General features: G+C 71.1%; 53 protein-coding genes, 1 tRNA gene and 3 pseudogenes (1 of these 57 running past the window's edge). 32 read left to right on the top strand and 25 right to left on the bottom strand.

Annotation, left to right across the window (positions count from 1 at the left end; all coding sequences use genetic code 11):
- Nucleotides 1-54: 54 nt before the first annotated feature.
- The 4 genes and pseudogenes from BJF79_RS61485 to BJF79_RS25100 all read right to left on the bottom strand — a co-directional run bounded on the left by BJF79_RS61485 (nucleotide 55) and on the right by BJF79_RS25100 (nucleotide 3,474).
- Nucleotides 55-1,047 (bottom strand): IclR family transcriptional regulator, encoded by a 993-nt coding sequence (locus BJF79_RS61485; RefSeq protein ID WP_075900955.1) that lies wholly within the window; start codon nucleotides 1,045-1,047, stop codon nucleotides 55-57.
- Nucleotides 1,048-1,068: 21 nt separating this feature from the next.
- A complete protein-coding gene (locus BJF79_RS61480; RefSeq protein WP_262402537.1) occupies nucleotides 1,069-1,830 on the bottom strand; it encodes a hypothetical protein in 762 nt (253 codons plus the stop codon).
- Entirely contained in the window at nucleotides 1,827-2,246 is a 420-nt protein-coding gene (locus BJF79_RS61475) for an alpha/beta hydrolase family protein (protein WP_262402536.1), read from the bottom strand. The genes BJF79_RS61480 and BJF79_RS61475 overlap by 4 nt, the downstream gene beginning before the upstream one ends.
- A pseudogene (locus BJF79_RS25100) lies at nucleotides 2,243-3,474 on the bottom strand (homogentisate 1,2-dioxygenase). Before BJF79_RS25100 ends, BJF79_RS61475 begins: the two are co-directional and overlap by 4 nt.
- Nucleotides 3,475-3,604: 130 nt before the next feature.
- Here BJF79_RS25100 and BJF79_RS25095 point away from each other — a divergent pair.
- Both BJF79_RS25095 and BJF79_RS25090 read left to right on the top strand, forming a co-directional pair.
- Entirely contained in the window at nucleotides 3,605-4,039 is a 435-nt protein-coding gene (locus tag BJF79_RS25095; protein ID WP_075900953.1) for a hypothetical protein, read from the top strand.
- Nucleotides 3,955-4,431 carry a WD40 repeat domain-containing protein gene (locus tag BJF79_RS25090; RefSeq protein ID WP_075900951.1) on the top strand — a complete coding sequence of 159 codons (477 nt, stop codon included), beginning with the start codon at nucleotides 3,955-3,957 and terminating at the stop codon, nucleotides 4,429-4,431. Before BJF79_RS25095 ends, BJF79_RS25090 begins: the two co-directional genes overlap by 85 nt.
- Nucleotides 4,432-4,434: 3 nt before the next feature.
- Here the strand turns inward: BJF79_RS25090 and BJF79_RS25085 are convergent, their stop codons facing one another.
- Entirely contained in the window at nucleotides 4,435-5,232 is a 798-nt protein-coding gene (locus BJF79_RS25085) for an SAM-dependent methyltransferase (RefSeq protein ID WP_262402535.1), read from the bottom strand.
- Nucleotides 5,233-5,352: 120 nt separating this feature from the next.
- Complete coding sequence (locus tag BJF79_RS25080) at nucleotides 5,353-5,889, bottom strand: TetR/AcrR family transcriptional regulator (protein ID WP_075900949.1); 537 nt, start codon at nucleotides 5,887-5,889, stop codon at nucleotides 5,353-5,355.
- 91 nt (nucleotides 5,890-5,980) lie between these two features.
- Between BJF79_RS25080 and BJF79_RS25075 the strand changes: the two genes are divergently transcribed.
- Together BJF79_RS25075 and BJF79_RS61470 are read left to right on the top strand one after the other, a co-directional pair.
- On the top strand, nucleotides 5,981-6,742 hold the full coding sequence (locus BJF79_RS25075) for a TIGR03564 family F420-dependent LLM class oxidoreductase (protein WP_262402534.1): 762 nt from the start codon (nucleotides 5,981-5,983) through the stop codon (nucleotides 6,740-6,742).
- Nucleotides 6,727-6,879, top strand: a complete 153-nt coding sequence (locus tag BJF79_RS61470; protein ID WP_262402533.1) for a hypothetical protein — start codon at nucleotides 6,727-6,729, stop codon at nucleotides 6,877-6,879. The genes BJF79_RS25075 and BJF79_RS61470 overlap by 16 nt, the downstream gene beginning before the upstream one ends.
- 3 nt (nucleotides 6,880-6,882) lie before the next feature.
- On the opposite strand, the gene BJF79_RS25070 is transcribed toward BJF79_RS61470, so the two are convergent.
- A complete protein-coding gene (locus tag BJF79_RS25070) occupies nucleotides 6,883-7,638 on the bottom strand; it encodes an esterase/lipase family protein (protein ID WP_143220146.1) in 756 nt (251 codons plus the stop codon).
- Nucleotides 7,639-7,991: 353 nt separating this feature from the next.
- On the opposite strand from BJF79_RS25070, the gene BJF79_RS25065 reads away from it, so the two are divergent.
- A complete protein-coding gene (locus tag BJF79_RS25065) occupies nucleotides 7,992-8,720 on the top strand; it encodes a GntR family transcriptional regulator (protein ID WP_075900947.1) in 729 nt (242 codons plus the stop codon).
- A gap of 217 nt (nucleotides 8,721-8,937) precedes the next feature.
- Here the strand turns inward: BJF79_RS25065 and BJF79_RS25060 are convergent, their stop codons facing one another.
- Entirely contained in the window at nucleotides 8,938-9,705 is a 768-nt protein-coding gene (locus BJF79_RS25060) for an alpha/beta hydrolase (RefSeq protein WP_262402532.1), read from the bottom strand.
- Nucleotides 9,706-9,832: 127 nt separating this feature from the next.
- Between BJF79_RS25060 and BJF79_RS25055 the strand changes: the two genes are divergently transcribed.
- The 5 genes from BJF79_RS25055 to BJF79_RS25035 all read left to right on the top strand — a co-directional run bounded on the left by BJF79_RS25055 (nucleotide 9,833) and on the right by BJF79_RS25035 (nucleotide 15,455).
- On the top strand, nucleotides 9,833-11,662 hold the full coding sequence (locus BJF79_RS25055) for a class I SAM-dependent methyltransferase (protein WP_075900945.1): 1,830 nt from the start codon (nucleotides 9,833-9,835) through the stop codon (nucleotides 11,660-11,662).
- Nucleotides 11,659-12,651: an alpha/beta hydrolase gene (locus tag BJF79_RS25050; RefSeq protein ID WP_075900942.1), complete on the top strand. Its 993-nt coding sequence runs from the start codon at nucleotides 11,659-11,661 to the stop codon at nucleotides 12,649-12,651. The genes BJF79_RS25055 and BJF79_RS25050 overlap by 4 nt, the downstream gene beginning before the upstream one ends.
- Nucleotides 12,652-12,781: 130 nt before the next feature.
- On the top strand, nucleotides 12,782-13,615 hold the full coding sequence (locus BJF79_RS25045) for a CPBP family intramembrane glutamic endopeptidase (protein ID WP_075900940.1): 834 nt from the start codon (nucleotides 12,782-12,784) through the stop codon (nucleotides 13,613-13,615).
- On the top strand, nucleotides 13,612-14,754 hold the full coding sequence (locus BJF79_RS25040; protein ID WP_075900938.1) for a sensor histidine kinase: 1,143 nt from the start codon (nucleotides 13,612-13,614) through the stop codon (nucleotides 14,752-14,754). Before BJF79_RS25045 ends, BJF79_RS25040 begins: the two co-directional genes overlap by 4 nt.
- On the top strand, nucleotides 14,751-15,455 hold the full coding sequence (locus BJF79_RS25035) for a response regulator (RefSeq protein ID WP_075900936.1): 705 nt from the start codon (nucleotides 14,751-14,753) through the stop codon (nucleotides 15,453-15,455). The genes BJF79_RS25040 and BJF79_RS25035 overlap by 4 nt, the downstream gene beginning before the upstream one ends.
- Before the next feature lie 25 nt (nucleotides 15,456-15,480).
- Here BJF79_RS25035 and BJF79_RS25030 read toward each other — a convergent pair whose 3' ends face one another.
- The 5 genes from BJF79_RS25030 to BJF79_RS25010 are packed head-to-tail and all read right to left on the bottom strand — an operon-like array spanning nucleotide 15,481 to nucleotide 20,730.
- On the bottom strand, nucleotides 15,481-16,272 hold the full coding sequence (locus BJF79_RS25030) for an ABC transporter ATP-binding protein (protein ID WP_075900934.1): 792 nt from the start codon (nucleotides 16,270-16,272) through the stop codon (nucleotides 15,481-15,483).
- Between the two features lie 12 nt (nucleotides 16,273-16,284).
- Entirely contained in the window at nucleotides 16,285-17,343 is a 1,059-nt protein-coding gene (locus BJF79_RS25025) for an ABC transporter ATP-binding protein (protein WP_075900932.1), read from the bottom strand.
- On the bottom strand, nucleotides 17,336-18,229 hold the full coding sequence (locus BJF79_RS25020) for an ABC transporter permease (RefSeq protein WP_075900929.1): 894 nt from the start codon (nucleotides 18,227-18,229) through the stop codon (nucleotides 17,336-17,338). The genes BJF79_RS25025 and BJF79_RS25020 overlap by 8 nt, the downstream gene beginning before the upstream one ends.
- Complete coding sequence (locus BJF79_RS25015; protein WP_075900927.1) at nucleotides 18,226-19,185, bottom strand: ABC transporter permease; 960 nt, start codon at nucleotides 19,183-19,185, stop codon at nucleotides 18,226-18,228. The genes BJF79_RS25020 and BJF79_RS25015 overlap by 4 nt, the downstream gene beginning before the upstream one ends.
- A 33-nt stretch (nucleotides 19,186-19,218) precedes the next feature.
- A complete protein-coding gene (locus BJF79_RS25010) occupies nucleotides 19,219-20,730 on the bottom strand; it encodes an ABC transporter substrate-binding protein (RefSeq protein ID WP_083733839.1) in 1,512 nt (503 codons plus the stop codon).
- Between the two features lie 237 nt (nucleotides 20,731-20,967).
- Here BJF79_RS25010 and BJF79_RS25005 point away from each other — a divergent pair, with 237 nt between their 5' ends.
- From BJF79_RS25005 to BJF79_RS24995, 3 genes are all read left to right on the top strand, one after another.
- The gene (locus BJF79_RS25005) at nucleotides 20,968-21,942 is read left to right on the top strand and encodes an amidohydrolase family protein (protein ID WP_075900923.1); all 975 of its coding nucleotides are present in this window, start codon (nucleotides 20,968-20,970) and stop codon (nucleotides 21,940-21,942) included.
- A gap of 53 nt (nucleotides 21,943-21,995) precedes the next feature.
- Nucleotides 21,996-23,153, top strand: a complete 1,158-nt coding sequence (locus BJF79_RS25000) for an amidohydrolase family protein (protein WP_075900921.1) — start codon at nucleotides 21,996-21,998, stop codon at nucleotides 23,151-23,153.
- Between the two features lie 141 nt (nucleotides 23,154-23,294).
- Nucleotides 23,295-23,945: a TetR/AcrR family transcriptional regulator gene (locus tag BJF79_RS24995; RefSeq protein WP_075900919.1), complete on the top strand. Its 651-nt coding sequence runs from the start codon at nucleotides 23,295-23,297 to the stop codon at nucleotides 23,943-23,945.
- A gap of 13 nt (nucleotides 23,946-23,958) precedes the next feature.
- Here the strand turns inward: BJF79_RS24995 and BJF79_RS24990 are convergent, their stop codons facing one another.
- Both BJF79_RS24990 and BJF79_RS24985 read right to left on the bottom strand, forming a co-directional pair.
- Nucleotides 23,959-25,476: an AMP-binding protein gene (locus BJF79_RS24990; RefSeq protein WP_075900917.1), complete on the bottom strand. Its 1,518-nt coding sequence runs from the start codon at nucleotides 25,474-25,476 to the stop codon at nucleotides 23,959-23,961.
- Nucleotides 25,477-25,493: 17 nt separating this feature from the next.
- Nucleotides 25,494-26,507 (bottom strand): LLM class flavin-dependent oxidoreductase, encoded by a 1,014-nt coding sequence (locus BJF79_RS24985; RefSeq protein ID WP_075900915.1) that lies wholly within the window; start codon nucleotides 26,505-26,507, stop codon nucleotides 25,494-25,496.
- 88 nt (nucleotides 26,508-26,595) lie between these two features.
- On the opposite strand from BJF79_RS24985, the gene BJF79_RS24980 reads away from it, so the two are divergent.
- Together BJF79_RS24980 and BJF79_RS24975 are read left to right on the top strand one after the other, a co-directional pair.
- Nucleotides 26,596-27,150: a flavin reductase family protein gene (locus BJF79_RS24980; protein ID WP_075900913.1), complete on the top strand. Its 555-nt coding sequence runs from the start codon at nucleotides 26,596-26,598 to the stop codon at nucleotides 27,148-27,150.
- A 196-nt stretch (nucleotides 27,151-27,346) separates the two neighbouring features.
- Entirely contained in the window at nucleotides 27,347-28,933 is a 1,587-nt protein-coding gene (locus BJF79_RS24975) for a class I adenylate-forming enzyme family protein (RefSeq protein ID WP_075900911.1), read from the top strand.
- 42 nt (nucleotides 28,934-28,975) lie between these two features.
- On the opposite strand, the gene BJF79_RS24970 is transcribed toward BJF79_RS24975, so the two are convergent.
- Nucleotides 28,976-29,593 (bottom strand): TetR/AcrR family transcriptional regulator, encoded by a 618-nt coding sequence (locus BJF79_RS24970; protein WP_075900909.1) that lies wholly within the window; start codon nucleotides 29,591-29,593, stop codon nucleotides 28,976-28,978.
- A gap of 185 nt (nucleotides 29,594-29,778) precedes the next feature.
- On the opposite strand from BJF79_RS24970, the gene BJF79_RS24965 reads away from it, so the two are divergent.
- From BJF79_RS24965 to BJF79_RS24930, 9 genes are read left to right on the top strand one after another with little or no spacing between them, the layout of a single operon-like run.
- Nucleotides 29,779-31,161, top strand: a complete 1,383-nt coding sequence (locus BJF79_RS24965) for a 4-hydroxyphenylacetate 3-hydroxylase N-terminal domain-containing protein (RefSeq protein WP_075900907.1) — start codon at nucleotides 29,779-29,781, stop codon at nucleotides 31,159-31,161.
- 4 nt (nucleotides 31,162-31,165) lie between these two features.
- A complete protein-coding gene (locus BJF79_RS24960) occupies nucleotides 31,166-32,440 on the top strand; it encodes an acyl-CoA dehydrogenase family protein (protein ID WP_075900905.1) in 1,275 nt (424 codons plus the stop codon).
- Between the two features lie 44 nt (nucleotides 32,441-32,484).
- A complete protein-coding gene (locus tag BJF79_RS24955) occupies nucleotides 32,485-33,582 on the top strand; it encodes a homogentisate 1,2-dioxygenase (RefSeq protein WP_075900903.1) in 1,098 nt (365 codons plus the stop codon).
- The gene (locus BJF79_RS24950) at nucleotides 33,579-34,760 is read left to right on the top strand and encodes an alpha/beta hydrolase family protein (protein ID WP_075900901.1); all 1,182 of its coding nucleotides are present in this window, start codon (nucleotides 33,579-33,581) and stop codon (nucleotides 34,758-34,760) included. Before BJF79_RS24955 ends, BJF79_RS24950 begins: the two co-directional genes overlap by 4 nt.
- Nucleotides 34,757-35,881, top strand: a complete 1,125-nt coding sequence (locus tag BJF79_RS24945) for an acyl-CoA dehydrogenase family protein (RefSeq protein ID WP_158079285.1) — start codon at nucleotides 34,757-34,759, stop codon at nucleotides 35,879-35,881. Before BJF79_RS24950 ends, BJF79_RS24945 begins: the two co-directional genes overlap by 4 nt.
- 11 nt (nucleotides 35,882-35,892) lie before the next feature.
- Complete coding sequence (locus tag BJF79_RS24940; RefSeq protein WP_075900899.1) at nucleotides 35,893-37,101, top strand: thiolase family protein; 1,209 nt, start codon at nucleotides 35,893-35,895, stop codon at nucleotides 37,099-37,101.
- Nucleotides 37,098-37,847 (top strand): SDR family NAD(P)-dependent oxidoreductase, encoded by a 750-nt coding sequence (locus BJF79_RS24935; protein WP_075900897.1) that lies wholly within the window; start codon nucleotides 37,098-37,100, stop codon nucleotides 37,845-37,847. Before BJF79_RS24940 ends, BJF79_RS24935 begins: the two co-directional genes overlap by 4 nt.
- Nucleotides 37,844-38,068 carry an enoyl-CoA hydratase/isomerase family protein gene (locus BJF79_RS61465; RefSeq protein WP_262402544.1) on the top strand — a complete coding sequence of 75 codons (225 nt, stop codon included), beginning with the start codon at nucleotides 37,844-37,846 and terminating at the stop codon, nucleotides 38,066-38,068. Before BJF79_RS24935 ends, BJF79_RS61465 begins: the two co-directional genes overlap by 4 nt.
- The gene (locus BJF79_RS24930) at nucleotides 38,032-38,586 is read left to right on the top strand and encodes an enoyl-CoA hydratase/isomerase family protein (RefSeq protein ID WP_262402543.1); all 555 of its coding nucleotides are present in this window, start codon (nucleotides 38,032-38,034) and stop codon (nucleotides 38,584-38,586) included. Before BJF79_RS61465 ends, BJF79_RS24930 begins: the two co-directional genes overlap by 37 nt.
- Nucleotides 38,587-38,650: 64 nt before the next feature.
- On the opposite strand, the gene BJF79_RS24925 is transcribed toward BJF79_RS24930, so the two are convergent.
- On the bottom strand, nucleotides 38,651-39,295 hold the full coding sequence (locus BJF79_RS24925) for a hypothetical protein (protein WP_262402531.1): 645 nt from the start codon (nucleotides 39,293-39,295) through the stop codon (nucleotides 38,651-38,653).
- 109 nt (nucleotides 39,296-39,404) lie between these two features.
- Entirely contained in the window at nucleotides 39,405-40,622 is a 1,218-nt protein-coding gene (locus tag BJF79_RS24920; protein WP_075900893.1) for a hypothetical protein, read from the bottom strand.
- Nucleotides 40,623-40,823: 201 nt separating this feature from the next.
- On the opposite strand from BJF79_RS24920, the gene BJF79_RS24915 reads away from it, so the two are divergent.
- Nucleotides 40,824-41,519, top strand: coding sequence for a response regulator transcription factor (locus BJF79_RS24915; protein ID WP_075900891.1), 696 nt, complete (start codon nucleotides 40,824-40,826; stop codon nucleotides 41,517-41,519).
- A complete protein-coding gene (locus tag BJF79_RS24910) occupies nucleotides 41,512-42,597 on the top strand; it encodes a sensor histidine kinase (protein ID WP_075900889.1) in 1,086 nt (361 codons plus the stop codon). The genes BJF79_RS24915 and BJF79_RS24910 overlap by 8 nt, the downstream gene beginning before the upstream one ends.
- 9 nt (nucleotides 42,598-42,606) lie before the next feature.
- Here the strand turns inward: BJF79_RS24910 and BJF79_RS24905 are convergent, their stop codons facing one another.
- From BJF79_RS24905 to BJF79_RS24885, 5 genes and pseudogenes are all read right to left on the bottom strand, one after another.
- A complete protein-coding gene (locus BJF79_RS24905) occupies nucleotides 42,607-43,191 on the bottom strand; it encodes a hypothetical protein (protein WP_075900887.1) in 585 nt (194 codons plus the stop codon).
- A gap of 58 nt (nucleotides 43,192-43,249) precedes the next feature.
- A pseudogene (gene vanX / locus BJF79_RS24900) lies at nucleotides 43,250-43,857 on the bottom strand (D-Ala-D-Ala dipeptidase VanX).
- Nucleotides 43,854-44,891, bottom strand: a complete 1,038-nt coding sequence (gene vanA / locus BJF79_RS24895; RefSeq protein WP_075900885.1) for a D-alanine--(R)-lactate ligase — start codon at nucleotides 44,889-44,891, stop codon at nucleotides 43,854-43,856. Before vanA ends, vanX begins: the two are co-directional and overlap by 4 nt.
- Nucleotides 44,888-45,835, bottom strand: a complete 948-nt coding sequence (locus BJF79_RS24890) for a D-isomer specific 2-hydroxyacid dehydrogenase family protein (protein WP_075900989.1) — start codon at nucleotides 45,833-45,835, stop codon at nucleotides 44,888-44,890. Before BJF79_RS24890 ends, vanA begins: the two co-directional genes overlap by 4 nt.
- Before the next feature lie 261 nt (nucleotides 45,836-46,096).
- Nucleotides 46,097-46,993, bottom strand: a complete 897-nt coding sequence (locus BJF79_RS24885) for a LysR family transcriptional regulator (RefSeq protein ID WP_075900883.1) — start codon at nucleotides 46,991-46,993, stop codon at nucleotides 46,097-46,099.
- Between the two features lie 144 nt (nucleotides 46,994-47,137).
- On the opposite strand from BJF79_RS24885, the gene BJF79_RS24880 reads away from it, so the two are divergent.
- Genes BJF79_RS24880 through BJF79_RS24870 form a run of 4 tightly spaced genes read left to right on the top strand, consistent with a single transcriptional unit; the run spans nucleotide 47,138 to nucleotide 50,507 of the window.
- Nucleotides 47,138-47,620, top strand: coding sequence for a nuclear transport factor 2 family protein (locus BJF79_RS24880; RefSeq protein WP_262402530.1), 483 nt, complete (start codon nucleotides 47,138-47,140; stop codon nucleotides 47,618-47,620).
- 50 nt (nucleotides 47,621-47,670) lie between these two features.
- On the top strand, nucleotides 47,671-48,048 hold the full coding sequence (locus BJF79_RS61460; RefSeq protein ID WP_262402529.1) for a hypothetical protein: 378 nt from the start codon (nucleotides 47,671-47,673) through the stop codon (nucleotides 48,046-48,048).
- Entirely contained in the window at nucleotides 47,931-49,115 is a 1,185-nt protein-coding gene (locus tag BJF79_RS24875; RefSeq protein ID WP_262402542.1) for an MFS transporter, read from the top strand. Before BJF79_RS61460 ends, BJF79_RS24875 begins: the two co-directional genes overlap by 118 nt.
- A gap of 27 nt (nucleotides 49,116-49,142) precedes the next feature.
- Nucleotides 49,143-50,507, top strand: a complete 1,365-nt coding sequence (locus tag BJF79_RS24870; RefSeq protein WP_083733832.1) for an FAD-binding oxidoreductase — start codon at nucleotides 49,143-49,145, stop codon at nucleotides 50,505-50,507.
- A 195-nt stretch (nucleotides 50,508-50,702) separates the two neighbouring features.
- On the opposite strand, the gene BJF79_RS24865 is transcribed toward BJF79_RS24870, so the two are convergent.
- Nucleotides 50,703-50,788: transfer RNA gene (locus tag BJF79_RS24865), tRNA-Leu, on the bottom strand.
- Between the two features lie 148 nt (nucleotides 50,789-50,936).
- On the opposite strand from BJF79_RS24865, the gene BJF79_RS24860 reads away from it, so the two are divergent.
- Nucleotides 50,937-52,235 carry a M20/M25/M40 family metallo-hydrolase gene (locus BJF79_RS24860; RefSeq protein ID WP_143220143.1) on the top strand — a complete coding sequence of 433 codons (1,299 nt, stop codon included), beginning with the start codon at nucleotides 50,937-50,939 and terminating at the stop codon, nucleotides 52,233-52,235.
- A gap of 129 nt (nucleotides 52,236-52,364) precedes the next feature.
- On the opposite strand, the gene BJF79_RS24855 is transcribed toward BJF79_RS24860, so the two are convergent.
- Entirely contained in the window at nucleotides 52,365-52,550 is a 186-nt protein-coding gene (locus BJF79_RS24855; RefSeq protein ID WP_075900879.1) for a DUF5703 family protein, read from the bottom strand.
- A 250-nt stretch (nucleotides 52,551-52,800) separates the two neighbouring features.
- On the opposite strand from BJF79_RS24855, the pseudogene topA reads away from it, so the two are divergent.
- Nucleotides 52,801-53,927: pseudogene (gene topA / locus BJF79_RS24850) on the top strand (type I DNA topoisomerase) (it continues 1,614 nt past the right edge of the window).

The raw sequence follows: 53,927 nt of genomic DNA, 5'->3' as shown, positions 1-53,927 counted from the left end.
CGGCAATCGCGGGGACAGGGCCCGCGGGGTCGGGAATCGCGGGGACGGGAATCGTCAACGACACGAAGGAGACCGGCCGGTGAACGTCGCGGAGAAGAAGGAGACGTGGCGGCTGCTCGGCCGCGCGATCGACGCCGCCGAAGAGACCGGCGTCGCGAGCCCGGTCTTCCTGACCCGGTTGTCCCTGCTGCTCGCCATGGAACTCCCGGCCAAGGAACGCTTCGAGGAACTCGTCGACCTCGCCCTCGAAGCCGGACGAGCCGACGCCGCCGAGGCCCCAGCCGGTCGCGGCCGCCCCTCCGTTGATCTGCGGCGTGTTGCCCTTATGGGCGCCCGCCCGGATAAGGGCAACACGCCGCAGGTCAACGAACCTGGGGCCTGGGCGGGTGTCGCGCCGGACTTGTCGTCCGGGTCCAGGGCGTCGTCGAGGGCGGCCGCGGCCCGCTCGACCAGCGTGCGCATCTCCGGGGTCGCGGTGCCGACCAGGGTGACGACGCCGACCGCCGCGGCGATGCCGCGCACCCGCCGCAGCGGGGCGCTGACGCCGTGCGCCCCGGGGGCCAGTTCGTTCTCGCTGAAGAACAGCCCGTCGCGTCCCTCGGCGGCCGCCACCAGGGCCTTCCCGGCGGCGCCGACGCCCAGCGGGGTGCGGCTCCCGACCCGGTGCGCCACGTGGAACGTGGTCGCGCGCGGCTCGACCACCGCCACCGCGAGCGCCTCGCCGCCGTCCGCGACGACCAGGTGGGCGGTCGCGCCCGCCGCGTTCGCCAGCCGGTCTAGGTGCTCGCCCGCCGTCTCCCGCAGCCCGGCGTGCAGGTTGCGGGTGAGGCGCAGCGCGCCGAGGCCGATGGTTAGCGAACCGTCCGGGTCGCGCCGGACGAGGCCGTACTCGGCGAGCGTGGAGACGAGCCGGTACACGATCGTGCGGCTGAGGCCGAGCGCCGTCGCGATCTGGGCCGGTGACAGCGCCGTCTCGGACGCGGCGAGGAGCTGCAGCACGTCCAGGCCCCGGCTCAGGGTCTGGGACGTTTCGGGCCGCTTGGGCATGCCGGAAATCCTAGCGACGGTTCAACCGGGGAGCAGACCGCGCTCCGCGCACCAGCTCTCGACGACGTCGAGGCACTCCCGCATGTGCTCGGGCTGCCCCTTGTAGTAGTGGGTGGCGCCCTTGATGAGGTGGTAGGACGCGTCGGCGGTGCCCAGCGCGTCGCGCACGATCCGGTTGTGGGTCGCGGGGACGGCGTCGTCGGCGGAGTTCTCGACCTGCAGGACGGGCGTCCGGGTGATGCGGGCGGCGTTGACGGCGCCGCGCGCCCGGGTGTGCGACAGGCTCCACTGGCTCAGCCAGGACCGCAGCGTCGTGAACCGGGCCAGGCCGACCGGCCCCACGTTGGCCGTGCGCGGATCGCCCAGGTACGTCCAGTTCGGGCGCCGGTCGTTGGGATCGACGGACGGGTCGAGCCAGCGGACGTCGCACATCGTGCGGTGCACGATGAACGGGCGTTCGAGTTCGACGCCCCCGGCGGCGCGCAGCCGTTCGAGTTCGGCCAGCACCCAGCCGGTGATCCGCTCGTTGCGGGCCCGCTGCGCCGCCCGGAACCGCGCGACGAACTCGGCGCCGAACGGCGGGACGTGCCGGGCGTCCGGCGCGTAGATGTCGAGTTCGGGGTCGCGCCGGCCGGGGTCGTTCTCGTCGAGGACGGACGGGTCCGTCCACTCGGTGAGGGTCTCGGCCCGCGACAGGTGCGCCGCGATGAAGACGACCGCGTCGGCGGGGAGCAGCCCGGCGCCGGCCACGTCGACCGGGTCCCCGGCGGGCGTGTGCGTCACGGACGGGTCCTCGGCCTCGGCCTGGTAGAGTAGAGCGACAGCGAGCCGCCGCCGGACCAGCCGACCAGCACGACCTTGTCGTAGCCGGCCGTCTCGCGGGCCCAGCGGATCCAGGAGGCCAGGTCGAGCAGCACCTTCTCCATGATCAGCGCCGCGTCGTTCTTGGGGTAGCGGCTCGCGGCGCACAGGACGTGGTGGCCCCGGCCCGCGATCGCCTCCGGCATCGGCAGCAGCTGCAGGGTGGAGGTCGGGTGCATGAAGACGAACAGCGTCGACGCGTCCCCGCCGGTGTCCGGCCGCAGGAGCTGGCCTTCGAGCGTCACCCCCTGGCTGCCCGCGAAGCCGTAGGTCTCGACGACCGCGGACCGCTCCTCGGTGTGCAGGATGACGGGAACGCGCTGGAAGCCGGTGTTCATTCGTTCGTCTCCTTCCGCGGGCCGCGGCCTGCCCACGTCCACGGGTAGTCGGGCAGGTCGCACGCCCGCGCGCCCTCGCCGATGCCCAGCGGACGGAACGTGTCGACCATGAACGCCATCTCGGTGGCCTTCGTATGGTTGACCGAGTCGAGGTAGGCGGCCCGGACGGGCCCGTGCGTGTACGCCGCCGGGTGCAGGGACACCGAACCGGTGACGATCCCCGCGCCCTTCCGCGCGGCCGTCTCGCCCGCGAAGTAGAACATGACCTCGTCGGAGTCGACGTTCGAGTGGTAGTACGGGACCTTGATCGCCCGCGGATGGAACTCCAGCGGCCTCGGCACGAAGTTGCACACCACGAACCCGTCGCCCTCGAAGACCTGGTACTCGGCGGCCGCTGGATCAGCTCGCCGACGACGGGCGAGAAGTCGCGGTAGTTCAGCGCGTACGGGTAGAGGTGCCCGTCCCACCCCACCACGTCGAAGGGGTGGTGGTCGTAGACCACGACCGACCCGGAGACGCCGGACGGGTCGCGGTGCTTCACGTAGACCTCGGTGTCGGCGTCCAGCACGTCGGCGTCGGCGACCAGGGGGCCTTCGGGGACGCGCAGGTCCCGCTCGGTGATCGGGGAGCCTTCGAGGAACTGCCCGTACTCGGAGCGGTGCCGCCGCGGCGGCCGGATGTGCCCCGAACCTTCGACGCAGTACGCGCGCAGCGGCCCGTTCTTCTCGACGTCCACCGGTATCCAGCGGTGGATCGCGACCCGGGGGACCACGACGTTGTCGCCCTGCCGCACCTCAAGCCGTCCGAACACGCTCTCCAGCACGGCGGCGCCGCTCTCGATGAACACCACCTCGTCCCCGACGCCGTTGCTGAACAGGGGCGACGGCGAGTCCGCGACGACGTAGGAGATGCGGACGTCGTCGTTGGCGAGGACGAGACGGCGATGCCGGACGAGGTCGTTGCCGCGTTCCGCGCCGTCCGGGAACAGGTCGGGCAACCGGAAGTGGTGCGGCCGGAGCGGCCTGTTCGGCTCCGTCGCCGTGTCGCCCGGGTCCCACGGCCGGGAGTCGACCAGGTTGGACGGCACCCGCACGTGGTACAGCAGCGAACTCGGTCCGGAGAATCCTTCCTCTCCGATGAACTCCTCGAAGCACTCGGTCCCGTCGTCGAGCGAGAACAGGACGTGGCGCTTGCTGGGCACGGCTCCGACGGCCCGGTAGTACGGCATCGCTCTCCTAGGGTCGAGTGTTGTCGCGAATATAGGACAACTTTGTCCGATTGTCGATGCTCGTCTGGGAAGCCGGGAGCGGCGCGCGGGGGCCTAGCGTGATCACCTCGGCGTGCCTTCGGGGGAGACGATGGACCCACTGCGACCACACGATCCGGAGCGGATCGGCTCGTACCGGCTGCGCGGACGGCTCGGCGCGGGCGGCATGGGCGAGGTCTACCTGGCGGTCTCGCCCGGCGGCCGCGAGGTCGTGGTGAAGGTCATCCGGTCCGACCTCGCGGACGCCCCGAACGCGCGCCGCCGGTTCCTCCTCGCGGGGCTCGCGGGCACGACCGCGGTGGCCGTCCCGGCGGTCGTCCCGGCGGTCGTCCTGTCGACGCGCTCCTCCGACGCCGGCGCGGCCCCGGGGGCCCGCCCCTCGACCCCCTCGGCGTCGGCCCGCGAGCTCTACAAGGGCGTACTCGAAAGGGGCACGGCGCCGTGGTCACGGCCGTGTCGTTCGGCCCGGACGGCACGACGCTCGCCAGCGGCGGCGCCGACGGGTCCATCCTGCTCTGGGACGTGACGACCGGCGAGCGGATCCGCGCCCTGCGGGGCCACACCTACCCGCCCGTCGCGATGATCTTCGGTGCGGACGGCGGGACCATGGTCTCCGGCGCGGAGAGTGTGCGGACGTGGGACACGGCGACCGGCCGGGTGACGGGCGCCATTCCCACCCAGGAACGCGGCGAGTACCCCACCCCGCTGGTCTCGATGGCCCTGTCCCCGTACGGGAAGTACCTGGCCACCGACGCCGCCGACGGGAACGCGATGCTGTGGGACGTCGCGTCCGGCGAGGTCGTCCGGACGCTGGAGGGGCACACCGGTGCCGTCAACGCGCTCGCCTTCCACCGCGACGGCACGGCGCTGGCGAGCGGCGGCGAGGACCGGGCCGTCCTGATGTGGGACCTGACCTGACGGTCAGGGCTTGCGGCCGACCGCGCTGTAGTGGGCGACCGGCTCCGCCTCGCCCCACGGGCTGTCCAGGCCGACGCGCCAGTGCGAGGTCGACACGATGCCGGGGGAGACGAGTTCCAGCCCGTCCATGAGCCGCTCGATCCGCCCGCGGTCGCGGGCGCAGATCGGCGCGCCGCCCTCCGCCATGAACGCGTCCATCGCGTCGAGCACGGACTGCCCGTGGAAGTCGGCGGTGTCGTGCACGAGCACGAAGAAGCTTCCGGACGGCAGCGGCTCCATGAGCCGCCGGACGATCGACTCCGCCTCCGCGTCGTCCACGATGTGCTGCAGGATCCCGATCAGCATGACCGCGACGGGCTCGGCGAAGTCGAGCGTCTCGCCCGCCTTGGCGATGATGGCGCCGGGTTCGCGCAGGTCGGCGTCGATGTAGGCGGTCTCGCCCGCGGGCGTCGAGGTCAGCAGCGCCCGCGCGTGCGCGAGCACCATCGGGTCGTTGTCGACGTACACGATGCGCGACTCGGGCGCCACGCGCTGCGCGACCTCGTGCGTGTTGTCCTGCGTAGGCAGGCCCGTCCCGATGTCGAGGAACTGCCGCACGCCCGCCTCGCCCGCCAGGTGGCGGACGGCACGGCCGAGGAAGGCCCGGTCGTGCCGGGCGAGGGCCGCGATGTCGGGGTGGATCCGGGCGATGGTGTCGCCGACCTCGCGGTCGACCGGATAGTAGTCCTTGCCGCCGAGCCAGTAGTTGGTGACCCGCGCCGAACTGGGGACGGTCGGGTCGATGCCGGGAATGTCGTTCACGGGTCGCTCCATGCCGGGATACCGGTTGACGATCTTCATTCTGCCGCGCCCGCGACCGCACGGAACGATCTTTGAAATCCCCGGCGACCCATCCGGCGAAGCGTCCGGCGACGCTTGCGGTCAGGCGGTCGGCGGGGCGGGTTTCAGGCCGTCCAGGACGACCCGGTAGACGGCGTCGTCGACGCGCGCGCCCGGGCGGCACACGGCGGTGCCGAGGATCTCGGCGACCTCGGCGGCGCTGATGTCGCGGCGTACCGTGCCTTCGGCCTGCGCCCGTTCGACGACGTCGCGGAGCAGCCCGTCGACTTCGGTTTGCAGCGCGACGCGCTCGTCCGGGACGGGCCCGGTCTGCGCGATCGACTTGACGAGGGCGAGCGGCTGCCCGATCGAGAAGTCGATGACCTGCGTGAACACGTCCCAGGCCGGGACGTCCTGTGCGGACAGCAGCCGGATCCGCTCGCCCAGCCGGTGGAGCGCGGCGACGGCGATCTCCTCGACGAGCGCGCGCCGGTCCGGGAAGTGCCGGTAGAGGGTGCCCACGCCGAGCCCGGCGCCGCGCGCGATGTCCTCCATGCCCACGCCGGGGCCGCGCTCGGCGAACAGTTCGAGGGCGCGGGCGACGATCCGCTCGCGGTTGCGCTGCGCGTCGGCTCGCATCGTCCTCCGTCCGGCAGCCGGAATGTCAGATTCAGGTTACCCTGAACTCCGTAACGGAACCGGAAGATCCGATTCAGGTTGGAGTACGCACATGCGCATCGGACTGTTCACCGTCGCCGGAGGGGCCCCGCTGGACGATCTGGTCGGCCAGGCCCGCGCGGCCCGCGACGCCGGGCTCGCCAGCACCTTCTACGGGCACGCCTCGTCCTTCGACGCGCTCATGACCGCGGCGCTCGCCGGACGCGAGGTGCCCGGCATCGAGGTCGGCACGGCGATCGTCCCGACCTATCCGCGCCACCCCCTCACCGTCGCGGGCCAGGCGCTCGCCGCGCAGGCGATGACGGGCGGGCGGTTCACCCTCGGCGTCGGGCCGAGCCACCCGCCGATCATCGAGGGCTGGTACGGCCTGCCGTACGAGCGCCCCGCGCGGCACGTCCGCGAGTACCTGACCGCGCTGCGCCCGCTGCTGCGCGGCGAGGACGTCGCGTACCGCGGCGAGACGCTGACCGCGGCGGGCACCGTGGACGCGCCCGGCGCGACCCCGCCATCGGTGATCGTGTCGGCGCTCGGCCCCGCGATGCTGCGCGTCGCGGGCGAGCTCGCCGACGGCACCGTCACGACCTGGACGGACGTCGCCGCGATCGGCGACCACGTGGTGCCCGCGATCACCCGGGCCGCCGAGGCCGCCGGGCGTCCGGCGCGCGCGTGCTCGCGGGCGTCATGGTCGCGCTCACCACCGACCCGGACGGCGTCCGCCGCGAGGTCGCCGAGCGGTTCGGCGCCGCGACCGACTTCCCCGCCTACCGCGCGGTGCTCGAACGGCAGGGGCTGGCGGGCGTGCACGAGACGGTGATCGCCGGGGACGAGACGCAGGTGGAAGCGCACCTGCGCCGGTTCGCCGCCGCCGGCGCCACGGACCTGCTGATCAGCCCGTACGGTCCGGCGGGCGACGCGGCGCGCGTCCTGGAGTTCGCCGCGTCGCTCCGCTGACCGTCAGATCGACGGGCCGTAGCCGGTGCACTCGGGCCGGAAGCCCGGCTCGTCCGGGCCGAGGGCGTTGAGGACGAGCTGCATGATCGGCCCGTCGAACCAGGTGCCGGAGTGGCTCACCGGGTCGTCCGGGCAGAGGTCCTGCAACAGGATGTTGGTGGAGTCGCCGCCGTGCAGGAACGAGTTCGTGAGCGGCGTGACGGTGGTGTCGTGCGCGGTCGCGATCGTCACGTAGCGGACGCCGGGGACGGTGTCGCCGTCGGCGAACAGGGCCTCCTGGAAGTCGGAGCCCGCCTCCTGCTGCACGTGCGCGGGCGACCCGATGAGGCGGAGGAAGTCGTTGACCAGGCCGAGCACGCCGAGGGTACGGCCGAGGTCGACGAGGCCGCCCATGGTGGTGCCGTGGTTGGTCGGGGCGAGGCCGACGAGCGTCCGCACCTTGGCCGCGCCGCCGAGCCGCTTGATGTAGTAGTTGGGCATCATGCCGCCCTGGGAGCCGCCGACGACGTCGACCTCGGCGGCCCCGGTGGCGGCCAGCACCCGGTCGACGAACGCGCTCATCGTCCGCGCCGACTCCGCGATGTCGCCGAGCCCGTAGACGCGGCCGAAGCTCGCCGACGTCTCGCCGTAGTTGAACCCGTAGACGCAGTACCCGGCGTCGCCAGGGTCGGCGCGAGCGTCGCCCCCGCGAAGCCGAAGTTGGACGTCGTCCCGTGCACGATCACCACCGGATTCGGGTGTTCGGCGGACGGCTCGCACGTCCAGTCGTTCGCGCCCGCGACGGCGTCCGGGCTGAAGGCGAAGTTACCGATCGCCGTGTGCAGGTCGCCCACCGGATAGGTGGTGTCCGCCGCCGCGGCGGGTGCGGTGACGCCCGCGGACAGGGCGGTGCACGCCGCGATGGCGGCAGCGGCGAGGCCGCGCCGGAACCGTCGTCCCATGACTCCCTCTTCCCGGTGGACAGCTCATATGGACGAACGTATCTATTTGAGGGGTGCGCGTCGCCGTCCAACGGTGACAATCGGCGCGGCCCGGGTTCGTCGCCGAAGACGGGTCGCCGGTTCCGGCGGCGCACCCGCCCGTACACCGCGCCCGTCCGTACACTGTCCCGGATGGCGCGTACGAACGATCTGGACGCCGTCGCCGACGACCTCGCGTTGCAGATCGCCACCGGCCGGCTCCGCGCGGGCGACACGCTGCCCTCGATCCGGCGGCTCGCCGGACGGTACGAACTCACCCCGTCGAGCATCCAGCAGGTGATCGGACGGCTCCGCATGGCGGGGTTCGTCGAACCGCGGCACGGCGTCGGCGTCGTGGTCCGCGACATCCGGCTGTACGGCGGCATCCAGACCTGGCAGTACCTGTTCCGGTTCTCCAGCAAGCTCCCGGAGCTGACCGTGCGCAACGTCCAGGAGATCCTGGAGACGCTGCAGCTCTTCTACCAGGCGGCCCTGGTCAAGCTCGTGTCCGAGACGGCGTCCGCCGATCCCGCCCCGGCGCGGCGGGCCTTCGCGCAGCTCGAACTGCTCGCCGAGGGCGACGCCGTCCGGGCGTCCGACGTGCACCGGGGGGTGCTGGGCGTGCTGCGCGCCGTCCTCGCCGGGCTCGGCGGCGGCGTCACGCTCGGCCTGCTCAACTCGATGGGCGACGTCCTGGCCGAAGTCCCGGAGGTCCTGGAGGCCCTCTACGGGGACGCGGCCGAGCACGTCTGGTTCTGGGGCAACGTGGTCACGGCCTGGGAGAACACGGACGCGGAACTCGCCCGCGAAACGCTCGCGCTGCTCGACGACTGGCACGCCGTCGCCCTGGGGCGCCTCCGCGACCGCCTCGCGTCTTCTTAACTCCGGTGAGTAGTACGGACACGAAAGTCCACTGCTCTGCCGCTATGTGTACGAACACTGTTTGATACAGACTCTCGCACACTTCGAACCGTGCGGGAGGAGGCCGTCCAGTGCCGTCACGGTGTGCGCAGGGACGCCATGAGCCGGGGCCAGACCCGGTGGAGTTCGCGTTCCCAGTACGGCCAGCTGTGCGTGCCGTCGCGGTACAGGTGGGTGGTCACGGGGATGCCGAGGCGCGCGAGGCGGCGCAGGAACGGGCGGACCGTCGACCGGACGAGCGGTTCCGCCACGTTCGCGGCGCTCCACGGGCCGCCGCGCGGGTCGAGGGGCCGGGGCGTCCGGTCAGCCCGCACGACACGAACAGGCCCGTGCCCCGCAGCCCGGCGGCGAGGTGCAGCGGGTCGGCGGCGCGCCAGTGCCGATCGTGGACGAACGGCACGCCCCACATCGCGAACGGGTTCGTCCGGCCCGCGACGCCGGTCGCGGCGAGGAGCGTCGTCGCGGACACGGCCGTCCGGACGGTGCAGGGGCCGCTGAGCGCGGCCGCGAAGCGGAACGTGCCCGGGTTGGCGGCGGCGCCCTGCAGCGCCCCGTACCCGCCGCCCGACACCCCCGCGACGGCGCGCACCTCCCCGGCGCGGTAGCGCGCGCGCAGGAGTTCGTGCACGTGACGGACGTGGAAGGTCTGCCACTGCGGGCCGCGCCGCCAGTCGGCGTATCCCCCGGCGCGGCCGCCGTCCGGCATGGCGATCAGGACGTCGTCGTCCCGGCTGAGCCGTTCGACGTCGGTGCGGGCGATCCACGAGGACGAGTCGTCCAGCCCGCCGTGGTGGAGCGTGAGCAGCGGCCAGGTGCGGTCCGCCGACCAGCGGCGGGGGAGCAGGACGCGGATCGCCAGCGCGTCCGGGGACACCGTGCGGGCGCGGACGGTCAGCACCCGGAGCCGTTCGCCGGCCTTCTCCTCGTCGAGGACCTCGATTTCCATGACCGGAAATTATGTCGCCGTCCGGATTGAAACGATCCTCTCCCGAGAGATGAACATCTGACCGAAGTTGTCATTTCGGCGCGCCTTCGCCGGCGCGCCGTCCGGGCTGCGTGGAAAGGGCTCCGGCATGGCCGTTGGGTTGATCGCGATCATCGCCGTCTGCATGGCCGCCAACGCGTGGCGGCTGCGGTCCAGGCTTCGCGGCCTGCGCACACTCCCGTCGGGAAACGGTGACGAACCGTCCGATCCGGAATTCGTGTTGCTCACCGCGAGAAACGTGGAAGTGCCCGCGGAAATAGCTCGCGCCGCCGCGCGTTACGCCCGGCAGAACGAACTTGGGCTCGTGGATCTGATGCCCCGCGACATTCCGGTCGACGGCGCCCTCGACCTCGCCCGCCACACCGACTTCGACGCGTACCGCGACGACGCGTTCGGGATGGGGCGGGGCGCCTGCCACGCGGTGCTCGCGTCCCGCGACGCCGTGTCCGCCGCCGGGGTCGAGAGCGTCCACGACCTCGACCCGGACGAACTCGGCGCGGCCACCGCCCGCCTCAAGCTCTACGTCGAACGGGCCGACATCGTCGTCGTCGCGGGCATCGCCGGGCACGACCAGACCGCCTTCCGGCGCGCGCGGATGCGCTCCCTCGCCCTGGTGATCCCGCAGACGCTCGCGCTGCCGCAGACCCTCGGGGCCATGGCCGCCGGATACCTGCTGGTGGCCGCCGCCCTGGCCGTCGCGCCCGCCGCCGGTGCCGGACTGGCGCTCTGGTACTCCTGCGCGCCCCTGCTGATCTTCGCGGGCACCCCGGTGCGGCCCCGCGACCTGCGCCGCGTCTGCCTGCTGCGCGCGGTCCACGTGCCGCTGTCGATCGTCCGCACGCTCATCGCCCCGCGGACCCGCTGGGAACGGGCCCTGCTGGACCGCCGGGAGGACGCGCGGGCCTGGTACCGGGCGGAGATCGACCGCGGCGTCGGACGGTTCGTCGGGCCGCGCGCCACCGAATGCCCCTGGTGCGGGTCGGACGAACTACGCGGACACGTCGTCGCCCGCGACATCCTGCAAGGCAAACCCGGACGCTTCACCCTGGAGCGTTGCGGGAACTGCGGGCACGTCTTCCAGAACCCGCGCGTCACCCCCGAAGGGCTCGCGTTCTACTACAAGGACGTCTACGACGGGCTCGGCGACGTGCTCGCCGAACGGATCCTCAGCTCGAACACGTCCTGGTACCTCGCGCGCGCCGCCATGGTGCGGCGCGCCACCGAACCCCGCTCGTGGCTGGACGTCGGCACGGGCAAGGGCCACTTCTGCCGCGCGGCCCGGACCGTCCTGCCGGACACGCGCCTGGACGGCCTGGACTTCGGCTCCGCCGTCGCGGAAGGGGGCCGCCGCGGCTGGATCGACCGCGCCTACCGGGGCGAGTTCCGCGCGCTGGCCCCCGACCTGGCCGGACGCTACGACGTCATCAGCATGCACCACTACCTGGAGCACACCCCCGACCCCCTCGCCGAACTCGACACCGCCGCCAAGGTGCTGCCCCCCGGCGGGCACCTGCTGATCGAGCTGCCCGACCCCGAGTCGTGGTTCGGCCGGGTGCTGCGCGGCTTCTGGGTGCCGTGGCTGGCGCCGCAGCACCTGCACATGATCCCGCTCGCCAACCTGCGGGCCGCGCTGGAGCAGCGCGGCCTGGAGGTCGTGTCCGAGGAGCGCCGCGAAGCCGACCAGGGTCCCGACTTCGCCGCGTCCGCCGCCGCCGTCGTCAACACGCTCGGCCTCGACGTCGACCGCCCGTGGTGGCCGCGCGTCCCGGGGCCCCGCGAGTACGCGGGCGTCATCGGCACGCTCGTCCTCGCCGCCCCGCTGATGGGCGCGGCCGTCCTGCTCGACCTGCTGACCGTCCCGATCGCCCGGAGGAACACCAACGCCTACCGGGTCCTGGCCAGAAAGAACCCCGGATGAGCCACTCCCGACGCCTCGGCCGCCTCCTCGCCGCGTTCCTCCTCCTGTTCGCCGTCCTCGCCCCCCACGTCCCCCACGCCCCGGCGCGGGCCGCGGCGGCCGCCCCCGTCACCGAGACGTGGATCGGGCCGCGCACCCTCGACCTGAGCTGGCATTCGGCGAACGTCGCCGAGACCGTCCACGTCCGGCTCCTCCTGCCGGACGGCTGGACGCGCTCCACCCGCGAGACGTGGCCGGTGGTCTTCGCGCTCCAGGGCGGCCGCGACGACTACACGTCCTGGACGCGCGAAACCGACATCGAAGGGCTCGCCGCACGCTGGGACGTCATGGTCGTCATGCCGTCCGGCGGGAACAACGGCAGCTACACCGACTGGTGGAACGGCGGCGAGGGCGGCGTCCCGCGCTGGGAGACCTTCCACACCGTCGAGCTCCTCGACGTGCTGGAGCGCTACCGCGCCGGGACGCACCGCGCCGTGATGGGCGCGTCGTCCGGCGGCCAGGGCGCGATCGCGTACGCCGGACGCCACCCCGGCATGTTCGAGTACGCGGCGTCGTTCAGCGGTTCGACCCACCTGACCATGGCCGGGATGCAGGCGTTCCTGCTGTTCATCAACCTGATCGGCTCCGGCCTCGACGCGTTCCGCATCTTCGGCGTCCCCGGCCCGGACGACGCGAACTGGCGCGCCCACGACCCGTACCACCTCGCGCCGAACCTGCGCGGCGTCGGGCTGTACGTCTCCAGCGGCACCACCGGCCTGAACGGCCCGTACACCCCGCCGGGCGGGCAGTGGCGGCTGACGCAGCTGAGCGAGATCCTCATCGGCCAGATGAACCACTCGTTCGTCGCCCGCCTGCGCGAACTCGGCATCCCCGTGACCACCCACATCTACGGCAACGGCTGGCACGCGTGGCCGGAGTGGATCCCCGAGATGCGGAAGGCCTGGCCGCTGATGATGGACGCGCTCGACGCGGAGCCGACCGCGGCCTGATCGGGCCGCCCGTCCCCCGTGCGAGCTACCCGAGAGTGTCCTCCGAGCGGTGAAGATTCCCGGACGCCGAATCCATAGCGTTCGTGGTGGCCGCGGCGCCCTGACCGCGGATCTCCCCGGAGGAATTCTCATGCGTTTGTTGAAGCAGTTCGCCGCCGTCGCGGTGGTCGCCTTCGCCGGCAGCGCGGCCGTCGGCGCCGTACACGGGAACACGTTCCTCACCCTGGTCTTCGGCCTCGCGACGGCCGTGCTCGCCGTGTGGACGTACGCCTGGGTCGTGCGGCGGACCGAGCGCCGCGCCCCCGCCGAGGTGGGCGCGGACGGCGCCCCCGCCGCCGTCGGACGGGGCATGGCGATCGGCTTCGCCATGTTCACCGCCGTCATCGCGGCCATCGCCGTCTGCGGCGGCTACGGGATCGACGGCTTCGGCTCGGCCTCCGGGGCGATCGCGCTGATCGGCTTCATGGCCGCCGCGGCCGTGACCGAGGAGCTGCTGTTCCGCGGCGTCCTGTTCCGGATCGTCGAGGGACGCATCGGCACCTGGTGGGCGCTGGGGCTCACCGGCCTGGTGTTCGGCCTGTCGCACCTGGCCAACCCGAACGCGAGCCTGTGGGGCGCGCTCGCCATCGCGGTCGAGGCGGGCGGCATGCTCGCCGCCGCCTACGCCGCCACCCGCACCCTGTGGGTGCCGATCGGCCTGCACTTCGCCTGGAACTTCGCCGGAGCGGGCCTCTTCGGCACCGACGTCTCCGGCAAGAGCGAGCACGCGGGGCTGCTCGACGGCGCCACCTCGGGCCCGATGCTGCTCGCCGGCGGCGACTTCGGGCCGGAAGGCAGCCTGTTCGCGGTCCTGGCGGGCGTGGTCCTGACGGTCGTGTTCATGCGGCTGGCCCGCCGCCGCGGCAACGTGGTCCCCCGGCGGCGTACCGGGACGCCCGCTCCGGCCGCTACGCTCGCCCAGTGATCAAGCTCCGACGGGTCGTCGACCTGTGGCGGCGCTGCGACGTCACGGTCCGGGATCTCCCGTTCCCCCTGCTGCTGATCGCCCTGTCCCTGCTGCCCGGGTTCCGGGGCAGCGGGACGCGGTTCGACGGCGTGCCCACCGTCCCCTTCGACGCGCTCGCGATCCTCGTGATCGCCCTCGAATGCCTCCCGCTGGCCGTCCGCCGCCGCTGGCCCGCCGTCTGCCTCGCCCTGGTGGCGCTCGGCTTCGCCATCGACCAGCTCCGCGGCTACCACGCCTTCTCGACCATCGCCCTGCCGGTCGCGCTGATCAGCGCGGGCGCCCACCTGGAGCGCCACCGCCGCCCCGTCATGGCCGCGGCCTCCGCGGCGTACGTGCTGCTGGCGGTCGGCATCCACCAGAGCGGCGCGGACGAGCCGCCGACCGAATACCTGGTCTTCTTCCTGGCGCTCGGCGTCATGTGGGTCATCGGGACCTGGCTGCGCACCACCCGGGCCGCCGAGGCCGACCGCCGCCGCCGCGTCGCCGAGGCCACCCGCGCCGCCGAACGCACCCGCATCGCCCGGGAACTCCACGACGTCGTGACGCACCACGTGACGGCGATGGTCGTGCAGGCCGAGGCCGCGCGCTACCTGACCGCCGCGCCCGACCGTCTCGACGAGACGCTGAGCGCCGTCACCGACACCGGCCGCCGGGCCATCTCCGACCTGCGGCACCTGCTCGACCTGCTCAACCCCGACCACGACGCCGAACCCAAGGCGCCGACCGCCGGCGAACTGCACACGCTCGTGGAGCAGACCCGCCGGGCCGGGCAGCCGGTGGAGTTCACCGAGCACGGCACGTCCGGTGGCGTCACCGGGTTCACGCTCTACCGGGTCGTCCAGGAAGCCCTGACGAACGCCCTCAAGTACGCCCACGGCGGCCGCACCGTGGTCGAGGTCCACTACGGCGAAGAGGAGACGACCGTGCAGGTCAGTACGGCCCCCGGCTCGCGCACCGGATCGCCCGGCGGCAGCGGACGCGGCCTCACCGGGCTCCGCGAACGCGTCGACGCGCTCGGCGGCGAGTTCAGCGCGGACCGCGCACCGGACGGCGACTTCGTCGTGCGGGCCCGCATCCCCGCGGGGAGCACCTCGTGACCGCGCCCGTCCCCGGCGGCCCCGTCCCCGGCGAGCCCGCCGGTGCCGCGCCCGTCCGCGTCCTGGTCTGCGACGACCAGGCGCTGATCCGGATGGGCTTCTCGACGATCATCGACGCGCAGCCCGACCTGGAGGTCGTCGGCGAGTGCGGCGACGGGCGCGCCGCCGTCGACCTCGCCCGCGAACTGAAGCCGGACATGGTCGTGATGGACGTCCGGATGCCGGTCCTCGACGGCATCGAGGCGACCCGCCTGCTCGCCGGCGCCGGGGTGGCCGACCCCGTGAAGGTGCTCGTCGTGACGACGTTCAACCTGGACGAGTACGTCTACGAGGCCCTGCGCGCCGGTGCGAGCGGCTTCCTGCTCAAGGACGCCCCGCCCGCGCAGCTCCTGCACGGCATCCGCACCGTCGCGACGGGCGCCGCGCTGCTCGCGCCCGAGGTGACCCGCAAGCTCGTCGGACGGTACGCCGCGCGCATCCGTCCCGCCGAGGAGAAACCGGCCGACGTCCCGCTGACCCCCCGCGAGCTGGAGGTGCTGCGCCTCATCGCCGACGGGCGGTCCAACGGCGAGATCGCCGCGACCCTCGTGATCAGCCACGAGACCGTCAAGACGTACGTGTCGCGCATCCTCACCAAACTGGACCTGCGCGACCGGGTGCAGGCGGTCGTCTACGCCTACCGCAACGGCCTCGCGACCTGAGTGCGCGAGGGGCGGGCGGGGACGCTCAGCCCACCTTCAGCTCGGGCACCGCGGACAGCAACCGGCGCGTGTAGGGGTGCTGGACGGCGTCCTCGGTGAGCCCCTCGGCGGTGCACTCCTCGACGACCTCGCCCTTGTTCATCACCAGCACCCGGTCGCACACCAGCCGGATGACGCTGATGTCGTGGCTGATCAGCAGGTAGGCCATCCCCTCCTCCCGCTTCAGGTCGAGCAGGAGCCGCAGGATCTGCGCCTGCACCGACACGTCCAGCGCCGACACCGACTCGTCCAGCACCATGAGCTCGGGCGAGACGGCGAGCGCCCGCGCGATCGACGCCCGCTGCCGCTGCCCGCCCGACAGGCTGGACGGGCGCCGCGACGCCACCTGCGCACCGAGCCCCACCCGGTCGAGGATCTCCGCCGCGTCCCGGCGGGCCCGCCCGGCGGGCACGTCCCGCCACAGCCGCAGCGGCTCCGCCACGATCTCCTCGACCGACATGTAGGGGTTCAGCGAGGTGTACGGGTCCTGGAACACCATCTGGACCGTGCGCCAGATCCGCGGGTCGACGCGGCGGCCCGCGTGGACGTCCCGTCCGGCGATCCGCACGCGGCCGGAGTCGGGCCGCGTCAGGCCGCAGATGATCCCGGCCAGGGTGGATTTGCCCGACCCGGACTCCCCGACGATCCCCAGCGACTCCCCGGCGGCCATGGTGAAACCGACCCCGCCGACCGCGACGGTCGGGGTGCCGCGGCGCGGCCAACTCCCGGCACGGAACGTCTTGGTGACCGATTCGACGTCGAGCAGTGCCTCAGACATCGGCGTCCTCCTTCATCGGAGCCTTCGGGGCAGGCCGCCGGGTTCGCCGGGGCCGCCGGGTTCGCCGGGGTCGGTGGGTTCGGCGGCGAGCGCGGGGTCTCCGGCGCGCAGGCACCGGACGGCCCGGCCGGGCGCGTGCTCGGCGAGCGGCGGATGGTCGCCGCCGCACGCGTCGACCGCGAACGAGCAGCGCGGCCGGAACCGGCACCCGGACGCGATCTGCCCCGCCTGCGGAACCGTCCCGGGCAGGGAGTGGACGGTGCCGAGCTCGATGGCGCGTTCGGGGATGCAGCGGGCGAGCGCGTCGACGTAGGGGTGCAGGGCGTCGCCGAGCACGGCGCCGGTGTCGCCGGTCTCCACGAGCTCCCCCGCGTACATGATCAGCAGCCGGTCGCAGCGTTCGCTGACCAGCGCCAGGTCGTGGGAGACGAGCAGGGTCGCGAGCCCGAGGTCGCGGCGCAGCCGGTCGAGCAGGTCCATCACGCTCTGCTGCACCGTCACGTCCAGGGCCGTGGTCGGCTCGTCCGCGATCAGCACCGCCGGGTCCCCGGCGACCGCGATCGCGATCATGACGCGCTGCCGCATGCCGCCGGAGAACTCGAACGGGTACTGCCGGGCCCGTTCCGCGGCCCGTCCGATCCCCACCTCGTCCAGGAGCCGGACGGCCTCCTTGCGGGCGTCGCGGCGGGACAGGCCGGGGCGGCGCAGCCGCAGCGCCTCGGCCACCTGGTCGCCCACCCGCATCGACGGGTTGAGGCTGGTCATCGGGTTCTGGAACACCATCGCCAGCGAGTCGCGCGGCTGCGCCGGGACGCCGTCCCCGGCCACCGCCGTACCGGCGAGCTCGATCCGCCCGGCGGACATCCGGACGCCGCGCGGCAGCAGCCCCGCGACGGCGGCGGCGGTCAGGCTCTTGCCCGACCCCGACTCGCCGACGAGCCCGACCATCTCGCCGGGACGGATCGCGAACGACACGTCGGTCACCAGCGGGGCGGGGGAGGGGCCGCGGTCCAGGCCGATCGTCAGGCCCTCGACCCGCAGCGCGGGTCCGGCGTCCGCGCGGTCAGCCATGCTGTGTCTCCTTGTCCTCGACGTCGCCGAGCAGGTTCAGGCAGAGGATCAGCGCGGTGATCACCGCGGCGGGGATCAGGACCACCCGCGGCTCGGCCGCGAGCATCGCCGACGCGCCGGTCAGCAGGGTGCCCAGGCTCGCGCCCGGCGGCTGGACGCCGACGCCGAGGAAGCTGATGCCCGCCTCCACGACGAGGGCGAGCCCCAGCAGGTAGCTGATCTGCACGGCCACCTGGTCGCGCACCCCGGGCAGCAGGTAGCGCCGCACGATCCGGGTGTGCGAGCAGCCCGACATCCGCCCGGACGTGACGAACGGGCTGACCGCGAGCCGGAGCGTCTCCGCCCGGACCACCCGGTAGATCCGGGGCGCGAAGATCACCCCGAGGGTCACCATCTGCCCCTGGATCCCGGTGCGCAGCGCCGACTGCACCGTCAGCAGCAGGATCAGCGCGGGCACGGTGAGGACCGCGTCGGCGACCCGTCCGGTGATCGCGTCGATCCAGCCCCGGCGGTACCCGGCGAGCAGCCCGGTGGGCACCCCGATGACGGCCGCGACGCCGATCGCGGTGAGCGCGGCGAACATCGAGGTGCGGATCCCCCACAGCAGGCGGCTGAACGAGTCGCGGCCGAGCTGGTCGGTGCCGAGCCAGTGGTCGCCGGACATGCCCGCGAGCGTCTCGGCCACGTCCTGGTCGGTGGGGTCGGCCACCGGGAGGACCGGCACCAGCACCGCGATGAGCAGGCACAGCGCGACGAAGCCCAGCGCCACGGTCCGTCCCCGCCCGAGCCGCCGTACGGGCCGGGCCTTCTCCCGGGCGGCCTTCTCCCGCGCGGGCCTGTCCGGCGCGGGCTTCTCCGGAACGGTCTTCTCCGCGTCGACCTTCATGACCGGCTCCTCGCCTCGGGATTGAGCCACGACGCGACCAGGTCGGCCACCAGGTTCGCGCCGATCACGACCATGGCGAACAGCGCCACGAGCGCCTGCACGACGGGGAAGTCCTGGCCGCGCACCGCGTCCAGCGTCAGCGTCCCGATGCCGGGGATCGCGAACACGACCTCCACCAGCAGCGCGCCCGTGATCAGCACCCCGACCTCCAGGCCGATCACCGTCACCAGCGGCGCGGACGCGTTCCGGCTGACATGCCGGAAGAACACGCCGCGGCGCGAGACGCCCTTCATCCGGGCCGTGTCCACGTAGCCCGCGCCGTACTCCTTGGCCAGCGACGTCCGGAAGGTCCGCATCTGCTGGCACATCAGCGACAGCGCCAAGGCCAGCGCGGGCAGCAGCAGGTACCAGAGCGCGTTGCCGAGGCCCACCTCGGACGGGCTGCGGTAGCCGCCGGAGGGGAACCACGGCAGCCACACCGCGAACACCAGGATGAGCAGGAGCCCGACGAGGAAGTTGGGGACGGCGATGCCCAGCACCGCGATGCCGCGCAGGCCGCGGTCCAGGAGACCGCCGGGCCGCATGCCGATCGCCGAGCCCATCAGCAGCGCCGCCACCACGGCGATCACCATGGCCAGCAGCGACAGCAGCAGCGTCGGCGTCAGGTTCTCCCAGATCAGGTCGGTGACCGAGCCCCGGTGGTGCAGCGACTCGCCGAGGTCGCCGCCGACCGCGTCGCCGAGCCACGCCAGGTACTGCACCACCAGCGGACGGTCGAGGCCCAGATCCTCCCGGACCTGTTCCACCTGCGCCGGGGTGGCGCTCTCCCCGGCGACGACCGACGCCGGGTCGCCGATGGAGAACAGCATCGCGTAGGTGGCGAACGTGACCACGAGCAGGATCGGGACGGCCGCGAGCAGCCGCCTGATCACGAGTTTGACGATCAGTGCCGCCATGGCGTCACCCTCCGGACGGTCGGTGGCATCGGTTCACCCCTCGACGCCGCGGAACGACGGGAACGACGGCGCCCAGGGCGCCTTCCAGCCGGAGACGCCGGGCGCGATGACGTACGCGGTCTCCGGGGTCAGCACCGGCACGTTGATCATGCTCTCGGTGACGACCTCGGAGATCTTCCGGTAGATCTTCATGCGCTCGTCCTGGTCGGTCTCCCGCAGCGCGTCCTTCGCCAGCTTCTCGACCTCCTCGTTCTTCAGGCCGCCCGGGTTGTAGAGGCCCTTGGCCAGCCCGTAGCGGTTGAGGGTGTCGGACGGGTCGAACGCGTTCCCGGTCGCGCCGAACGCCACCGCGACGTTCTTCTCCGCCGTGAACCGGCTGACGACCTGCGGCGGCGCCATGGTGCGGACGGACGCGTCCAGGCCGATCGTCTTCATCTGCTCCTGGACGATCGTGGCGAGCTGCTCGAAGACCTGGTTGCCCGCCACGGTGACGATCTCGACCTTCGCCCCGGCCGCGCCCGCCTCCGTCACGAGCGACTTGGCCTTCTCGACGTCGTGGGGGACCAGCTTGAGCCCGAGGTCGGGGGCGTACGCCTTGGTTCCGGCGCCGAAGAACTGCCCGTTGGGCGTGCACTTGCCGTCCAGCAGGCCCTGGCAGATCGCCTCCCGGTCGAGCGCCAGGTTGACCGCGCGGCGGACGCGGACGTCGTCGAACGGCTCCATGGCGGTGTTGAACGAGAAGAGGTAGTTCTCCGAGCCCGTACTGCGCTCGATCTTGTAGCCGGCGCTCTCGGCCGACTCGATCATCTTCTCGGGGAGGATGGAGACGTCCAGGTCTCCCGAGCGGACCGCGTTGAGCTTGGCGTCGTCGGCGAGGTAGTCGATCTCCAGGGTCGGAGTGGCGGCGGCCTTCTCGTCCCAGTAGCCCTTGTTCGCCGTGTAGACGACCCGGTTGGCCTGGACGCGCTGGAGGGTGTACGGGCCGATTCCGGCCGGCTCCCGGCTCAGGTCGGTCCCGGCGGCGATCGCCTTGTCGGAGATCATCTGCCCGGCCGACCCGGCGAGGACGCGCGGCAGTGCGCCCACCCCGGCGTCCGCCCGGAACCTGACCTCGGCGGCCCCGCGCTCCTCGACGCTCACCCCGGCGAGCTGCGGCGCGTTGGTGCTGCCCTTGAGGGTCTGCGACCGCTCGATGTTGGCCGCGACGGTCTTGGACGTGAACGGCGTGCCGTCCGGGAACGTCAGCCCCTCGCGCAGCGTCATGTCGAGGAACGGGCCCTTGTCGTCCTCGCCCGACGTCCACTCGGTCGCGAGCAGCGGTTCCACGCTCTCGTCGGCCGCGAGGAAGGTCAGCGAGTCGTACAGGGGAGCGGTGTACATGGCCATCTGCCGGAGTGGCAGCAGTGCCGGGTCGAGGGTGGTCTGGGCGAAGGTGGCGCCGACCTTCAGCACCCCGTCGCTCGCCTTGGTCCCGCCGTCCTGGGGGCCGCAGGCGGCGGTCAGTCCGAGGACCGCCGCGACCGCGATCGCCATCCGTCTCTTCATGCTCCGACCACCGATTCTCTCTGGGCGAGATCCCGCGCCGTCCGGTGCCACCTGCGGTGATGACAGATTGATTCCCTGAAAGTGGTTTTATACTCAGTTTTTTCGGGACGGACAAGGGGTCCGGCTTCGGCGGCCGGTCGGGCGGGGTGCCGAAGGACGGCGCTCTGCCGGGCGAGCGGGCGGCGCCGGTCCGCCGAGGGGTTTACTAATTCTAAATTCAGCTTCATACTGTGCGCGATGACGACCAACGGCAAGCCGAAGAAGATCGCCCTCGAAGAGGCGTTCTCACTGCCCGGCATGGGAAGCAAGGTCGGCACGATGGTGGGCGACCCGCACTACCGGGCCGACGCCGTCGAGGGCTGGAACCGCAGGCTCACCGACTTCACCGAGTTCCGCATTCCCGACATGGACGCGCACGGCATCGACGTCCAGGTGCTGTCCCTGACGGCACCCGGAATCCAGGCCGAACCCGACACCGCCGCCGCGATCAGGAACGCGCGCACCGCCAACGACTTCCTGGCCGAGACGATCGCCGCCCACCCGACCCGGTTCGCCGGCCTGGCGGCGCTGCCGCTCCAGGACCCCGCGGCGGCCTGCGCCGAACTGGACCGGGCGATCGGCGGGCTCGGCCTGAACGGCGCCCTGGTCAACGGGCACACCTTCGGCCGGTACCTCGACGAGGAGGAGTTCCGGCCCGTCTGGGCGAAGCTGCAGGAACTGCGCGTCCCGCTGTACCTGCACCCGGGCGCCCCGCCGCAGGACGACTGGCAGGTGTTCCGGGGGCACCCCTACCTCGCCGGTCCCACCTTCGGGTGGGCGGCGGAGACCGCGGCGCACACGCTCCGCCTGATCTACGCGGGCGTCTTCGACGACTTCCCGGACACGACCCTCATCCTCGGCCACATGGGCGAGTTCCTGCCGTTCCAGAAGGCCAGGCTGGACGCCCGGTACGAGTTCATGACGCTGGGGCTCGGCAAGCGGCCGTCCGAGTACCTGGAGCGCAACGTCATGATCACCACGACGGGGGTGTGCTCGGCGGAGGCGCTCACCGGAGCCATCGCGGCAGTGGGCGCCGACAACATCATGTTCGGCGTCGACTACCCCTTCGAGCGCACCGACGTCGCCGTGCGGTTCCTCGACGACGCCCCGATCTGCGCGGCCGACCGCGCGAAGATCGCCCACCGCAATGCCGAGCGGATTCTGCGGCTCTGACCGCCCGCGCCGCGGTTCCCCACTCGCCCGACACGTCGAAAGGAGCGCCCGCCATGGCGGAAGCAGCAGAGGAATGGGCCGTCATCTCGGTGGACGACCACGTCATCGAGCCGGCCGACACCTGGACGTCCCGCGTCCCGGCCAGGTACCGGGACCGCGCGCCCAAGGTGGTCGAGCGCGGGGACGAGGGCATCGCCTGGGACTTCGACGGCGACGTCCGGTTCTTCTCCGGGATGATGTGCTCGGTCGACCGGCTCTCGGCGGAGGAGCGGCGGCGCATCGTCCCCCGGTTCGAGGACCTGTACGACGGCTGCGCGAACGTCGAGCGGCGCATCGAGGACATGGACGCCGCGGGCGTGCTCGCCTCGATGTGCTTCCCCACGATGCCGGGCTTCGGCGGGACCTACCTCAACCTGAACCCCGACCGGGACCTGTCCTACGCCTGCATCCGGGCCTACAACGACTTCATGACGGAGGAGTGGTGCGGGGCCGCCCCCGGACGGCTCATCCCCGCCGTCCTCGTCCCGATGTGGGACCCCGCGCTGGCCGTGCAGGAGCTGGAGCGGGTCGCCCCGCGCGGCGTCCGCAGCGTGGTCTTCTCCGAGCGGCCGCACCACCAGGGCTTCCCGTCCCTCTACGACAGGGACCGCTACTGGGATCCGCTGTTCGCCGCCGCCCAGGAGATGGACCTCCCGCTTTCCTGCCACATCGGCTCGTCGTCCCGGGTGGACTCCCCGGCGGACGGCGACTACCTCACCCACATGAGCGAGGTGTGGCTGAACGCGCCCTACTCCATGACCGAGTACATCTTCTCGGGGACCTTCGACCGTTTCCCGAACCTCCGCGTCGTCTACTCCGAGGCGAGCATCGGCTGGATTCCGTACCAGCTCCAGACGATGGACCGGTACTACGACGACCGTCCGCACTGGGTGGACTCGACGCTGGAGCACCGGCCCAGCGAGTACTTCGGACGCAACGTCTTCGGCGCCTTCATCGACGACCAGGTGGGCACCCGGTTCTTCGCGGACCTCGGCGTGGACGCGGTGATGTGCGAGGTCGACTACCCGCACGGGGACTCGATCTGGCCGGACGTCCGCAAGGCCATCGACGCCCAGCTCGCCGGGCTCCCCGCGGAGGACCAGTACAAGCTCCGGGTGGCCAACGCCGAACGGATCTACGGCTTCCGGCCGTCCGGGCTCGGGCGGCGGTAAGGGGGCGGGCGAAGGCCGGGCCGGACGCGGCGTGCGTCCGGCCCGGCCTTTTCCTGATGATACATTTAGTTTCAGAATGTTGTGGAACCGGTAACGGCGGCCGTCAGGACGGCCACGCCATCCTGTGGAGGACCGAGCGGAATGCCCAACACCCCGAAGGGCCGGCGAACGGAGGCGGCCTTCATCGAGGCGGCGCGCAAGGTGTTCGCCGAGAAGGGCTACTTCAACGCCAAGATCTCCGACATCGCGGAGGCCGCGGGCCGCTCGGCCGGATCGTTCTACAACTACTACGAGAACAAGGAAGAACTGCTCGAAGCGCTGCTCGGCCAGTTCTCGTCCGAAGTGCAGGGCACGACCGCCCGCCTGCACCACAAGGGCGACCCCTACGAGAACATCGTCGAGGCGGTACGCGCCTACTGGCACGGCTACCGGAAGTACCTGCCCGAGATGATCGGGGTCTTCCAGATGTCGATGACCGACCCCGAGTACGCGCGCCGGTGGCGGCGGAACCGCGCCGCGGGCGTCCGCAGCATCGTCGAGGGCATCGCCAGGGCCCGCACCGAAGGGTACGAGCCGGGCCTCGACACCGAGGTGCTCGCGTCCGCGCTGGTGTCCACCCTCGAATCGTTCTGCTGGGTGTGGATGGTCGGCGGAGGCGACGACGACGTCCCGCCCCCGGACGACGAGACGGCGATCCGCACGCTGGCCGCGATCTGGTACCGGACGGTGTTCCACACCGAAGCCGGCGGGGTCCGGGCGCCGGACCCGGCCCCGGAACCCGCCGGCGAGTGAGCGGCGGCGCCGCTCAGCGGGGCCCGCGCAGCTCCCGGCGCAGGACCTTGCCGGACGCGTTGCGCGGCAGGGCGTCCACGACCAGGACGCGGAGCGGGCACTTGTAGTGCGCCAGGCGCTCCCGGCAGAAGGCGATGACCTCGTCCGCCACCGGCTCGGCGCCCGGACGGGGGACGACGACGGCGAGCACCGACTCGCCCCACCGGTCGTGCGGCTCGCCCACCACCGCCGCCTCCAGGATCCGCGGATGCTCGGCGAGGACGTTCTCGACCTCGGCCGGGTAGACGTTCTCGCCGCCGCTGACGATCATGTCCTTGATGCGGGCGGTCAGCCAGAGGAAGCCCGCCTCGTTCAAGTAGCCCCCGTCGCCGGTGCCGAACCAGCCGTCCGCGTCCACCGCCTCGGCCGTCTGCTCCGGTCGGCCCCAGTAGCCCGCCATCAGCCACGGCATCCGCACCACCACCTCGCCGACCTCGCCCGGCGGCAGGACGCGGCGGTCCACCGGATCGACCACCCGGACCTCGGCGCCCGGCACCGCGCGGCCCGCCGACGACAGGTGCGGACCCGCCTCGCGGTGCTCCTCGGCGGCGAGGGTACAGACCATCCCGCCCGTCTCCGTCAGCCCGTAGACCTGGACGAAGTCGCAGCCCAGCGCGTCCCGCGCGGCGGTCAGCAGCGCCGGGGAGATCGGGGAGCTGCCGTAGGCCACCAGCCGCAGCGCGGACAGGTCGTACTCGCCGACCCGCCCGCTGTCCACGAGGATCCGCAGCATCGCCGGGACGAGCTGGGCGTGCGTGGTGCCCTGCTCCCGCAGCGTGCCGAGGACGCGCGCGGGGGACGCGTCGGCGAGCAGCGTCATCCGGGCGCCGAGGCGCAGCCCGTACATCGTCCACATGCCCCCGGCCACATGGAAGACCGGCGCGACGATCAGCAGGACCGGGGACTCCGGCCACTCCCAGCCCGGATGGGCGTCGAGGGCCATGACCCAGCGTTCGGCCTCGTAGACGACGCCCTTGGCCCGGCCGCTCGTGCCCGAGGTGTAGTACAGCAGGGTGGGATCGCCCGCGCGGGTGCCCCGCCCGTCCGTTTCCGCGGGGAAGGCCCCGTACCAGGCGTCGAAGCCGTCCGCCGCCTCGCTCGCGCCGACGACCACGACGGTCGCGGACGAGCCTGCGGGCAGCGAGTCCCGCAGCAGCGGCTCGAACTCCCGCTGGACGACGAACACCGCGGGGCCCGCGTCGGCGATCACGGCCGTCAGCTCCCGGGCGGACAGCCGCCAGTTGAGCGGGTTGGTGACGGCTCCGACGCGTTCGGCCGCCACGTGCAGCAGGGCGTAGTCCGGGTGGTTGCGGCCGAGCCAGGCCACCCGGTCGCCGGGACCGACGCCGGAGGCCGCCAGCCCGGCGGCGATCCGGTCGGCGGCGGCGTCCACGTCCCGGTAGGTCAGCGGCGGCCCGCCGTGGCCCGCGAACGCCACGGCGTCCGGCCGCCGCTTCGCGTGCCCGCGGACCAGGGCTTCGGTGGTGCGCATCGTCGGTGCTCCCTCGCTCAACCCGAGACCTTGGGCATGACCTCGGCGGAGAACAGCTCCATCGACCGCAGCACGTCGTCGTGCGGCAGCCCGCCGATGTCGAACACCGACAGGTGAACGTCCGGGTTCAGCAGTTCCTTGATCCGTAGCAGCCGTTCGGTGACCTCGGCCGGGCTGCCGCAGACGGCCGGGCCGTCGACGACGCGGTCGAAATCGACCTCCGCGTCGACGCCGCGGATGCCGTTCACCCAGGTCGCGTACTGCAGCAGATGCGGGCGCCACTTCTCCCGGGCCGCCCCGCTCGTCGGCCCGACGTGCAGATGGCTGCACGCGCCGACGAATGCGCGGTCCCCGTTGCCCGACGATTCCATGATCTCCCGGTAGAGCGCGACGAGGTCGGCGTAGCTCTCCGGGCGGCGCAGGATGCTCGGCAGGAACAGGGGCCTGCCCCGCTCCGCCGTGCGGCGGACCGAGTCCTCGCTCAGCCCGCTGCCCATCCAGATCCGCGGCGACGCCTGCAGCGGACGGGGCTGCACGGTGAGCCCGTCGAGCGGGGCGCGGAACCGTCCCGTCCAGGTGACCGGCTGCTTCGCCGCCGACCACAGCTCGTCCAGCAGCAGGAGCTTCTCGTCGAGGTTCGCGCGGTCCTCCGCGGGGTCGAAGCCGAAGGCGCGGTAGTGGTCGGGCGAGATCCCGCGGCCGACCATCAGCTCCATCCGCCCGCCCGACAGCAGGTCGAGGGTGGCGTAGTCCTCGGCGACCCGCACGGGGTCGGTCATCGGCAGCAGCACGACCGCCGGGGCCAGCCGGATCCGTTCGGTGCGCTCGGCGATCGCGGCGAGGAGCAATTGCGGCGAGGCGACGATGTAGTCGTTGAAATGGTGCTCGCCCAGCGCGATCATCGCGAACCCGAGCTCCTCGGCCCGCACGCCCATTTCGACGATCGACCGGTGGCGTTCGGCCTGCGACACCCTTTTCCCGTCGCCGGGATCGGGGAGGTGGTCGCCCAGGCTGAGGATTCCCAGTTCCATGTCTGCCCCAATCGGAAGGCTTGAAGAAAACTAGAACTGAAGTTAGTTTCATTTCTGCTGCCTCGTCAACCCCGTGGAAGGAATCCCGATGACGACGCCCGCAGGAACCCCGTCCGCCCCGCTCGCCACCGCCGCGACGGCCCGTCCGGTCGACGCGCGCGCCTTCCGTGACGTCCTCGGCCGTTTCGCCTCCGGACTCGTCGTGATCACCGGCCTCCCGGACGGCGAACCGGCGGGTTTCACATGCCAGTCCTTCACTTCGCTGTCGATCGCCCCGCCGCTCGTCGCCTGCTGCCCGTCCCGGACCTCGGTGAGCTGGCGCCGGATCCGTGCCACGGGGGCGTTCTGCGCCAACGTCCTGTCCGACGGGCAGCGGGCGACGAGCGATCTGTTCGCGCAGCGGCGGGACGACAAGTTCGCGGAGGTCGCGTGGTGCCCCGGCGAGACCGGCGCTCCCCGCATCGAGGGCGCCGTGGCGCACATCGAGTGCGAGGTCGAGAGCGTCCACGCCGGGGGCGACCACGAGATCGTCATCGGGCGGGTGGTGGCGCTCTCCGGCTCCGCCGGACACCGGCCGCTGCTGTTCTACCGGGGCCGCTACGCCGCTCTCGACGGCTCCGGCCGGGACGCGGGCAGGGCTTGACCTGGGCCTACCTCTTGGCGCCACAATCGGAGCGACTCCGCAATCGGGTCCGAGTGGGTCTTGTCACATCTTGAAACTGAACTTAGGATCAACATCCCGAGGTGCGCCGGCCGGCGTGTCCCGGGTGACGACGACCGGGTCCCGGACGGCCGACGGCGTGCTCCGAGCGGCCTGCGATCAAGGATGGTGACCGACCATGACCGAGAGCGTGGCCGAACTCGCGTGGACCGTGGACGACGCCGTCCGCGCACACGCCGCGGCCCGTCCGGACGACATCGCCTTCGTCGGCCGGGACCGCGACCTGACCTGGCGCGAACTGGACGAAGCCGCCGACCGCGCCGCCGGCCTGCTGGAACGGCGGGGAATCGGCCCCGGTGACCGGGTGGGCTGGCTCGGCAAGAACGACATGGGCTACCCGGTGACGCTGCTCGGCGCGTGGCGCCGCAGAGCCGCGCTCGTCGGGCTGAACTGGCGCCTGCCCGTCCCCGGCCTCGCGGCCTCGGCCGGGGCCGTCGACCTCGCCTACCTGGTGGCGGGCGCCGAGTTCGCCGACATCGCGCCGTCGGTCATGCCCGCGGACCGCTGCCGGATCCTCGACCAGGCCGCCCTGCCGTGGCCGGACGAGCCGGCGGGCGAACGGCTCGCCCCGCTGCCGGGCGACGAGGCATTGATCTACTACACCTCCGGCACGACCGGCGCCCCCAAAGTGGTCCCGCTGACCCACGAGGCCGTGGCGAGCACCCTCCGGTACGCGGACGTGCACGGGTTCGGCCGCGACTCCCGGCTGCTGATCGTCCCGCCGGTGTTCCACGCGGCGGGCGCGACCTGGATCCAATACGGGCTCGAAATCGGCGCGACCCAGGTGCTCTCCGCGGACGCGACGCCCCCCGGGCTCGTCCGCACGCTGTCGGAGCAGCGGATCACGCACGTCATCCTCGTGCCCGCGCTGATCAGAGCCGTCCTCGATCGGCTCCGCTCCGAACCGACGCCGCTGCCGCACCTCCGGCACGTCGGCTACGGCACGTCCGCCATCGCCGGGGCGCTGCTGGACGAGGCGATCGACGCGCTCGGCTGCGAGTTCGGCCAGGTCTACGGGATGACCGAGGGCGGCGGCGGACTCTGCTTCCTGTTCCCCGCGGACCACCGGCCCGGCGGAGCGCACCCCGAGCGGCTCGCGTCCGCCGGGCGTCCCGGCCCCGGCGTCGACCTCAGCGTCCGGGACGTGGCGACGGGCGCGGAACTGCCCGCGGGCGAGTCCGGCGAGCTGTGGTTCCGCGCGCCCAGCATGACCCGCGGCTACCTGGGCGATCCCGCGGCGACCGCCCGGACGATCGTCGACGGCTGGCTCAACAGCCGCGACATCGGCTACGTCGACGCGGACGGCTACGTCTACGTGCGCGGACGGTCCGACGACATGATCGTGACGGGCGGCGAGAACGTGCACCCCGCCGAGGTCGAGAACACGATCGTCCGGTTCCCGGCCGTCCAGGAGTGCGCGGTGTACGGCGTCCCGGACGAGCGGTGGGGGCAGCGGGTGTGCGCCTCGGTCGTGCCGCGGACCCCGGGCCTGACGTCCGACGAGGTCCGCGCGTACTGCCGTGAGCACCTGCCCGGCTACAAGGTGCCGAAGCTGATCCGGATCGTCGGCGAACTGCCGCGCAACGCGACCGGCAAGGTCCTGCGCTCACGCCTCGTCGAGGACACCGCCGAGGACACCGCCGAGGCCGCCGCCGAGGACACCGCCCGAGAGGCGGCCGTGGCGGACACCGTCGCCCAGGGATGACCCGAACCCTGAACCGCTAACGGCGCGGACGAGCCCCGGGGGTCACTCCCCGGGGCTTCGGTGGTAGACCGTGCGGTACCAGAGCAGGCTGAGCGTCTCGATGGCGGCTTCCTCGTCCGGGGCGTCCACGTCGGTGTCGCCGCCCGCCGCGAGCCAGACCCAGCAGAACGACTCCAGCGTCGAGACGATCGCCGAGGCGAGCAGCCCGGGCGCGACTCCGGCCGGGTGGCCCGACTTCTCGGCGTTCCTGATCCCCGCCCGCACCACGCGGATGCCGATGGCGCGATGCTCCCGCCACCGTTCGGCGAACGCCTCGTCCGTCATGGACATCTGGAACACGCCCACCATCTCCGCGAGGTACTTGCGGTAGGTGGTCCAGTACGCCCGGACGGCGGCGCGGATGCCCTCCATCGGGTCGTCGCTCTGGTCGCGGAACGAGTTCTCGAGAACCTCCAGCGAGAACTGCTTCAGCAGCGCCTGGAGCAGCTCTTCCTTGTTCTCGTAGTAGTTGTAGAACGAGCCCGGAGACTTGCCCGCGGCCGCGGCGATGTCGGCGATCTTCGCGTTGAAGTAGCCCTGTTCGGCGAAGACCTTCCGCGCGGCTTCGAGGAACGCCGCCTCGGTCCGCTGTCCCTTCGGCGTGGGCGGCCTCGTGGTCATCCTCCAACCCTCCTGATGACGGCGGGACGTCGGCTCCCGCGCGTGGTGGAGCGACCGAGTCTAAGTGATGCCGCATTCAGCGCGCCGCTCCGACACGTTGACTAAAACTGAATTTAGCATCAGTATTGAGGAAGCGGCGTCGGCCCGCCGCGCCACCGAACCGCCACACCCGAAGGGACGCACCGATGGCGATGATGACCGGGGAGGAGTACCTCGCCTCACTCGACGACGGCAGGCGGATCGTCGCCGAAGGCGAGTACGTCAAGGACCTGGCGGACCATCCGCAGTTCGCCACCGCCCTCAAGCTCGTGGGCGAGGGATACGACCGGCACCACCGGCCGGGGGACGACGCGAGCGGACCCTACTTCCAGATTCCGCACAGTCCCACGGAACTGAAAGACATCCTGGAACTGCTCCTGCACTGGGACATGGTCACCGTGACCACCTCCCAGGGCCTGCTGGCGCTGCTCACCGCGGCCGCCCGGATCCGCCCCGCGAACCCCGAGTACGCGCGGCGGATCGAGGACTACTTCGCCCACTGCAAGAACAACGACCTGCGCTGCGTGCAGGCGATCACCGACGCCAAGGGCGACCGGCGGCTCCCCCCGAGCGCCCAGGAGGACCCGGACGTCTACACCCGGATCGTCGAGCGCCGCCCGGACGGCATCGTGGTGCGGGGCGCGAAGCTGCACATCTCCTCGGCGGCGGTGAGCCACGAGCTGGTGGTGATGCCGACCAAGAACATGAAGCCGGGCGAGGAGGACTGGGCGGTCGCCTGCGCCATCCCGGTGAACGCCCCGGGCGTGACGATCGTCAACACCAGCTACGCGCCGCGCGAGCGGGAGGCGGACTTCCCCGTCAGCTCCCGGCACAACATGCCGGAAGGCTTCGTCATCCTCGACGACGTCTTCGTCCCCAACGAGCGCGTGTTCCTCGCCGGGGAGATCGAGCACTCGGCGACGTTCGCGCACTCCCTCGGCCTGTGGGAGCGCCTCGGCGGGACCGCGCACCTGGCCGAGTACGGCGACACCCTGGTGGGACTCGCGCAGCTCATCGCCGAGGCGAACGGCACCGAACGCGTCTCGCACGTCCGCGAGAAGATCGCCGAGATGGTCATGTACGCCACGCTGGTGCGCGGCTCGCTGGAGGCGGCCATCGCCAACGCCGAGGCGAGCCCCGAGGGCTGGTACTTCCCCAGCGAACTGTTCACCAACGCCGCGAAGCACTACGGCGCCGCCGAGTTCAGCACGATGATCCGGCACCTGCACGACATCGGCGGCGGCGCGATCGTCACCGCCCCGTCCATCAGCGACCTGGAGCACGCGGAAGTCGGCCCCTTCATCCGCAAGTACATGCGGACCAAGGACGGCGTCGACGGCGAGTACCGCACCCGCCTCTTCCACGCGATCCGCGACTTCACCGCCGACGCGTACGGCGGCTGGCAGCTCGTCACCATGCTGCAGTCCGGAGGCGGGCTCTACGCGCAGCGCCTCGTCGCGCGCAAGCACTACCCGATGGACGACGCCAAGGCCCTCGCCCTCAAGCTCGCCGGCCTCGCGAAGGACTGAGCCCGTGCCGAGTACTGACGACTCCACCGACCCCACCGACCCCACCGACTCCACCGGCCCGGTCGGCGTGGACGCCTTCCGCGCCGAGGCCGAGCGTTTCCTGCGGTCGATCGCGGGCGAGTTCGCCGACGCCGGGCTCGCCGAACGGCGCCGCTCGTCCGACCGGATCGCCGCCGTCGAGGAACTGGGCGAAGGGTACGAGCACCAGGTCAAGCGGGCCCGGGAGCTGCAGGCGCGGCTGTTCGACGCCGGGCTCGCCTGGCCGAGCGGCCCCGCCGACTGCGGCGGGCGCGGCCTCGGCCGCGAGCACGACCGGGTCGTCGACGACCTGCTCGGCGAGCTGGGCTTCCCGTCCCGGGAGATGCTGTTCGTCGGGCTGCACATCGTCGCGCCCGCGCTCGACGCGCACGGCACGACCGAACTGCGGCGGCGGATCCTGCCCGCGCTCTACCGCGCCGACATCATCGGCTGCCAGCTGTTCTCCGAACCGGGCGCCGGCTCGGACCTGGCGGGCGTCACCACCCGGGCCGTCCGGGACGGCGACGACTGGATCCTGTCCGGCCAGAAGGTGTGGACGTCGATGGGCCACCTGGCGGACGTGGGCGAGGCGCTGGTGCGCACCGACCCGTCGGCCGCCAAGCACGGCGGGCTGACGATGTTCCTGGTGGACATGCGCGCCCCCGGCGTCACCGTCCGCCCGATCCGGCAGATGACCGGCGGCTCCGCGTTCAACGAGGTCTTCCTCGACGGCGTGCGAGTCCCCGACGCGCACCGCGTCGGCGGCGTCGGCGAGGGCTGGCGGGTCGCGGGCACCAGCCTCGGCAGCGAGCGCGAGACCATGACCGGCGACGACGGCCCCGTCAGCCCGTACGTGCTGGAACGGCTCGTTGCGCTGGCCGAGCGGCTGAAGGCCGCCGCCGACCCCGTCCACCGCCCGCAGATCGCCCGGACGGTCGCCGCCGTCACCGCCATGCGGGCCGCGGCCGAACTGCCGGACGGTTCGTGGGGCCACGGGCTCGCGCCGGTGTCGGGATCGGTGCTGAAGATGCTCATGACCCGGGCCGTCGACGAGATCGCGGCGCTCGCCGCCGAGGTCCTCGGCGAGGACGCGTTCACCGACGCCGGGGAGCCCGACACCTACGCCTGGTCGGAGTTCGTCCTCGGGGCCCCGGCGCTGCACATCGCGGGCGGCACCGACGAGATCCAGCTCAACATCATCGCCCAGCGCGGCCTCGGCCTGCCCCGGCCGCCACGCCCCGCCGCGACGCGACCGGCCTGAATGCGACCGGCCTGAATCCGAACGGGCCCAAAGGACGGCACACGATGGAATCCTTCATTCAACTGCGCAAGGGAACCACCCCGCGGCAAGTCCACCGCGACCTCGATGGGCTGAAAGAAGACGAGATGGGCAGGTCCGGTTTCACCGGCCGCACCACCTTCTTCTACCGCCGCAACGACCCGTCCAGATACCGCGTCGAGGGCGACCTGCGGCCGCTGGACGTCCTGACCGGCACCCTCGAACCCGGCGACCTCCACGACGCCGCCGGGGAACCGATGCCGCTGTTCGCCAACGACGACTGCCGCATCCTGCTCAGCCGCCGCACGCAGGCCGCGCCGTTCTACGAGCGCAACGTCGACGGGGACGAACTCGTCTTCGTCCATCGCGGCACCGGACACTTCGAGACGGAGTTCGGCCGCCTGCCGTACCGTCCGGGCGACTACGTCTACCTGCCGAAGTCGACCACGTACCGGCAGGTCCCGGACGGTCCGTCGCACCTGCTCGTCGTCGAGGCGCGGGAGGAGTTCCGGGTGCCAGCGGCGGGTTCGAACGGCCGGTACTTCCCGTACGACCCCGCCCTGATCACCGTCCCCGAGCCGGAGGTTTTCGAGGAGCCGCGGCGCGACGAGCACGAGATCCGGCTGCGCCACCTCGGCGGCCGGACGTCGCTGTTCACCCCGAACCACCCGCTGGACGCCGAAGGCTGGCGCGGCGACAACTTCGCCTTCACGTTCAACATCGACGACTACGACGTCATCACGTCCGAGAGCGTCCACCTGCCGCCCACGGTCCACCTGTTCATGCAGGCCACCGGCGTGTACGTGATGAACTTCCTGCCGCGTCCGGCCGAGGGCGTCCCCGGGACCGAACGCATCCCCTGGTACCACCGCAACGTCGACTACGACGAGATCGCGTTCTACCACGGCGGCAACGTGTTCGGCGTGGACATGCCCGAGGGCCTGATCTCGCACGTCCCGCAGGGCATCCACCACGGCATTCCCGAACGCGCCCGCGAGCGGTCGCGCCGCCGCTTCGACGTCGACGAACGCGTGGAGTGGAAGGTCATCGCGATCGACACGCGGCGCCGGCTCGTCCCCGCCCCGGAACTTCTCGACGCCGCACAGAAGGAGGCGCAGTCATGAGCACCACCACCCGCCACGAGTACGACCGCATCCCGTACCTGGTGGTCTTCGAGGACAAGTCCGACTTCCAGGACACCTACGGCGGCGTCGTGGAAGACGTCGTCCTGGAGAGCTACCTGCTCAAGCCGCGCGACGTCCCGTCCGACACCGTCATCGTGTTCATGCACCCGATCGGCGGCGGCGCCTACCTGCCGATGTCCAACGCCCTGCCCCGGGCCGGGCACCACGTCATCTACTGCAACAGCCGGTACCGCGGCACGGACAGCGCCCTCATCATGGAGAAGGTCGTCCAGGACCTGGGCGCCTGCATCCGGGACGCCCGCGAGCGGCTCGGCTACCGCAACGTGATCCTCGGCGGCTGGAGCGGCGGCGGCTCCCTGTCGCTGTACTACCAGCAGCAGGCCCAGTCGCCCACCGTCACGCACACCCCCGCCGGTGACGCGCCCGACCTGACCAAGCTCGGCCTGCAACCGGCCGACGGGCTGATGCTGCTGGCCGCGCACATCAGCCGGCACGGCACGCTCACCGAATGGATGGACGCCTCCATCCTCGACGAGCGCGACCCCGAGAAGCGCGACCCCGAACTCGACCTCTACAACCCCGACAACCCGAACCGGGCCCCGTACAGCGAAGAGTTCCTCCAGCGGTACCGCCGAGCCCAGATCGACCGGAACCGGCGGATCACCGCGTGGGTCAAGGAGACCCTGGACGGCCTGCGCCGCAGCGGGCGCCCCCTGGAGGAGCGGGGCTTCGTCACCCACGGCACCATGGCCGACCCGCGCTGGCTCGACCCCGCCGTCGACCCCAACGACCGGCGTCCCGGCTGGTGCTACCTGGGCGACCCCAAGATCGTGAACATGGGCCCGGTGGGACTGGCGCGCTTCTCCACCCTGCGGAGCTGGCTGTCGCAGTGGAGCTACGACGACGCGAACGGCGACGGCCTGCGCTGCGCCGCCGACCTGGAGATCCCCACGCTCGTCATCGGCAACTCCGCCGACGACGCCTGCACGCCCAGCCACACGCGGCGGCTCTACGACGCGGTCGGGCACGAGGACAAGACCATGCGCACCATCCAGGGCGCGAACCACTACTACTCGGGCAAGGACCAGCGCCCGCACCTCGCCGAAGCCGTCGGCACGATCACCGGCTGGCTCGCCGACCGAGGCTGGGCGAAGTGACCGAGGAACTGCTCAGCCCCGACGAGGTCAGGTCGGCGCTGCGCGCCTACTTCGCCGACGGGCTCGACGAGGCCCGATCGCTGCGCGACGACACGTCCGCCCCGGGCTTCGACCGCGGCCGCTGGAAGTCGCTGGCCGGCGAGGTCGGCCTGGTCGCCATGGCCGCCCCGGAAACGGCGGGCGGCCTCGGCCTCGGCCTGGCCCACCTGACCTCGGCCCTCGAAGAGGCGGGCGCCCGCCTCTACCCGGGCCCGGCGTGCGCGTCCGTCCTGACGGCCTGGGTGCTGAACCGGCAGGGCACGGACCTGCCGGACGGCACCGAGGACCTCCTGGACGGCAGCGCGATCATCGGCGTCCCGCAGGCGTTCGCCGCCCGGCGGCCCCGGGCGGCGCTCTCGGACGGCCGCGTCTCCGGCCTGGTGCCCGCCGTCACCCACGGCATGTCCGCCGGTCTGCTGCTCACGATGGCCGACTCGCCGCAGGGCACGCTCCCCGTGCTCGTCCGGCTGGACGGCGACGGGGTCGCCCACCGTCCCGTCCGGGCCGCCGACCTGACCGCCCGGCCCGCCGACCTCGACCTGACGGCGGCCCCGGCGACCGTGCTGGCCGCACCCGCGGACGAACTGCGGCAGGTCGCCCGGCTGCTGCTCGCCGCCGAGCAGGTCGGCGGCGCGCAGGGCTGCCTGGACCAGATGACCGGGTACGCCAAGATCCGGACCCAGTTCGGCCAGGTCATCGGCGGTTACCAGGCGATCCAGCACCGCTGCGCCCGGGTCGCGATCGCGATCGCCGCGGCCCGCGCGCTCGTCCTCGCGGCGGCCAAGGCGATCGACTCGGCCGGCACCGACGCCGACCGCGACGCCGCCCACCAGTCCGTCCTGCTGGCGAAGGCCGAAGCGTCCGACGCGTTCACGGACGCCGCCGACGCGCTCGTCCAGGTGCACGGCGGGATCGGGTTCACCTGGGAACACGACGCCCACCTGTACTTCCGGCGGGCGCGGGCGACGGCGGCGATGGACGGCCGCCCGTCCCGGCTGCGGGACGACGCCGTGACCGCCGGATGCCTGTCGCTGCTCACCCGGGTCCCGGCCGGGCGGCCGGACGCCCCCTCCCGACCTTGAAAGGACATACCGTGCCGACTCCCGTCATCGTGGACGCCGTCCGTACCCCCGCGGGCAAGAAAGGCGGGTCGCTGTCGGGCTGGCATCCGGCCGAACTGGCGGCCGAGACGCTCAAGGCCCTCGCCGCGCGCACCGGCATCTCCCCGGCGGCCGTCAACGACGTGATCATGGGCTGCGTCACCCAGGTGGGCCCGCAGAGCACCAACATCGCGCGCACCGCCGTCCTCGCCGCCGGCTGGCCGTCCCGGGTGCCGGGCACGACCGTGGACCGCCAGTGCGGCTCGTCCCAGCAGGCGATCCACTTCGCGGCGCAGGCCGTGGCGTCCGGCTTCATGGACGTGGTCGTCGCGGCGGGCGTCGAGTGCATGAGCACGGTCCCGATGTTCTCCAACGCCCCCGGCGGCGACATCAGGGCCGTCTACGGAGACGAGGTCCAGGCCCGGTACGCCGAACGCGTCTCCTACGGGACCCCCGGGCTCGTCCCGCAGGGCATCTCCGCCGAACTGGTCGTGGACCGCTGGAACCTGACCCGCGGCGAACTCGACGCCTACGGCCTCCTCAGCCAGGAACGCGCGGCGGCCGCCACCGCCGACGGACGGTTCGCCCGCGAGATCGTCCCGGTGACCCGGAAGGTCCGCGACCGCGAGACCGGCGAGGTCACCGAGCCCGGCGGAACGCTCACCGCCGACGAGTGCATCCGCGCCACGTCCCCCGAAGCACTGCGGGGGCTCAAGCCGGCGTTCGTCCCCGACGGACGGGTGACCGCCGGGAACTCGTCGCAGATCGTGGACGGCGCCGCCGCCGTCCTCGTCATGAGCGACGCGACCGCCGAACGCCTGAACCTCACCCCCCGCGCGGCGATCCGGGGCATGTCCGTCGTCGGCGACGACCCGGTCGACATGCTCACCGCGCCGATCCCCGCCACCCGCGACGTGCTCGCCCGCACCGGCCTCACCGCCGCCGACATCGACCTCTTCGAGGTCAACGAGGCGTTCGCGCCGGTCGTCCTCGCCTGGCAGCGCGAACTCGGCGTCGACACGGAGAAACTCAACGTCAACGGCGGCGGCATCTCGCTGGGCCACCCGCTCGGCGCGTCCGGCGCCAAACTCATGACGACCCTCCTCCACGAACTGGAACGCACCGGCGGGCGGTACGGACTGCAGACCATGTGCGAGGGCGGCGGCATGGCCAACGCGACGATCATCGAGAGGCTGTCATGAGCAAGCTGTTCTCGCTCGACGACCGCGTGGCGATCGTCACCGGCGCGTCGTCCGGCATCGGACGGCACATGTGCCACGTCCTCGCCGAGGCGGGCGCCACCGTGGTCGCCGCGGCGCGCCGCGCGTCGAAACTCGACGAACTGGCGAAAGAATCCGACCGGATCGTCCCCCAGACCTGCGACGTCACCTCCAGCGCCGACTGCGCGCGGGTCGTCGAGAAAGCGGTCGACCTCGGCGGCCCGCACGTCCTGGTCAACGCCGCGGGGTTCGGCGACCCGGTGCCCGCGTTCGACGTGGCGATCGAGGACTTCCGCCGCACCCTCGACGTGGACCTCACCGCCACCTTCGAGATGAGCGTGCTGGCCGCGAAGACCATGCGGGGCCGCGGCGGCTCCATCGTCAACATCGCCTCGATCTGCGGCCTGGGCGCCTCGTGGCCGGTCACCCAGGCGGCCTACTGCGCGGCCAAGGGCGGCGTCGTCAACCTCACCCGCCAGCTCGGCGCGGAATGGGCCGACGAGAACGTCCGCGTCAACGCCATCGCCCCCGGCTGGTTCCCCAGCGAACTGACCGAGGAGATGTTCGCCAACGAGAAGTCGATGGCGTGGCTCCGCCGCAACACGCCCATGCGCCGCCCCGGCCGCCTGGAGGAACTCGACGGCGCCCTGCTCCTCCTGGCGGGCGACGCCGGCGGCTTCATCACCGGCCAGACCATCGCCGTGGACGGCGGCTGGACCGCGCGATGAGCGTCGACGTCACCCGCGCCGGCGGGATCACCGAGATCACCCTGAACCGTCCCGCCAAACGCAACGCCATGACCGACGACATGTGGGGCGCGCTGGAGGAAATCCTCGCGGACCTCCCCGACACACGCGTCCTGATCATCACCGGGGCGGGCGGGCATTCTGCGGCGGCTCCGACGTCTCCGGACTGCTGGACGATCCCGATTCGCTCCCCGAACGCATAGCCGTCTCCAACCGCTGCGTCCTGGCCATGCGCGAACTGCCCATCCCGACGATCGCCAAGGTCGGCGGCGTCGCCGCCGGATCCGGCGCGAACCTCGCGCTGGCCTGCGACTTCGTGGTCGCCGCCGAGGAGGGCTACTTCGCCCAGCTGTTCGTCCACCGCGGCCTCTCGGTCGACAGCGGCGCGAGCTGGCTGCTCCCGCGCCTGGTGGGGGAGCGCCGGGCCCGCGAACTGTGCCTCCTCGGTGATCGCATCGACGCACCGTCCGCACTCGAAGCCGGCCTGATCACACAGGTGGCCGCCGACCCCGACCGAGCAGTGGCCGACCTGGCGGGCCGCCTCCGCGACCTGTCCCCGGCCGCACTGGCCGGAACCAAACGCATGCTGAACCGGACCTGGCAGGTCACCTTCGCCGAAGCGCTCGAAGCCGAGGCCGCCAACCAGGTACGGGTCATCACGAGCCCCGAGGCGCACGCGGCGATCAGCGCGTTCGGGCGACGACCGACCCCCGGCGCGTAGGCCCCGCGTCCGACCGGCACCGGGCGGCCACCGCGCCGTCCGGTGCCGACGTTCGACCCGGAGGTCAGACGGGCGGCATCAGGTCGCTCTCGCTGACGGTGTACGTCAGCGAGGGATAGACGAAGTCCGTTTCCTTGTTCTCGCGGCGTCGTAGCCGGTAGAACTCGCGGCTCTGCTCATCGTCGGCCAACGTGAGGCGATCACCCCCCGGGAGATATACCTGCCCGTCGCGAAACCGAACGGAGGTCTTCGACGTTCGGAAGGTGACGCCCAACCATCGGTCGTCCGTCGTCGGGTCGGGCGTGTCCAGCACGATCTTGTGCCTGAGCCGTCGATTCAAGTCGACGGAAAACGCGACGACGCTGTTGTGGGCGAGAGCGATCTCGAACTTACTTCCATCGCCGCTCTTCGACTCGAAAATCAGCTTCCTCGGCGGATTCGCATCCGGGTGTCGATAGCACGAGAAAACGGCGACAAAAGAACCATCGGCCAGATCGAGGGCCTGGTCGGAATGACTGCCCATGGTCCGGTAGGCGTTCGTGTAGCTCTCGACGAGAGCGTTATTGAAGCCGACCGAAAACGCCGCACCTTCCCGAATCTCCCGCGCGAGCCGTTCGTGCACCGCCCCGAATCGCTGCGCCGGGCTGCCGTATCGGGTGGTGGTGCGCACGAGAGGCACGCCGCCCGCCGCGTCGACCCGTGTGATCACGGCACCACGCCGCCCCTTCCCCACGTCCTCCAGACGAGTCGAAGCGGACAACTCCGCGAAGAAATCGATCTCAACCGGAAGAGCGTATGAAAGGATCTCGTTCGGGATCCTAGACTCGGGGGGCAACATAGTCTCCCGTGTTCATGCTGAAGAGAAAGTCATCGCCGTAATCGATGAACGACGTGGTCTTGTTCTCCTCGGCATACAGCCTGCGCAGCTCATTCATGCCCGCCGTGGTCGGCGGCCCCATCTTCACCAGACCGCCGTCCCGCTTGAGGAACGTCTCGCCGTTCTGGTGCACGGCCTCGGTGCTCGAACAGCGCACCACGTATCCCAGGCGGGTCGGAAGCAACCCGGCGTCCAACGTCGAAGGGCGGACTTCGTGCGTATACAACCGGTTGGTGGACAGCGGCATGAAGAACACGGAGCCGGGATAGAGAGTCAAAGCGAACTGGGCAGGGAGCAGGCTCTCGGTCGGCTCTTTGAGACGAAATTGAAGCCTGGTCAGCCCGCTGGTACTTTTCACACCGTAATCGAAGGCGTCTTCCGCCAAGGGATTCAGCCTGTCGAGCCCGTCATAGAAGGTACAGAAGGCCATGATGCCGTTGAAGGGCATGTCCTTGGTCTTGTCGGCATGAGCCGAGATCTTGGCCTTCGACTGCTTGCGCTCGGACGTCGCAGGCGTGTTGTGGTAGGTCTGAGCAAGGACGTGATTCAGCGGCGCCTGATTGCGGAAGACCGTGGCGGCCTCGCGGTTCAGAGCCTCGACGATACGCGTGTCGGTCGGCCGGAAGCTTTCGGTCGGCCCCGAGAGATTCGTGGAGCAGCGGAGCAGCCGGAAATGCAGGGCGTCACCGTCTCGCGTGACGGGCGTCAGATAGATTCCGCTGCGATGGGCCGTCCCGGGCTTGGTGGACTCCGTCAAGGACTGGAACGCGTGCTCCGCACGGATCCGTCCAAAATAATCGGCGTCGAGATCGAAGAAGCGACGGTAGTAAACACCGGCGCCGTGCACCCGGACGGGAACTCGGCCAAGGCCCACGAGGGACCAGGGTTCATCGGCGTCCTCGCGGTAACCGTGTGACAGCTCCCGGATGACGAACACCCGGGCCGCCGCCTGCAGCCGACGACGGCTGATCTCGGATACGTCCCCACACAGATATACGGTCTTCTGTGCGAGATCAGTCACGCCAGAAGCGAAGTCCTCCGGCGCGATCACCAACCCGAAGAAATCCTTGATCGAGTCATCATTTCGCAGCGACGAAGGGGCGACCAAAATATTGCTCGCATCATCGATGCGGGCTTCTGTCGGTTCAGCCGTGTACATCGGCCCGTACCTGCCATTCGCACCCTGAGACACGAACCCACAGAGCCAACGAGATGCCTGCCGGTCCGCGCAGCCCATACCATGAACTTCCGGACGGTAGAGGATGAAAGATTATCATCCTTCGGCGCCCGCACCGCGCGCCGCCGCCCGTTGACGTTTTCCATACGCCGGCGATATCTGTCGGCTCCTACCATCGACGGCATGCGTGTGCTGGTGGTCGAAGACGAGATCCTTATGGCGGAGGCCATCCGCGACGGGCTGCGCCTGGAAGCGATCGCGGCCGACATCGCCACCGACGGCGACACCGCCCTGGAGTTGCTGGGCGTCAACGCCTACGACATCGCGGTCCTCGATCGCGACGTCCCCGGACCGTCCGGCGACGAGATCGCCGCGCACATCGTCGCGTCCGGCAGCGGCATGCCCGTCCTGATGCTCACCGCCGCCGACCGGCTGGACGACAAGGCGTCCGGCTTCGAGCTCGGCGCGGACGACTACCTCACCAAGCCGTTCGACCTGCGCGAACTCGTGCTCCGGCTCCGCGCGCTCGACCGCAGACGCGCGCACCACAGGCCGCCGGTGCGGGAGATCGCCGGTCTGCGGCTGGACCCGTTCCGCCGCGAGGTCTACCGGGACGGCCGGTACGTCGCGCTGACCAGGAAGCAGTTCGCCGTGCTCGAAGTCCTGGTCGCCGCCGAAGGCGGTGTCGTCAGCGCCGAGGAACTGCTGGAACGGGCGTGGGACGAGAACACCGACCCGTTCACGAACGCGGTGCGCATCACGGTCTCCGCCCTGCGGAAGCGGCTCGGCGAACCCTGGCTGATCGCCACGGTGCCCGGCGTCGGGTACCGCATCGACGCCGAATCGACCACGGGCGACCGGGGAGCGGGCGGTGGATAGGCGACCGGGGCTGAGCGTCCGAGTCAAGCTCACCCTCAGTTACGCCGGCTTCCTCATGCTCGCCGGTGTCCTGCTCACCGGGGTCGTATGGTTCTTTCTTCTGAGAAGGCGGTCGCGGCTCTACATTCCCAGCATCGAGGACTTCCGGCTCATCCTCGATCCCAGCAACTTCGGCCCGGCCGTTTTCAGCCCGGCGGTCATCACCATGTTCGCGTTCCTGCTGGTGGTGGGTCTGGTGGGCGGGTGGGTCCTCGCGGGCCGGATGCTCGCCCCGCTGACGCGCATCACCAACGCCGCTCGCAAGGTCGCGGGCGGTTCGCTCTCGTACCGGATCGAGCTGGACGGCCGTCACGACGAGTTCCGCGAACTCGCCGACGCCTTCGACGCGATGCTCGCCCGGCTCGAAGCACACGACGCCGAGCAGCGAAGGTTCGCCGCCAACGCCTCCCACGAACTGCGCACCCCGCTGGCGATCACGCAGACCCTTCTCGACGTCGCCCGCGACGACCCGAACCGCGACGGCGGCGAACTCGACGACCGTCTCCGCGCCGTCAACTCCCGGGCGATCGAACTCACCGAAGCGCTGCTGCTGCTCAGCCGCACCGACCAGCGATCCTTCGCCCGAGAAGACGTCGATCTGTCCCTCATCGCGGAAGAAGCCACCGAAACGCTGCTCCCGTTCGCCGAGAAGCATGACGTCACCATCGAGATCTCCGGGGACGTCGCCCCCACCGTCGGCTCGCACGCACTCCTGCTGCAGTTGACGACGAACCTCCTGCGCAACGCGATCGTCCACAACCTCGCCGAGCACGGCAGCGTGCGGATCAGTACCGCCGCGGGCCCCGAGTCCGCGATGCTCACGGTCGAGAACACCGGCGACCAGTTGAGCCCCCAGTTGGTCGCGACTCTCACCGAGCCCTTCCAGCGCGGCACCGCACGCATCCGCCATGACGACGTCGGCGTGGGCCTCGGCTTGGCGATCGTCAAGAGCATCACGCAGGCGCACGACGGCACCCTCACGCTCACCCCCCGGGCTTCCGGCGGGCTCCGCGTCGCGGTGCGGCTACCCGCCGCTTGACGCCCGACATCACGAAGCCCCGCCGATCAAGATCCCTCGACCCGCATGAAACCGCTCGAACACCCGCATGGGCAGCGATGCGGAGTCCGAATTGTGGGAGTAACCCGACGGATTATGGAACCGAACCACCCCGCCGTCGACCCCGTAGACCAGCACAAGATGCCCGCCACGCAGCGGATCTTCGATGTCGGGATCGCGGATCTCGGGCGACACCGAAGCGATCAAAACCTGCCCCGGACGCACTTCTCGGGCAGATGCATGAATCGGCGTGCGCTCAACGATCCGGCACTCGAATCCGAACCGTGACTCGACCCACTCCATGAACGGCCTGTAGATGAGCCCCAAGACCTTCCCCGAGGGCTCCACCACATAACAGCCCTCCTCAAGAGCTTGCGCGAGAAGTTCTCCCATCGACAACCGGACGCCGGTCCAGCCATGCAGCAGCGACTGCAGGCACGCCAAACCGCAGACCTTGCGGGACCAGAACAGGTACTCCTCGCGCGAGCGGTATCCATCAGACGCCCAGTCGTGCAGTATCGTCGAATCGGTCCGAGGCAAGAAGAGCTCCAGCCCCGATTCCCCGGTACGCCGCATGACGACTTCGTCGTTCCGCTCCAAGCGTCCCCACTGCGAGACGCAGCGAAGACTCCGATCACGTGATGGGGAAATCGAAGTAGTCATCTGGATGAGCTCGTGTCGGAGCGTGTAGTGCCACCACTCGCAGTCGTACCGATCAAATCCACTGCCCTCCATGACGAAACGGAGACGCTCACGGTTCTCAGCCTCGATCGGCGCGATTTCTGGAGCTCCATGATGTGAAACGGGATCCATGAGATCGTGGTCGCCGCCCATGGGAGCGAGTTCACCGGTGGAAAGGTGATAAAGCGTCAGGTCGACGGCGCCGCCTCTGCTGTGGCCCGACCGTGCGGCCACATACCCCTCCTTGAGCATCTCGGCCCGGCCGATGTTCGGGTAGTGCCGCGGCTTCGTCCGGCCGTCCTCCGGCAGCTCGGACCACCGAAGGAAGCAGTCGACGGCGCGTTGGGGGCGATAGCCGTCCCAGAGAAGCAGCCCGAAGCCGATGGCGGCCGCCTTCTCCCGTGCCTGCCTCAGGGCCGCGCACAGCGACCTGGTGCCGACGACGCGATTCGCGAGGTACCCATCTACCGGTTTGCCGGTGAAGTTGTCCCAGGTCGCGTACTTGGCGTCCCACCGAATGCCGGGCACCCACTCATCGATGTAGACGAAGTCGTCGTTCATCGGCTCTTCCCGTGCAGTGCCGTCGACACGAGCCGGTCGATCACATCGCAGAGCGGCAACCCCGCGGCGGCCATCATCCGCGGGTACCGGCTGTACGACGTCATCCCGGGCATCGTGTTGACCTCGTTGAGAACGACCCGCCCGTCCTCAGTCAGGAACATGTCGACCCGAGCAAGCCCCTTGCAGCCCAGGGCCCGGTAAATGACCTCGGCGGTTCCTCGTACGAGCAGGCGCGCTTCATCGGAGATGTCGGCAGGAACGATGAACGTGGAGTTCTCCGACCCGGTCTCAGGCGAGTCCTCCTGGTGGATCCGGAAGAACCCGTGCGAGAGGTCGACCCGGTCCACTTCGCCCACGATCAAGCCGGACGACCCCTCAAGAACCGCACAGCCGATCTCGCTACCGGCGACCGCCTCTTCGATCAGAACCTTCGAGTCGTACTCCCGCGCCACGCTCAGCGCGCTCGACAACTCGCTTTCCCGGCTGACTTTGGTGACGCCGAAGGACGACCCCGAACGCGCCGGCTTCACGAAGACGGGCCAGGAAAGAGAGCCGGGATCGACCTTCTCGTTCCCTGCGACGACCCAGAAGTTCGGTGTGCCGATTCCCGCGCTCCTCGCGACGGTGTAGGCCAGGGACTTGTCCATGCACACGACCGAACTCTGCACGTCGCAGCCGACGTAGGGGATGCCGGACAGCTCCAACAAGCCCTGGATCGCACCGTCCTCGCCGAGCTTGCCGTGAAGTACGGGCAACACCACGTCGAGGCGCACGGTCTCGTAGCCGTCCCGCCCCATGACCAGCAGGCCGTGCACGCTTCTGTCAGGTGACAGCGTCACCGGACGGGCGCCGTTCTCCCAACCGGCGTCCGGTCCCTCGCACAGCTTCCAGTCGCCGTCGGCCGTGATGCCGATCCAAAAGACTTCATACTTCTCGGAGTCGAGATTCTTCGCGACTTCTCGCGCCGACTTCATGGAAACAGCATGTTCCTCGGAAGCGCCACCGAAGACGACCCCGACCTTCAACCTGCTCACGCTTTCCTCCCGCTCTCGAAGTCCAGGCAGTTGATGAGACTGTTTTCGACCGTGTCGCTCAGGGCGTGCTCTGTGTAGTAGGCAGAGTGCGGACTGATGAACACATTCGGCAGCCGCTGAAGCCGCACCAAAGCCCCGTTCTCGATTCGCCTGCCTCGGCAGTCGGCGTAGAAGATCCCTTCCTCGCCTTCGAGGACGTCCAAAGCGGCGCCCCCCAACCTGCCGCTCTCCAGCGCGGACAGAAGGGCCTCGGTATCGAGCAGCGGTCCGCGACCCGTGTTGACGACGTACGCGCCGACCTTCAACCGCTCGATGCGTCGGCGGTCGAGGAGATGCTCGGTGTCCGCGGTGAGCGGCGTATGGAGCGTGACGATGTCGCTCCGCTCCACCAGTTCGTCGAGCGCAACGGACGCCCGAGACCGCCTGTCGTGGGCGAGCACGCGGCAGCCGAAGCCCTGCAGACGGTCGATGACCGCCGTGCCGATGCGTCCCGTCCCGACCACGCCGACGGTCAGGTCGCGCAGTTCCTTGCCACGGGTCTCACTCAGCCGGTAATCGTGAGAGTCCGTGCGACGGACAGTGGATTTCGCGTGGCGCACCGCCATCAGCATCAACATCAACGTGTAGTCGGCCACGCTGTCCGGCGAGTAGGCGACATTGCCCACGGCAATACCGACGCGCCCCGCATATCCCAAGTCGATGTGGTCATAACCGACGCTTCTAGTGGAGATGTACTCCACGCCGACTCTGCTAAGAGCCAGAAGTGCGGAGTCGGTGACCTGAGTCTTGTGGCTCACACTGACGCATCGGCTGCCACGTGCCAGATCGGCATTGTCTTCGCAGACGGCCGCCTCGACGATGGTCGGCGATACCCCGAGCCGCGTTCCCATCCGCCGGAACACCACGGCTTCGTCCCGGCTGCACCCGAATACAGTGAGCCCCATCGTTTCGCGCCGGTCCGCGATCACTCCGCTAGAACTCGAACCCCGTTCGCTGTAGGCCATGCCTCCAGTCAAGACAGCGAGGCGTTGCCGGCGCGTATGCGATTCTCGATACGCGGACGATAGCCTCCACATGTGCTGACGGTTTGTGTCCGAGGACGGACCAAGCCCGCCCTCCCAAGTCGGCTACCGCCTACGTGCCGCCCGTCGCAGATTGTCCGGCCCAGGTGGGCAGGGAGATCCGTGAGACCTCAAGGAACGCGATCAGGTGCGGTCGTTGACCAGGTCGTGGGCGGCTTGGGCGAAGGCGCGGACGCGTGCGGTGGTGTTGTCGGCTCGCCATAGCAGGCCCCAATGCAGCGGTCGGGCGTCGCTGAAGGGTATGTAGGCCACGTCGGGGCGTGCGTAGTAGCGCTTGGCATGGGCCCCGACCGGGAAGACGCCGCGGCCGGCGCCGATGAGGGTGAGTATCTCGTTGAAGGTGGCGCCCGTCGGGCCGAGGTCGATCGGCCGACCGGACGGTGTGGTGTGCGGGGTGCGGTCGTCTCGTAGCGAGTCGGGCAGCGTGTCGGGAAGTTGGAGCAGGGTGACCCGGGCCAGGTCTTCCATGCGGACCGAAGGGCGGCTCGCGAAGGGGTGTCCGACCGGGACGGCGAGCATTCGCGCCTCCGATACCAGGACGGGGCCGGTGGCGATGCCGGGTTCGTCGACGGGGAAGGTGCCCAGGGCCAGATCGGTCTCGCCGTGGCGCAGCCATGGCATGAGGTCGGTCATCTGTGCCTCGCGGAGCCGAACCTCGCAGGTGGGCTGGCGCTGCCGGAACAGCTCGGTGGCTCCGGCCAGCAGTTGCCCGCCGGCGGCGCCGACGAAGGCGACCCGCAGTGTGCCGGTCAGGCCGCGGCCGCTCGCGACGGCCTGTTCGAACGCGCTCCTGATCTGGTCCCAGGCCGGACGCAGGCCCTCGTAGAGCTGCTGTCCCACCGGGGTCAGCTCCACGCGGCGGCTGGTGCGGTTGAACAGCGGCACCCCGGCGCGGCGCTCCAGTTTGGCGATCGTCTGGCTGATCCGGGGGGTGGACACGCGCAGCCGCTCGGCGGTACGGCCGAAGTGCAGCTCTTCGGCGAGGGTGAGGAACGCCTCCACCTCGTGCCGCTCCAGCATGATCCCCCATCGTTAAGGCTCGTTTCACGATCATTGCACAGGACCGCATTGTTCCGCCGCCCGGGCAGGACGAGGGTGGAACCGCTCGAACATCCCCTTCGACCTGCACGGGAGCATGAGTTGTACGTCATCGATGGGCAAGCGGTGGCCGCTCCGGCCGCCGACACCGACGCCGTCGTGCGAGAGCTGCGGGACCGGGCCGAGATCCTGGACGCGCTGTACCGGTTCGCCCTCGGCCAGGACCTGAAGGACGAGGACCTGTTCGCCTCCGCCTTCGCCGCCGACGCCGAGCTGGACTTCCGGCCCGCGGCCGCCCGCTGGGGCGGACGGCCGCCGGTGATGATCGGACGGGACGCCATCGTCACCACGATCCTGGCCATGTTCACCGATCGTGTGGACACCACCCACCAGGTCACCAACCCCCGCATCGCCGTCGACGGCGACACCGCCCGCCTGACCGCGCTGGTGGAGGCGCAGCACCTGCTCACCGCCGACCGCGGCACCTTCGCACTGCTGAAGAACCCCTACGACGTCGAACTGGTCCGCGACGGGCAGCGCTGGACCGTCCGCCGGATGCGCATCGCCAACACCTGGTACACCGGCGACCCCACCGCGATCTTCGGCTGACGGTCGCACACCACGTCCGTCTCTTCTGTTCTCTCATCGAGGTGTCTCTGATGTCCGCTGTCCACCAGGCCCGGGGCGGGTTCCCTCGCCCCGGGCTCGCCCTGGCGCTGCTGGCGTTCGCCCAGCTGATCATTTCGCTCGACTACAACATCGTGTACGTGGCGCTGCCGGAGATCGCCGACGCGCTGGACTTCTCGGCGCAGTCCCTGCAGTGGGTGATCAGCGCCTACGCGGTGGCGTTCGGCGGGTTCCTGCTGCTGGCGGCCGCGCCGTGGACCTGTTCGGACCACGCCGGATGTTCATGCTGGGGCTGGTCCTGTACGCGGTGTCGTCGCTGGCGGGCGGGCTGGCGACCACACCCCTGCCACTGGTGGCGGCCCGCGTCGTGCAGGGGCTCGGCGGCGCGCTGCTGTTCCCCGCCACGCTGACGCTCGTGTCCACCGGGTTCCCCGAAGGCCGCGAACGCAACCGGGCCTTCGCCGTGTGGGGCACCGCCGGCGGCAGCGGCATGATCCTCGGGTCGCTGCTGGGCGGGGTCCTGACCGAGGCGTTCGGGTGGGCCGCGGTCTTCTACGTCAACGTGCCGCTGGCCACCGCGGCCGCCCTGCTGGCCCTGCCGCTGGTCCCGCGGAGCGGCACCCGCACGGTCGGCCGCCGGTTCGACCTGGCCGGAGCGCTCACCGCGACCGCCGGAACGACGCTGGTGGTGTTCGCCCTGGTGCAGGGGCCCGAGTCCGGTTGGGACGCGCCGGCCGTGGCGGTCGCCGCGGTGCTCGGCGCGGCGTTGCTGGCGGCGTTCGCGGTGATCGAGGCCCGCAGCGCCGACCCGCTGCTGCCGCCGCGGCTGCTGCGCGGCCGGGATCTGGGGACCGGCGCGCTGGTCACGTTCCTGTACATGGCCACGTTCGGCACCCTGTTGTATTTCCTGACCGTCTACTTCCAGGTCGTGCAGGGATACGACGCACTGCGCACCGGGCTGGCGTTCCTGGTCCCGATGGCCGCCATCGTCGCCGGGTCCCAGCTCGCCGGACGGCTGGCGATCGTCCGCGGCGCCCGTCCCGCCATGATCGCCAGCCTGGTCGTCGGCGGCCTCGGCACCGTCGTCCTCGGCGCGAGCCTGACCACCGACGCCTCCTACCCGGCCCTCGTCCCGGGACTGGTGATCCTCGGCGTCGGGCAGGGCGCGGGCTACACGCTGATGTTCGGCGCCGCCACCGCCGCAATTCCCGCCGACCAGCAGGGCGTCGCCTCCGGGATCGCCTCCACCACCCAGCAGATCGGCGGCGCCGTGGGCCTGGCCGTCCTGGTCGCGATCGCCCACAGCCACACCGAAGGACTGACCGGGGCCGCTCTGCGCGCCTCCACCACCGACGGCCTGCGCACCGCCGTCTTCGTCGCGGCCGCCGGGATCGCCCTGACCGCCCTGGTCGCGTTGGGCTTCACCCCTGCCCGCCGCGCCACCCTCACCGACCCGGTCGAGCGCGTCGCCGCCTGACCGACCCACCCGAGGAAGAGTAAAAACATGAACGCCCTGAAGCCCCTGCGCTCCGCCCTCCGCGGCCAGGTATGGCTGCCCGGTGACCACGAATTCGACGCCGCGCGCCGCCCGTGGAACCTGGCCGTCGAGCAGCCGGTGGCGGCCGTGGTCGAGGCCGCCGACGCCGACGACGTCGCCGCGCTCGTCCGCTACGCCCGCACCGCCGGACTGGGCATCGCCACCCAGCCCAACGGGCATGGCGCCACCGGCCGCACCGACGGCGACACGATCCTGCTACGCACCCGGCGGCTCGACACGCTGGAGATCGACCCCGCCGCCCGCCGCGCCCGCATCGGCGCCGGCGTGCCCTCCGGCCGGGTGCAGGCCGCCGCCGCCCCGCACGGCTTGACCGGCCTGCCGGGCAGCTCCCCGGTCGTCAGCGTCGCCGGCGTCGCCCTTGGCGGCGGGCTGAGCTGGTTCGGTCGTGCGCACGGGTGGGTCGCCGACAGCGTCACCGCCTTCGACATCGTCGACGCCGACGGACGCCGGCGGCATGTCACCGCCGACACCGATTTGTTCTGGGCCCTACGCGGCGGGGGCGGCGACTTCGCCATCGTCACCGCCCTGGAACTGTCTCTGCACCCCGCGCCGCACCTGTACGGCGGGCGATCGCTGTGGGACGTCGACGACGCCCCGGCCGTCATGGACGCCTACCGGCAGGTCACCGCCGCCGCACCCGAAGAACTGACCGTCTGGCTGGATCTGCTGCACTTCCCCGGCTCCGCGCCCATGGTCGCCATCGACGCCACCTACCTCGGCGACGAAAGCGAGGCACGCGACCTGCTGGCCCCGCTGGACCGCCTTCCCAAGCCGCTGTCGGATTCCCGGCGCGGCATGTCGGTCACCGAGCTGGGGGCCATCACCGCCGAACCGACCGACCCGGGCGCGGGCATCTCGCGCGGCGAACTGCTGACCGACCTGGACGACGCCGCGGCCGAGAGACTGCTGGCCGCTCCCATCGCGCCCCTGCTCAGCGTGCAGATCCGGCACCTGGGCGGCGCGCTGTCCCGGGCCTCCGACGGGCCGCACGGTGCGTTGACCGAGCCCTACGCGCTCTACCTGTTCGGCATCCCCGCCGACCCCGCCACGGCCGAAGCCGTGACCGCCAAGCAGCGAGTGCTCGCCCGAACCCTTCCGGTCAGCGGACGCAAGCCGTACACCTTCCTCAACCCCGGCGAGACCGTGGCCGACGCCTTCCCGCCCGACGCACTCGCCCGCCTGCGAGACATCAAGCGCCGCCACGACCCGCACAACGTCTTCCGCTCCAACTTCCCGGTGAAAGGACTCGAAGAAGTCGGCTGCAACTCCGAGAGCGCGGCAGATCTCTCCGCTGCCGTTCAGCCTGGCTGAGAGACGCCTGCCAGCGCATGGTCCATCGCTTGCCCCTGCCCAAGGACGCGAGTCCAGAGGCCCACCAGGCCGTCCACCAGGCACTCGGCGTCAGGCCCGTCTACCGCCCGGACGAACAAAAAATCCGGGTCGAGACTAATCTCGACCCGGATCGCCTGGTAACGCCGATGCCCCCGTATTCGAGGAAACGGTCTGTGTCCGAGGGGGGACTTGAACCCCCATGCCCCGTAAAGGGCACTAGCACCTCAAGCTAGCGCGTCTGCCTATTCCGCCACCCGGACTTGCTTCGCACGCGGCACTGCGGCTGCGGCGCGCTTCACGATACCAAAGGTTGGGCGGTCGCGGGGACGGCGATGGAGCGGGCACCATGGACGGGACGTGCGAAGGACACCGGGGGTGAGGGACGTGCAGGCGACCGGAGGGGATCGGGTGACTGCGGAGGACGAGGTCGTCCGGCTGTGTCAGGAGCTGATCCGGATCGACACCAGCAACCCGGGCGATCACTCGGGGCCCGGAGAGCGCGCGGCCGCCGAGTACGTGGCGGAGCGGCTCGACGAGGTGGGGCTGGAGTCGCGGATCTTCGAGAGCCATCCGGGACGAGCGAGTCTCGTGGCGCGGATCGAGGGGGAGGACCCTTCGCGGGACGCGCTGCTCCTGCACGGGCACCTCGACGTGGTGCCGGCCCGCCGGGACGACTGGACGCGCGACCCGTTCGGCGGGGAGATCGCGGACGGGTGCGTCTGGGGGCGCGGGGCCGTCGACATGAAGGACATGGACGCGATGATCCTCGCGGTGGTGCGGCAGCGCCTCCGGGAGGGGCGGCGGCCGCCGCGGGACGTGGTCCTGGCGTTCCTCGCGGACGAGGAGGCCGGGGGCAAGTGGGGCGCGCAGTGGCTGGTGGACGAGCGTCCGGAGCTGTTCGAGGGGTGCACGGAGGCGATCGGGGAGGTCGGCGGGTTCAGCCTGACGGTGCCCGGTGACCGGCGGATGTACCTGATCGAGACGGCGGAGAAGGGCATCGCGTGGATGAACCTGACCGCGACGGGGACCGCGGGGCACGGGTCGATGGTGCATCCGGACAACGCGGTCACCGCGCTGGCGGCGGCGGTCGGGCGGCTGGGGTCGCACGAGTTCCCGGTGCGGTTGACGAAGACGGTGCGGGCGTTCCTCGAACGGGCGTGCATGGCGTACGGGGTGGAGTTCGACCCCGAGCGGCCGGAGGCGTGCCTTGAGGAGATCGGGCCGCTCGCGCGGATGATCGGCGCGACGCTCAAGAACACGCTGAACCCCACGAGGCTGGACGCGGGGTACAAGACGAACGTGATTCCGCAGAGCGCGACGGCGCAGGTGGACGGGCGGTTCCTGCCGGGGTACGAGGACGAGTTCTTCGCGACGGTCGACGAGCTGCTGGGGCCGGGCGTCGAACGCGGGTTCGTCCATCACGACCAGGCGCTGGAGACGGAGTACGAGGGGGCGCTCGTCGCGGCGATGGAGCAGTCGCTGATGTCGGAGGATCCGGGGGCGCTGCCGGTGCCGTACTGCCTGAGCGGCGGGACGGACGCGAAGGCGTTCGCCCGGCTGGGGATGCGGTGCTTCGGCTTCGCTCCGCTCCGGCTCCCGCCGGAGCTGGACTTCTCCGGCATGTTCCACGGAATCGACGAGCGCGTGCCGGTGGACGGGCTGAAGTTCGGCGTGCGCGTCCTCGACAGGTTTCTTGATCACGCCTGACTTTCCCGGGTTTTTACCGCCGCGCATGCGAACTGTGGTGGTACGGTCACCGGGTGTAGGCGCGACCCTTGGGGTCGCACACGCTTTGCCCGTCCCGGCGGCGCGGACCGGGACGGGCAAAGCCTTGTCTCAGAACGTGCGGACCTGCCGGATGACCTTGCGCCGCAGTTGAATACGGCGCCGCCCGTCCGGGTAGAGGCGCAGACGATCGATTTCCCAGCCGCCGCGTTCGGCGTGCTCGGTGAGGATCTGCCGGGCGGTGTCGCGGGTGGTGCCGCGCGGCAGTGAGAGGACGAGGTAGGTGTACTCCGCCATTGCCACCATTATTACTTGGTCCGGCAGGGTTCCGCTGTTCTACGGTGGCGACCCGGTCCGCGCGGGCGGCGTCGGCATGTCATCCTGTCGGAGGCGCGGCGGTGGGAATTGCGCCGTCCGGGACGGACGGGGCGGGCTCATCGGATCGGTGGCGGGAACCCGCGGGCATGAACGCGCCGTCACGTGACGTTGTAGGAAGCCTGTGTAGGAAAACCCTGAGCAAGACCAGGACAGCGAGGTTGGAGCGACTGTGCCAGCCAAGAACGGCACTGCGAAGAGTGGCCAGAACGGGGCCGGGACCCGCCTGGTGATCGTCGAATCGCCCGCGAAGGCGAAGACGATCGCGGGCTACCTCGGCCGTGGCTACATCGTGGAGTCCAGTATCGGCCATATCCGGGACCTCCCCGGGAGCGCCTCGGAGGTGCCGGCCAAGTACAAGGGCGAGCCGTGGGCGAAGCTCGGCGTGAACGTCGAGCACGAGTTCGAGCCGCTGTACGTCGTCAACACCGACAAGCGGCAGCAGGTGCAGAAGCTCAAGAAGCTGCTGGCCGAGGCGGACGAGCTGTTCCTCGCGACGGACGAGGACCGGGAGGGCGAGGCGATCGCCTGGCACCTCCAGGAGGTCCTGAAGCCGAAGGTGCCGGTCCACCGGATGGTCTTCAACGAGATCACCAAGGACGCGATCCGGCAGGCGGCGGCGAATCCGCGCACGCTGAACCTGCGGCTCGTGGACGCGCAGGAGACGCGGCGGATCCTCGACCGGCTGTACGGCTACGAGGTCAGCCCGGTCCTGTGGAAGAAGGTCATGCCGAAGCTGTCGGCGGGCCGGGTGCAGTCGGTGGCGACGCGGCTGGTGGTGGAGCGCGAGCGGGAGCGCATCGCGTTCGTCCCCGCGCACTACTGGGACATCTCGGCGCGGTTCGACACGGGCAAGGACGAGGAGCCCACGTCGTTCAAGGCCGGGCTGGTGTCGGTGGACGGCAAGCGCGTCGCGCAGGGCCGCGACTTCGCGTCGGACGGCACGCTCAAGACCCGCGATGCCCTGCATCTGGACGAGGACGCCGCGCGCGCGCTGGCCGAACGGCTTCGCGAACGTCCGTACGAGGTCAAGTCGGTCGAGCGCAAGCCGTACACGCGCAAGCCGTACCCGCCGTTCCGTACGACGACGATGCAGCAGGAGGCCAGCCGGAAGCTGGGCTTCTCCGCGAAGTACGCGATGTCGGTGGCGCAGAAGCTGTACGAGAACGGCTTCATTACCTACATGCGAACCGACTCGATCACGCTGTCGGAGACGGCGATCACGGCGGCGCGGCGGCAGGCGGCGTCGCTGTTCGGCGGGGAGTACGTGCCGGACAAGCCGCGCGTCTACCAGTCGAA

The organism is Actinomadura sp. CNU-125, from assembly GCF_001942465.1.
Lineage (GTDB): Bacteria > Actinomycetota > Actinomycetes > Streptosporangiales > Streptosporangiaceae > Spirillospora.
This window is presented reverse-complemented; position numbering and strand designations above follow the sequence as displayed.

Coding starts and splice junctions, on each gene's coding strand:
- BJF79_RS24885 (WP_075900883.1), bottom strand. CDS start 46,993: ATGCTGGAGCGGCACGAGGTGGAGGCGTTCCTCACCCTCGCCGAAGAG.
- BJF79_RS25005 (WP_075900923.1), top strand. CDS start 20,968: ATGACGACCAACGGCAAGCCGAAGAAGATCGCCCTCGAAGAGGCGTTC.
- BJF79_RS24905 (WP_075900887.1), bottom strand. CDS start 43,191: ATGCGGCGTACCGGGGAATCGGGGCTGGAGCTCTTCTTGCCTCGGACC.
- BJF79_RS25065 (WP_075900947.1), top strand. CDS start 7,992: ATGGCGCGTACGAACGATCTGGACGCCGTCGCCGACGACCTCGCGTTG.
- BJF79_RS24950 (WP_075900901.1), top strand. CDS start 33,579: ATGAGCACCACCACCCGCCACGAGTACGACCGCATCCCGTACCTGGTG.
- BJF79_RS25030 (WP_075900934.1), bottom strand. CDS start 16,272: ATGTCTGAGGCACTGCTCGACGTCGAATCGGTCACCAAGACGTTCCGT.
- BJF79_RS24955 (WP_075900903.1), top strand. CDS start 32,485: ATGGAATCCTTCATTCAACTGCGCAAGGGAACCACCCCGCGGCAAGTC.
- BJF79_RS25025 (WP_075900932.1), bottom strand. CDS start 17,343: ATGGCTGACCGCGCGGACGCCGGACCCGCGCTGCGGGTCGAGGGCCTG.
- BJF79_RS24995 (WP_075900919.1), top strand. CDS start 23,295: ATGCCCAACACCCCGAAGGGCCGGCGAACGGAGGCGGCCTTCATCGAG.
- BJF79_RS25050 (WP_075900942.1), top strand. CDS start 11,659: ATGAGCCACTCCCGACGCCTCGGCCGCCTCCTCGCCGCGTTCCTCCTC.
- BJF79_RS24870 (WP_083733832.1), top strand. CDS start 49,143: ATGAACGCCCTGAAGCCCCTGCGCTCCGCCCTCCGCGGCCAGGTATGG.
- BJF79_RS25075 (WP_262402534.1), top strand. CDS start 5,981: ATGCGCATCGGACTGTTCACCGTCGCCGGAGGGGCCCCGCTGGACGAT.
- BJF79_RS25020 (WP_075900929.1), bottom strand. CDS start 18,229: ATGAAGGTCGACGCGGAGAAGACCGTTCCGGAGAAGCCCGCGCCGGAC.
- BJF79_RS25010 (WP_083733839.1), bottom strand. CDS start 20,730: ATGAAGAGACGGATGGCGATCGCGGTCGCGGCGGTCCTCGGACTGACC.
- BJF79_RS25080 (WP_075900949.1), bottom strand. CDS start 5,889: ATGCGAGCCGACGCGCAGCGCAACCGCGAGCGGATCGTCGCCCGCGCC.
- BJF79_RS25060 (WP_262402532.1), bottom strand. CDS start 9,705: ATGGAAATCGAGGTCCTCGACGAGGAGAAGGCCGGCGAACGGCTCCGG.
- BJF79_RS25055 (WP_075900945.1), top strand. CDS start 9,833: ATGGCCGTTGGGTTGATCGCGATCATCGCCGTCTGCATGGCCGCCAAC.
- BJF79_RS24980 (WP_075900913.1), top strand. CDS start 26,596: ATGACGACGCCCGCAGGAACCCCGTCCGCCCCGCTCGCCACCGCCGCG.
- BJF79_RS24985 (WP_075900915.1), bottom strand. CDS start 26,507: ATGGAACTGGGAATCCTCAGCCTGGGCGACCACCTCCCCGATCCCGGC.
- BJF79_RS24890 (WP_075900989.1), bottom strand. CDS start 45,835: ATGGGGCTCACTGTATTCGGGTGCAGCCGGGACGAAGCCGTGGTGTTC.
- BJF79_RS24935 (WP_075900897.1), top strand. CDS start 37,098: ATGAGCAAGCTGTTCTCGCTCGACGACCGCGTGGCGATCGTCACCGGC.
- BJF79_RS24965 (WP_075900907.1), top strand. CDS start 29,779: ATGGCGATGATGACCGGGGAGGAGTACCTCGCCTCACTCGACGACGGC.
- BJF79_RS25015 (WP_075900927.1), bottom strand. CDS start 19,185: ATGGCGGCACTGATCGTCAAACTCGTGATCAGGCGGCTGCTCGCGGCC.
- BJF79_RS24915 (WP_075900891.1), top strand. CDS start 40,824: ATGCGTGTGCTGGTGGTCGAAGACGAGATCCTTATGGCGGAGGCCATC.
- BJF79_RS24855 (WP_075900879.1), bottom strand. CDS start 52,550: ATGGCGGAGTACACCTACCTCGTCCTCTCACTGCCGCGCGGCACCACC.
- BJF79_RS61460 (WP_262402529.1), top strand. CDS start 47,671: ATGTCCGCTGTCCACCAGGCCCGGGGCGGGTTCCCTCGCCCCGGGCTC.
- BJF79_RS61485 (WP_075900955.1), bottom strand. CDS start 1,047: ATGCCCAAGCGGCCCGAAACGTCCCAGACCCTGAGCCGGGGCCTGGAC.
- BJF79_RS25000 (WP_075900921.1), top strand. CDS start 21,996: ATGGCGGAAGCAGCAGAGGAATGGGCCGTCATCTCGGTGGACGACCAC.
- BJF79_RS61475 (WP_262402536.1), bottom strand. CDS start 2,246: ATGAACACCGGCTTCCAGCGCGTTCCCGTCATCCTGCACACCGAGGAG.
- BJF79_RS24920 (WP_075900893.1), bottom strand. CDS start 40,622: ATGTACACGGCTGAACCGACAGAAGCCCGCATCGATGATGCGAGCAAT.
- BJF79_RS24970 (WP_075900909.1), bottom strand. CDS start 29,593: ATGACCACGAGGCCGCCCACGCCGAAGGGACAGCGGACCGAGGCGGCG.
- BJF79_RS24975 (WP_075900911.1), top strand. CDS start 27,347: ATGACCGAGAGCGTGGCCGAACTCGCGTGGACCGTGGACGACGCCGTC.
- BJF79_RS24990 (WP_075900917.1), bottom strand. CDS start 25,476: ATGCGCACCACCGAAGCCCTGGTCCGCGGGCACGCGAAGCGGCGGCCG.
- BJF79_RS25045 (WP_075900940.1), top strand. CDS start 12,782: ATGCGTTTGTTGAAGCAGTTCGCCGCCGTCGCGGTGGTCGCCTTCGCC.
- BJF79_RS25095 (WP_075900953.1), top strand. CDS start 3,605: ATGGACCCACTGCGACCACACGATCCGGAGCGGATCGGCTCGTACCGG.
- BJF79_RS61465 (WP_262402544.1), top strand. CDS start 37,844: ATGAGCGTCGACGTCACCCGCGCCGGCGGGATCACCGAGATCACCCTG.